The organism is Exiguobacterium sp. s143, from assembly GCF_018618895.1.
Classification (GTDB): Bacteria; Bacillota; Bacilli; order Exiguobacteriales; family Exiguobacteriaceae; genus Exiguobacterium_A; species Exiguobacterium_A abrahamii.
Window position 1 is genome coordinate 1 of sequence record NZ_JACSMX010000008.1, and the last position, 41,564, is coordinate 41,564.

The 41,564-nt window shown below is 48.6% G+C and carries 43 protein-coding genes and 2 tRNA genes; 1 reads left to right on the forward strand and 44 read right to left on the reverse strand.

The features are described 5' to 3' along the window. Positions 1–352 precede the first annotated feature (352 nt). The 35 genes from lysS to metG all read right to left on the reverse strand — a co-directional run bounded on the left by lysS (position 353) and on the right by metG (position 34,334). Positions 353–1,834, reverse strand: coding sequence for a lysine--tRNA ligase (gene lysS / locus KNQ03_RS16330; RefSeq protein ID WP_214725622.1), 1,482 nt, complete (start codon positions 1,832–1,834; stop codon positions 353–355). A gap of 162 nt (positions 1,835–1,996) precedes the next feature. Then, on the reverse strand, positions 1,997–2,989 hold the full coding sequence (gene dusB / locus KNQ03_RS16335) for a tRNA dihydrouridine synthase DusB (RefSeq protein WP_023466575.1): 993 nt from the start codon (positions 2,987–2,989) through the stop codon (positions 1,997–1,999). After that, the gene (gene folK / locus KNQ03_RS16340; protein ID WP_214725596.1) at positions 2,989–3,504 is read right to left on the reverse strand and encodes a 2-amino-4-hydroxy-6-hydroxymethyldihydropteridine diphosphokinase; all 516 of its coding nucleotides are present in this window, start codon (positions 3,502–3,504) and stop codon (positions 2,989–2,991) included. The genes dusB and folK overlap by 1 nt, the downstream gene beginning before the upstream one ends. Continuing rightward, a complete protein-coding gene (gene folB, locus KNQ03_RS16345) occupies positions 3,501–3,872 on the reverse strand; it encodes a dihydroneopterin aldolase (protein WP_023466572.1) in 372 nt (123 codons plus the stop codon). Before folB ends, folK begins: the two co-directional genes overlap by 4 nt. Positions 3,873–3,874: 2 nt before the next feature. Continuing rightward, the gene (folP, locus tag KNQ03_RS16350) at positions 3,875–4,660 is read right to left on the reverse strand and encodes a dihydropteroate synthase (protein WP_064301055.1); all 786 of its coding nucleotides are present in this window, start codon (positions 4,658–4,660) and stop codon (positions 3,875–3,877) included. Then, positions 4,657–5,496: an aminotransferase class IV gene (locus KNQ03_RS16355; protein ID WP_214725599.1), complete on the reverse strand. Its 840-nt coding sequence runs from the start codon at positions 5,494–5,496 to the stop codon at positions 4,657–4,659. Before KNQ03_RS16355 ends, folP begins: the two co-directional genes overlap by 4 nt. After that, the gene (locus tag KNQ03_RS16360) at positions 5,480–6,061 is read right to left on the reverse strand and encodes an anthranilate synthase component II (RefSeq protein ID WP_029343065.1); all 582 of its coding nucleotides are present in this window, start codon (positions 6,059–6,061) and stop codon (positions 5,480–5,482) included. Before KNQ03_RS16360 ends, KNQ03_RS16355 begins: the two co-directional genes overlap by 17 nt. Continuing rightward, on the reverse strand, positions 6,058–7,443 hold the full coding sequence (locus KNQ03_RS16365; RefSeq protein WP_214725601.1) for an anthranilate synthase component I family protein: 1,386 nt from the start codon (positions 7,441–7,443) through the stop codon (positions 6,058–6,060). Before KNQ03_RS16365 ends, KNQ03_RS16360 begins: the two co-directional genes overlap by 4 nt. 87 nt (positions 7,444–7,530) lie before the next feature. Continuing rightward, the gene (gene cysK / locus KNQ03_RS16370; protein WP_023466565.1) at positions 7,531–8,475 is read right to left on the reverse strand and encodes a cysteine synthase A; all 945 of its coding nucleotides are present in this window, start codon (positions 8,473–8,475) and stop codon (positions 7,531–7,533) included. An 80-nt stretch (positions 8,476–8,555) separates the two neighbouring features. Beyond that, on the reverse strand, positions 8,556–8,867 hold the full coding sequence (locus tag KNQ03_RS16375; protein WP_023466564.1) for a SurA N-terminal domain-containing protein: 312 nt from the start codon (positions 8,865–8,867) through the stop codon (positions 8,556–8,558). A gap of 12 nt (positions 8,868–8,879) precedes the next feature. Next, entirely contained in the window at positions 8,880–9,803 is a 924-nt protein-coding gene (gene hslO / locus KNQ03_RS16380) for an Hsp33 family molecular chaperone HslO (protein WP_023466563.1), read from the reverse strand. A gap of 10 nt (positions 9,804–9,813) precedes the next feature. Continuing rightward, the gene (locus KNQ03_RS16385; protein WP_029343061.1) at positions 9,814–10,575 is read right to left on the reverse strand and encodes a type III pantothenate kinase; all 762 of its coding nucleotides are present in this window, start codon (positions 10,573–10,575) and stop codon (positions 9,814–9,816) included. Between the two features lie 178 nt (positions 10,576–10,753). Next, positions 10,754–12,757 carry an ATP-dependent zinc metalloprotease FtsH gene (gene ftsH, locus KNQ03_RS16390; protein WP_050677371.1) on the reverse strand — a complete coding sequence of 668 codons (2,004 nt, stop codon included), beginning with the start codon at positions 12,755–12,757 and terminating at the stop codon, positions 10,754–10,756. A 120-nt stretch (positions 12,758–12,877) separates the two neighbouring features. After that, on the reverse strand, positions 12,878–13,423 hold the full coding sequence (hpt, locus tag KNQ03_RS16395; RefSeq protein WP_023466560.1) for a hypoxanthine phosphoribosyltransferase: 546 nt from the start codon (positions 13,421–13,423) through the stop codon (positions 12,878–12,880). 33 nt (positions 13,424–13,456) lie between these two features. Further along, positions 13,457–14,689 (reverse strand): tRNA lysidine(34) synthetase TilS, encoded by a 1,233-nt coding sequence (tilS, locus tag KNQ03_RS16400; RefSeq protein ID WP_214725603.1) that lies wholly within the window; start codon positions 14,687–14,689, stop codon positions 13,457–13,459. 69 nt (positions 14,690–14,758) lie between these two features. Next, a tRNA-Glu gene (locus KNQ03_RS16405) sits at positions 14,759–14,830 on the reverse strand. Between the two features lie 10 nt (positions 14,831–14,840). After that, a tRNA-Met gene (locus tag KNQ03_RS16410) sits at positions 14,841–14,917 on the reverse strand. Positions 14,918–15,070: 153 nt separating this feature from the next. After that, positions 15,071–15,586 (reverse strand): S1 domain-containing RNA-binding protein, encoded by a 516-nt coding sequence (locus KNQ03_RS16415; protein ID WP_023466558.1) that lies wholly within the window; start codon positions 15,584–15,586, stop codon positions 15,071–15,073. Between the two features lie 83 nt (positions 15,587–15,669). After that, positions 15,670–16,047 (reverse strand): FtsB family cell division protein, encoded by a 378-nt coding sequence (locus KNQ03_RS16420; RefSeq protein ID WP_023466557.1) that lies wholly within the window; start codon positions 16,045–16,047, stop codon positions 15,670–15,672. 66 nt (positions 16,048–16,113) lie between these two features. Continuing rightward, positions 16,114–16,386: an RNA-binding S4 domain-containing protein gene (locus tag KNQ03_RS16425; RefSeq protein ID WP_023466556.1), complete on the reverse strand. Its 273-nt coding sequence runs from the start codon at positions 16,384–16,386 to the stop codon at positions 16,114–16,116. Further along, positions 16,383–17,813: a bifunctional methyltransferase/pyrophosphohydrolase YabN gene (gene yabN / locus KNQ03_RS16430; protein ID WP_214725605.1), complete on the reverse strand. Its 1,431-nt coding sequence runs from the start codon at positions 17,811–17,813 to the stop codon at positions 16,383–16,385. Before yabN ends, KNQ03_RS16425 begins: the two co-directional genes overlap by 4 nt. Next, positions 17,810–19,357 carry a putative polysaccharide biosynthesis protein gene (locus tag KNQ03_RS16435; RefSeq protein WP_214725607.1) on the reverse strand — a complete coding sequence of 516 codons (1,548 nt, stop codon included), beginning with the start codon at positions 19,355–19,357 and terminating at the stop codon, positions 17,810–17,812. The genes yabN and KNQ03_RS16435 overlap by 4 nt, the downstream gene beginning before the upstream one ends. Beyond that, on the reverse strand, positions 19,354–22,869 hold the full coding sequence (gene mfd, locus KNQ03_RS16440; RefSeq protein WP_214725609.1) for a transcription-repair coupling factor: 3,516 nt from the start codon (positions 22,867–22,869) through the stop codon (positions 19,354–19,356). The genes KNQ03_RS16435 and mfd overlap by 4 nt, the downstream gene beginning before the upstream one ends. Before the next feature lie 56 nt (positions 22,870–22,925). After that, entirely contained in the window at positions 22,926–23,483 is a 558-nt protein-coding gene (gene pth, locus KNQ03_RS16445) for an aminoacyl-tRNA hydrolase (RefSeq protein WP_023466549.1), read from the reverse strand. A gap of 88 nt (positions 23,484–23,571) precedes the next feature. Further along, positions 23,572–24,528 (reverse strand): ribose-phosphate diphosphokinase, encoded by a 957-nt coding sequence (locus tag KNQ03_RS16450; RefSeq protein ID WP_012368955.1) that lies wholly within the window; start codon positions 24,526–24,528, stop codon positions 23,572–23,574. Positions 24,529–24,583: 55 nt separating this feature from the next. Then, positions 24,584–25,933, reverse strand: coding sequence for a bifunctional UDP-N-acetylglucosamine diphosphorylase/glucosamine-1-phosphate N-acetyltransferase GlmU (gene glmU, locus KNQ03_RS16455; RefSeq protein WP_050677366.1), 1,350 nt, complete (start codon positions 25,931–25,933; stop codon positions 24,584–24,586). A 167-nt stretch (positions 25,934–26,100) separates the two neighbouring features. Then, a complete protein-coding gene (gene spoVG, locus KNQ03_RS16460; RefSeq protein WP_064301046.1) occupies positions 26,101–26,412 on the reverse strand; it encodes a septation regulator SpoVG in 312 nt (103 codons plus the stop codon). 158 nt (positions 26,413–26,570) lie between these two features. Continuing rightward, complete coding sequence (purR, locus tag KNQ03_RS16465) at positions 26,571–27,410, reverse strand: pur operon repressor (RefSeq protein ID WP_023466544.1); 840 nt, start codon at positions 27,408–27,410, stop codon at positions 26,571–26,573. A 69-nt stretch (positions 27,411–27,479) separates the two neighbouring features. Next, positions 27,480–28,340 carry a 4-(cytidine 5'-diphospho)-2-C-methyl-D-erythritol kinase gene (gene ispE / locus KNQ03_RS16470; protein WP_023466542.1) on the reverse strand — a complete coding sequence of 287 codons (861 nt, stop codon included), beginning with the start codon at positions 28,338–28,340 and terminating at the stop codon, positions 27,480–27,482. 95 nt (positions 28,341–28,435) lie between these two features. Beyond that, positions 28,436–28,675, reverse strand: coding sequence for a Veg family protein (locus KNQ03_RS16475; RefSeq protein ID WP_012368950.1), 240 nt, complete (start codon positions 28,673–28,675; stop codon positions 28,436–28,438). Between the two features lie 85 nt (positions 28,676–28,760). Then, positions 28,761–29,639 (reverse strand): 16S rRNA (adenine(1518)-N(6)/adenine(1519)-N(6))-dimethyltransferase RsmA, encoded by an 879-nt coding sequence (gene rsmA / locus KNQ03_RS16480; RefSeq protein ID WP_023466540.1) that lies wholly within the window; start codon positions 29,637–29,639, stop codon positions 28,761–28,763. After that, on the reverse strand, positions 29,636–30,193 hold the full coding sequence (rnmV, locus tag KNQ03_RS16485) for a ribonuclease M5 (RefSeq protein WP_023466539.1): 558 nt from the start codon (positions 30,191–30,193) through the stop codon (positions 29,636–29,638). Before rnmV ends, rsmA begins: the two co-directional genes overlap by 4 nt. 66 nt (positions 30,194–30,259) lie before the next feature. After that, positions 30,260–31,531 carry a 3D domain-containing protein gene (locus KNQ03_RS17225; RefSeq protein ID WP_214725611.1) on the reverse strand — a complete coding sequence of 424 codons (1,272 nt, stop codon included), beginning with the start codon at positions 31,529–31,531 and terminating at the stop codon, positions 30,260–30,262. Further along, positions 31,528–32,295, reverse strand: coding sequence for a TatD family hydrolase (locus KNQ03_RS16495; RefSeq protein ID WP_023466535.1), 768 nt, complete (start codon positions 32,293–32,295; stop codon positions 31,528–31,530). Before KNQ03_RS16495 ends, KNQ03_RS17225 begins: the two co-directional genes overlap by 4 nt. 59 nt (positions 32,296–32,354) lie before the next feature. After that, on the reverse strand, positions 32,355–34,334 hold the full coding sequence (gene metG, locus KNQ03_RS16500; RefSeq protein WP_256443279.1) for a methionine--tRNA ligase: 1,980 nt from the start codon (positions 34,332–34,334) through the stop codon (positions 32,355–32,357). 324 nt (positions 34,335–34,658) lie between these two features. Here metG and KNQ03_RS16505 point away from each other — a divergent pair, with 324 nt between their 5' ends. Further along, positions 34,659–34,955 (forward strand): transition state genes transcriptional regulator AbrB, encoded by a 297-nt coding sequence (locus tag KNQ03_RS16505; RefSeq protein ID WP_023466531.1) that lies wholly within the window; start codon positions 34,659–34,661, stop codon positions 34,953–34,955. 34 nt (positions 34,956–34,989) lie between these two features. Here the strand turns inward: KNQ03_RS16505 and rsmI are convergent, their stop codons facing one another. From rsmI to KNQ03_RS16550, 9 genes are read right to left on the reverse strand one after another with little or no spacing between them, the layout of a single operon-like run. Beyond that, complete coding sequence (gene rsmI, locus KNQ03_RS16510; RefSeq protein ID WP_047392712.1) at positions 34,990–35,847, reverse strand: 16S rRNA (cytidine(1402)-2'-O)-methyltransferase; 858 nt, start codon at positions 35,845–35,847, stop codon at positions 34,990–34,992. Beyond that, positions 35,844–36,098, reverse strand: coding sequence for a GIY-YIG nuclease family protein (locus KNQ03_RS16515; RefSeq protein ID WP_058266114.1), 255 nt, complete (start codon positions 36,096–36,098; stop codon positions 35,844–35,846). Before KNQ03_RS16515 ends, rsmI begins: the two co-directional genes overlap by 4 nt. Beyond that, positions 36,091–36,828: a tRNA1(Val) (adenine(37)-N6)-methyltransferase gene (locus KNQ03_RS16520; protein WP_214725615.1), complete on the reverse strand. Its 738-nt coding sequence runs from the start codon at positions 36,826–36,828 to the stop codon at positions 36,091–36,093. The genes KNQ03_RS16515 and KNQ03_RS16520 overlap by 8 nt, the downstream gene beginning before the upstream one ends. 51 nt (positions 36,829–36,879) lie before the next feature. After that, complete coding sequence (gene yabA, locus KNQ03_RS16525; protein ID WP_119182633.1) at positions 36,880–37,230, reverse strand: DNA replication initiation control protein YabA; 351 nt, start codon at positions 37,228–37,230, stop codon at positions 36,880–36,882. Between the two features lie 8 nt (positions 37,231–37,238). Next, positions 37,239–38,069 carry a PSP1 domain-containing protein gene (locus KNQ03_RS16530; protein WP_029343044.1) on the reverse strand — a complete coding sequence of 277 codons (831 nt, stop codon included), beginning with the start codon at positions 38,067–38,069 and terminating at the stop codon, positions 37,239–37,241. A 6-nt stretch (positions 38,070–38,075) separates the two neighbouring features. Continuing rightward, positions 38,076–39,068 (reverse strand): DNA polymerase III subunit delta', encoded by a 993-nt coding sequence (locus tag KNQ03_RS16535; RefSeq protein WP_214725617.1) that lies wholly within the window; start codon positions 39,066–39,068, stop codon positions 38,076–38,078. Then, a complete protein-coding gene (locus KNQ03_RS16540) occupies positions 39,068–39,397 on the reverse strand; it encodes a cyclic-di-AMP receptor (RefSeq protein ID WP_023466519.1) in 330 nt (109 codons plus the stop codon). Before KNQ03_RS16540 ends, KNQ03_RS16535 begins: the two co-directional genes overlap by 1 nt. After that, a complete protein-coding gene (gene tmk, locus KNQ03_RS16545; RefSeq protein ID WP_214725618.1) occupies positions 39,394–40,032 on the reverse strand; it encodes a dTMP kinase in 639 nt (212 codons plus the stop codon). Before tmk ends, KNQ03_RS16540 begins: the two co-directional genes overlap by 4 nt. Then, on the reverse strand, positions 40,029–41,447 hold the full coding sequence (locus KNQ03_RS16550) for an aminotransferase class I/II-fold pyridoxal phosphate-dependent enzyme (protein WP_214725620.1): 1,419 nt from the start codon (positions 41,445–41,447) through the stop codon (positions 40,029–40,031). The genes tmk and KNQ03_RS16550 overlap by 4 nt, the downstream gene beginning before the upstream one ends. Positions 41,448–41,564: the final 117 nt, after the last annotated feature.

Sequence of the window (41,564 nt, forward strand, 5' to 3'; positions counted from 1 at the left end):
AGTCACGATTGACGAAGCTTGCGCTTCATTCGTTTTTGTATTCCGTAGAATACGATTTTTGCCTCATCGTTCAGTTTTCAAAGTTCGTCGTGTCGTTTTCAGCGACTTTAATATCTTACCAAGTTATCAACTCGATTGTCAACAACTTTTTCGATATTTATTTTTGTGTGTCACGACCATTCGCGGCACAAGAAGTAATATACCATGGCTTTTTGAATCGTACAAGCATTTTATTAGAAAAACATTTAAAAACTTTTATTTACCCGTTTTTCGACTCGTTTATCCCTGTGTTGACTTCAAAAAGAATGCTCCATTCCTTCTATACAGTATAGAAAGAACGGAGCTCCACTCATTAATTTTGTTGGTGACGCATCGTTGGGAAGAGTAATACATCACGAATCGATGGCGCATTCGTCAACAACATGACGAGACGATCGATCCCGATCCCAAGACCACCCGTTGGCGGCATACCGTACTCGAGTGCTTCAATGAAGTCTGTATCCATTTCATGTGCTTCGTCGTTTCCTGCTTCTTTTTCGACGAGTTGTGCTTCGAAACGTTCACGTTGATCGATTGGATCGTTCAATTCCGTGAAGGCATTCGCATGCTCACGACGGACGATGAATAATTCAAAGCGATCCGTAAAGCGTGGATCCTCTGGATTTTTCTTCGCAAGCGGTGATACTTCAACAGGATGACCATAGACGAATGTTGGTTGAACGAGTGTTTCTTCTACTTTTTGTTCAAAGAACTCATTCAAGATATGTCCCGTCGTCATATGTGACTGGACCTCAACACCGTGTTCATGTGCTAGTTCGAGGGCACGTTCGTTTGAAATCTGTTCAAAGAAGTCGACACCTGTCGCTTCTTTAACGAGATCGACCATGTGTGCTCGTTTCCAACCGACAGATAGATCGATGACGTCTTCTCCGTAAGTGACTTGTGTCGTACCGAGTACTTCTTTTGCGACGTGAGCGATCAGGTTCTCTGTTAAGTTCATGATGTCTTTATAATCCGCATACGCTTCATAGAGTTCGATCATCGTAAACTCTGGGTTATGGCGTGTTGAGATTCCTTCATTACGGAACACGCGACCAATTTCGTAGACTTTCTCAAGTCCACCGACGATCAAACGTTTCAAATGGAGCTCGATTGCAATCCGCATGTAAAGCGTCATGTCGAGTGCATTATGATGCGTGATGAACGGACGAGCCGATGCTCCACCCGCAATCGTGTGCAACATTGGTGTTTCAACTTCCAAGTATCCGAGGTTATCGAGATATTGACGAATTCCACGAATGACTTTACTCCGCGCGATGAATGTCTCACGTGATTCTTGGTTCGTAATGAGGTCGAGGTAACGCTGACGGTAGCGTTGCTCGATATCTTTTAATCCGTGATATTTATCCGGAAGCGGACGTAATGCTTTCGTTAATAACGTAAATGCTGTGACGTGAACAGAGAGTTCACCAACATTCGTCTTGAACACATATCCTTGAATTCCGACGATGTCGCCTAAGTCACATGTCTTATAGATCTCATACGCCTCTTCGCCGACGTCATCTTTACGGACATACAACTGAATTTGACCTTGCACATCCTGAACATTCGTAAAGCCAACCTTCCCTTTACGACGTGTCGTCATGACACGCCCCGCGATGGCAACTTCCGGTTTCAGTTCAGCCAATTCTTCTTTTGTATGTTCACCAAATGATGCACGAATGCTCTCAGTATCCGTCGAACGTTCAAAACGTGCGCCGAATGGATCGAGACCTTGTTCACGCATGGCGTTCATCTTACCGAGACGCACCTGCATTTGATCGTTCATTTCCATATCCTGACTCACTGTCTTCACTCCTTTTAATAATGGTTCACGACGATTCTCTCGAATAAAAAGCTGTCGGAATGACCGACAGCCCTTTTAGAAAACCGATACGCTCATCTTCAATGCAACTAGCGTACCACAAAACGACTATGTCCGACTATACTTTACCTGTTAGGCATATGCTACGTCTTCTTCGAGTGTCTGCAAGTACTGCTGTAACAGTTCGACGAGTCCTGCGTGTGTGTCGATATTGAATAACGCATTGCGAACGCGACCGTTCCCCTTCATTCCTTTCAAATACCAGGCGACGTGTGTCCGCATTTCGCGTACGGCGAGTTCTTCTCCCTTTAGCGCGACTAGTCGTGTGGCGTGTAAGAGACAGATATCAATCTTCTCACGCGCCGTCGGTTCTGCCGGAAGCGTTCCTGATTCGAGATACTGGATCGTCTGATACAACATCCACGGGTTCCCGAGAGCTGCCCGTCCGATCATGACACCGTCGACGCCGATCTCATCAATCATCCGTTTTGCATCTTGCGGAGTCTGAACATCTCCATTTCCGATGATCGGAATGTTGACCGCTTTTTTCGCTTCCCCAATGATGTTCCAGTCTGCGACACCTTCATACTTTTGCGAACGCGTCCGCCCGTGGATGGCAACGGCTTTCGCACCACCCGCTTCTGCCGCTTTGACATTATCGACACAATAGATATGATGACTGTCCCAGCCGGTCCGCATCTTAACAGTAACGGGTTTATCGATCGCTTGCGTCACCGCATGGACCATCTCATATACCTTATCCGGATCAAGCAACCATTTCGCTCCAGCATCGCTTTTCGTGACTTTCGGGACAGGACAGCCCATATTGATATCAATGATGTCGGCATTCGTGTTCGCCTCGACATATCGCGCCGCTTGAACGAGTGTCTCTTTTGAACCCCCATAGATTTGAAGGCTCAGCGGTTTTTCCCGCTCATCTACGTACAGCATCTGAAGCGTTCGTTCGTTCTCGTACAAGATCCCTTTATCGCTGACCATCTCCGCACAAACGAGTCCCGCACCAAATTCCTTTGCAATTAACCGAAACGCCGGATTACAGACGCCTGCCATCGGTGCCAAGATGACTTGATTCTTCAGTTTGACATCGCCAATGTTAAATTCCATTATTGTTCCTCCGCTTCTAAAAGCCCACCTAACCGTCGTACACCGTTTCGTTCTGTCTCCGGTAACTGCTGATACAACTGCTCGACGCTTTGTCCTAGACCGGGTATGACGAATGTTGCTGCGAGTTCACGTAATGGTGCGAGGACGAATGCCCGCTCTTGCATCCGCGGATGCGGAACGGTTAATCCTTCGAGGTCAATGCGTTCTTCCTCATATAGCAAAATATCTAAGTCAAGCGTCCGTGGTCCATTTTTGAACAGGCGCTCGCGTCCTTCTAGCTGTTCAATTTCCTGCAGTCGCCCAAGTAAGACAGATGCCTCATCCGTCGTTTGGATTGCGACGACCATATTATAGAATAAATCCTGCTCGAGATATCCGACAGGTACCGTCTCATAAATGGAAGAGGTCTTTACGTCATGAACGGACGGTAATGCTCTCAGGCGAGCAATCGCTGCTCTTAAGTGAGCCGCCTTATCGCCGATGTTCGAGCCGAGTGCAATGTAAGCTTGCTTCATGCATAGTCCTCCCGAAGGCGATTGATCTCGACCGCCACATGTTCATAATGACCGGCAATCGGCGGATCCGGTTTGATGACCTTGATCGACGCTTCTTGAATTCGTTCGTCTAACGCAAATACTGCTTTTGCAATACGGTCCGCCAAGGCTTCGACGAGTTGGAGCGGTTCTCCTTCGACGACACGTTTCGTCGCTTCATACAATTCGGCGTAATTGACACTTTTCGTCAAATCATCCGTCCGACCGGCTTCTGCCAATGCAAGTCCGATCGATAAGTCGACATTGAAGCGTTGACCGAGTTTCGTCTCTTCTGCGAATACACCGTGATACCCATAAAAACGCATTCCTGTTACATGAATTCGATCCATCGTTATTCCCCCTTCGTCGCAGCCAACATGATGTCCATCATCTGCGCTGCCCGTTTGACTTCTTTGACGTCATGCACACGCATCCAGTCACATCCTTGTTGAATCCCGTAGCAAACCGTCGCAATCGTTCCTTCGAGTCGTTCTTCTGTCGGTAATCCAAGCGCGAGACCAATCATCGATTTACGGGATGTCCCGAGTAAAACCGGATACCCGAAGTCCGTTACGATCGATAGATGACGCATCAGGTACAAGTTCTCTTCATGCGTCTTCATGAATCCAATCCCCGGGTCGAGCCAAATGTGCTCTTCCGCCACGCCTGCCTGTTTTGCTAACCGAATTGATTCCTCAAGGTCAGCCCGGACTTCTGCCAGCATATCTGTCCCATGCGCCGTCTCCCGGTTATGCATCAAAATGATGGGTACTTTATACTGCGCAGCAACGTTGACCATCGAACGATCGCCCCACTTCGAGCCCCAAACATCGTTGATGATGTCCGCTCCCGCTTGAATAGCAGCCTCTGCGACGACAGGTTTGTACGTATCGATCGACACCAGTACGTTCAGCTCTCGTTTGATGCGCTTGATGATCGGTAAAACACGGGCGAGTTCTTCTTCGACTGATACGAACGCTGCACCCGGCCGTGTCGACTCTCCACCGACATCGATCGCATCTGCTCCATCCGCGACGAGCTGACGCGCTTGCCGCATCGCTTGCTCGACATCGACATATTGTCCACCGTCCGAAAAGGAGTCCGGTGTCACGTTCAAGATACCCATGATGTAAGTCATCGTTGTTCTCTCCTTGTCGTCACATGTTCGACGGATTGATCGAACAGCGTCATGATTTGTGCATATCCTGTTCCGTTGATTCCAGGGAAAGGGCGTCCGTCAAGTGACGAAATCGCGACCGCTTCCTGAACGGAATTCGTATAGATGATCTCATCTGCTTCTTCGAGCTGCGGTAAATAAGACAAGCGTTCTTCGACCGGTACATGTTGCATGAGAAACTGACGGGTAATCCCGTTCAGTGCACCGGTCTCAAGCGGTGACGTATACCATGTACTTCCGTAACGCCAAAAGATGTTTGACGTAATGCCCTCACAGACATGACCTTCCTTCGTTAAAAACAGCCCTTCTGCTTCCGGATTGAACAATTGTCGTTTCGCCACTAGATTGTTCATGTAATGATGTGACTTCAAGCGGTAAGTCGTCTCCGGCGTACTGCGCGGTAAACGAATCGTCTCGAGTGCACGTTCCGCCCGTTTTCGCGGAGCGATTGGTTTCGCATAGATCAACACGGTCGGCGTGTCATAAGGATCGATTGATAAACCGATCTCGCGTGGACCGGCAGAGACGTTCAACCGAATGTATAAATCGTTCGCCCCATATGCTGCATATAAATCTTGGATCGCTTGCCGTAAGGCTTCCCGGTCATATGCTAGCTGGATTCCGAGTGCGACACAACTCATCCGTAAGCGTTCAATATGATCATCGAACAAAAACGGATGTCCGTTATAGGTCCGAAACGTCTCGAATACACCCATCCCGTAGACGAATCCGTGATCGAGCGGGGAGATGCGTACTTCTTCTTCTCGTTTAATGGTTCCGTCATGCCAGAGATACATAATGCGTCAACTCCAAGAAATTTTTTAACATCTGCTTCCCGTCTCGCGTCAAAATCGCTTCCGGATGGAACTGGACACCGAGAATCGGCAACGTCCGGTGACGGAGTGCCATGATCTCTCCACCGGCTTCCGCCGTCACTTCGAGCACTTCCGGGAATGTCTCGCGTTCAACGACGAGCGAGTGGTAACGTGTCACCGGTGTCGCTTGTGGGATCCGTTCAAAGATACCTTGTCCGTCATGCGTCAGTGGCGAGACTTTTCCGTGCATCAATTCCTTCGCGCGGACGACTTTACCACCGAATACTTGCCCAATCGCTTGATGACCTAAGCAGACCCCTAGTATCGGCACCTTCCCAGCAAAATAAGCAATCGCTTCTAAACTGATCCCCGCTTCATTCGGCGTACAAGGACCCGGCGAGATGACCAGATGATCCGGTTGCAATGCTTCGATTTCCGCAAGGGTGATCGCGTCGTTGCGAAATACCCGGATGTCTTGCCCAAGTTCGCCGAAATACTGGACTAAGTTGTACGTAAAGGAATCATAGTTATCAATCAATACAATCATTGCGTTCCCTCCGCTGTTTCTTTGGTCACCCATAACGCTTTGGCTTTACTAAGTGACTCTTCGTATTCACGTGCTGCGTCCGAGTCCGTGACGACTCCAGCACCTGCTTGAACATATGCCATCCCGTCTTTTGCGACGAGTGTCCGGATCAAGATGTTGAAGATGACATCATCCGCCCAACTGATGAAGCCAAGCGATCCGGTGTAGATTCCGCGCCGGACCGGTTCCAGTTCTTCAATGATTTCCATCGTCCGGATTTTTGGTGCTCCAGTGATCGTACCACCTGGGAACATCGCAGCGAGCACCTGACTCCCCGAGTGTTCCGGAGCTACTTCCCCTCTGACGTTTGAGACGATGTGTTGTACGTGCGAGTATTTCTCGATCACCATCAGCTCATCGACATGAACCGTACCATAACGACTGACGCGCCCTAAATCATTTCGCTCTAAATCAACGAGCATCACATGCTCTGCCCGTTCTTTTTCATTATCGAGTAAGGTTTTCGCAAGTCGTAAATCCTCCGCTTCATCCTTCCCGCGCGGTCGTGTTCCGGCAATCGGACGTGTCGCTAACGCATCACCGATTTTTTCGACGAGCAACTCGGGTGAGGCGGACACGAGTGTTAAATCTTCATCCGCAAAGTAACCCATGTATGGAGAAGGATTGACTTGTCGTAATACATCATACAAATGTTCCGCTGTCGTCCCAAGCGGTTCTTGTTGGCGGACGGACAAATTAACTTGGAAAACGTCACCGTCCTCAATATAGGATTTAATTCGGTGTGCCGCTGTCATGAACGCTTCCTGCCCGAAAGCCCGTTCTCGCTCACCTGATGAACCAGTCGCTGTAAATTGAGGTGCATCCGTCTCGATGCACCAACGCGCGACTTCCGTTTCAAGAACTCGCTCTGCTTCTTCTGCCGTGTCTCGTGTCACGGCAATGAACAACTGCTTCGTTTCCTCATCAAACACGGCGACTTCATCGTACCAGTAAAATGACAGCTCGGGTGTTTGCAGATCATCCGTCGCTCGCTCCGGTAGCTTTTCTAAATAACGGACGGCATCATAACTGACGTATCCGGCAAACCCACCAAAGAACGGTGGCATTCCATCCGGTCGGACTGATTCACGGTCGACGCGGAGCTGTTCGAGTACATCAAACGGATTCGCCGTCGACGTCTCGACTTTTCCATCTGTCTCAATCGTCGTCGTTCCGCCTTTTGTCCGGACGTATCCGACAGGACGAGTCGCCGCCATCGTATACCGGCCGATTCGACCGCTTTCGAGCCAGACGTGTCCCGTTGTGCCATTCGTCTGTTCAACATATCGATTGTAGAATTGTTCTTTCGTCCATGGTACTGCTTTGTATTTCGTCTGTCGCATACGCGTCCCTCACTTCACACTATTCTGCTCTCATTATACGCAAAAAAGTACACGGAAGCCGAATGACTTCCGTGTACGTCCAGTTGATTACTTCGATTGGTCTGCTTCTTCCTCGATTTGATACAGCGGTGTACTTAAGTACCGCTCTCCATTCGAAGGAATGATTGCGAGAACGTTTTTCCCTTTACCGAGACGTTTCGCTGTCTTGAGCGCCGCTGCAATCGCAGCACCTGACGAGATACCACCTAAGACACCATTCGTCTTCGCTGCTCGGCGTGCGTGATCGAATGCTTCTTCCGTCGTGATTTGCTCGACACCATCATAAATCTCAGTATCGAGAATCGACGGGACGAATCCAGCACCGATTCCTTGCAGTTTGTGTGGTCCCGGTTTACCACCTGATAAGACGGGTGAATCCGTTGGTTCGACGGCAATGATTTCAATACCTTGGAAAGCATCACGTAACACTTTACCAGCACCGGTGATCGTTCCACCCGTTCCAATTCCCGCGATGAATGCATCGAGTTGCATGCCTTCGAACGCTTCGACGATTTCAGGACCTGTCGTTTTTTCATGAACGACTGGATTGGCACCGTTATTGAATTGTTGTGGCATGAAGTAACCGTGTTCTTCTGCTTCCGCTGTCGCGCGAGCGATCGCACCCTTCATTCCTTCAGGTCCCGGTGTCAAAATCAATTCTGCACCATAGGCGCGGAGCAACGTCCGGCGCTCCATGCTCATCGTTTCCGGCATGACGAGGATGGCGCGGTACCCTTTCGCCGAAGCGACCATCGCTAGTCCGATCCCTGTGTTCCCACTTGTCGGCTCGATGATCGTGTCTCCTTCTTTAAGTTGACCCGCTTCTTCCGCTGCCTCAATCATGGATAACGCGATCCGGTCTTTTACGCTTGATCCAGGGTTCATGTACTCCAATTTCAGATACACATCTGCATCCTCAGGACCCGTTAGATGATGTAACTTGACGATCGGGGTCCGACCGACTAAATCTAATACTGAATTCGCAATACGCATGACCATTCCTCCTCATTAGTGAACCGCTTGAATTCCAAGTAATCCGATAAACTAATTATCAGCGGACTGGATGAAATCTGTCAATCAAAGCGTTTGACTTCCGGCTTTTTTCCATCCTTCGTCTGGCGTTCGACCGCTTCTTGAATCAAACGATCAATCGTCTGCTTTTCCTGTTCCGTTCGCATCGTCTGATAGACCATCGCGCGCGTGATTTTCTCATCACCGACTTCGGCGACGACATCCTCGAGCGGACCACCGATGCTGTCTTGAACGATTTTAGGAGAATCGACCTTTGGGAGCTCACCCATGAAGGCGTAAGCACCGGTCATGAAATTCGTCAACATTAAGATGAAGATCAACATCCACAAGTACTTAGGTTGTACATTCCCCATATTAGATCCCTCTTATGCTCTTTCGAGTGATTTTTCACGAAGTTCCTCTAATTCTGGAACATCATAGTGATAATGCTCTGAACAGAAGTGACAAACGGCTTCCGCACCGCCATCTTCATCAATCATCGCTTGAATCTCATCTGGTCCAAGGGCAATGATCGCTGTCGCTAATTTGTCACGATCACACGTACATTCAAATGATACCGGAATCGTATCAAGATGTTCGTAGTCACCGAGAACGAGTTCTAACATTTCTTCTGGTGTTTTTTCCTCACCGACAAGAATCGAGATCGGTTTTAGAGCTCCAACACGTTTTTCGAGTGCTGCAATCGTCTCTTCCGATGCACCTGGCATCAATTGAACGATCAATCCACCTGCCGCAATGACCGATTCGTCTTCTGGATAGACGAGAACGCCAGCTCCAACGACCGATGGGCTTTGTTCCGATACAGCGAAGTAATACGTGAAGTCTTCACTGATCTCACCTGTTTGAATCGGCGATTGACCACCGACGAAGTCACGCAACCCGAGGTCTTTGATGACAGAGATGTTTCCGCGACCGACCGCTTCACCGACTTTTAGTTTCGTCAGACCATCTGCATTGACATACGTATCCATCTCGACGCGGGGACGACTCACATATCCACGTACGACACCTTTTGCGTCGGCATCGACGATGATTTTCCCGATCGGTCCATCGCCTTCGACTTTTAATGTGACACGTGTATCGCCTTTTTGCATCGTACCCATCATTGCACCGATCGTCAGTGTCCGACCGAGCGCTGCTGTGACGACAGGTGTCGTCTGGTGGCGCAGTTGTGCTTCATAGACCGTCTTCGTCGAACGGATTGCAAACGCACGGACTTCTCCATTGAAGCCTAACGCCCGTACTAAATAGTCATCTTTTAATTGTGCTAATAATTCTTCACGTTTCATCTTGATTCCCTCACTTATTTCGTTCGTAGATAATCCGTAATCCATCTAACGTCAAGAATGGATCGACGACCTCAATCATCGTGGATTCCTCGCTGATTAATCGGGCTAAGCCGCCGGTCGCAATGACCTTCGCTTCTCCCATTTCTTCTTTCATCCGGTGAACGAGTCCGTCCACCTGTGCCACATATCCGAAATAGGTCCCCGACTGCATCGCATGGATCGTATTCCGTCCGATGGCTGACTGCGGTTTCGCGATTTCGATTCGTGGCAATTTTGCTGCCTTATTATAGAGTGCCTCGGTTGCAACCATCACACCGGGTGAGATGATGCCGCCGTAATACCGTTTTTGTGCATCGATGTAACAATACGTCGTCGCTGTTCCGAAATCGACGATGATCATCGGTCCCTCGTATTTCGCCGTCGCCGCTACTGCGTTGACGATTCGATCGGCTCCCACTTCCCGTGGATTATCGACTTTTAAATCCAGTCCTGTCTTGATTCCTGGTCCAATCAAGAACGGACGGCGTTTAAAGTAACGCACACACATATTTTCTAGTGGAAACACGACGGGGGGTACGACAGATGATAACACGATTCCCTCGATTTCTTCCACGTTTAGCTCTGCGTCACGGAACAACGCTTTGACGAGCATACCGTATTCGTCCGTCGTCCGTGTCCGGTCTGTCGCAATCCGCCAATGCTCAATCAACTCTTGTCCCTGATAGACACCTAAGACGATATTCGTATTTCCGACATCGATGACTAAAATCATTTGCTTATTTCCCCGCTTCTTCTCGATTTTCATGCTTCTATATTCCGTTGTTTCACGATCGGAATAATATACGTTGTGATTATACCATGCTCATATGGTCACACCTACCGATGTGTATTCGCTCGGTCTGCCACAAAAAAGAACGGATTCGATGCGAGATCGAATCCGTTCCATCCGTTTACACTTGATCGTCGCGACGCGGCGTGTCTGGTGTATCCGTATCTACATTTTTCCCTTCGTCAACGACTGAACCCATTTGCGTTGGAGACTGCGTCGGTTGATCAACAGTTGCATCTGTCGATTCCGGTGCTTTCTCTTCTGCTTTTGGAGTCGTTGCTTCTGGTTCATGTTTTTTGTATTCGCCCGTCTCTAGGAGATGGTGAATTTGTTTTTGATCGAGTGTTTCGACTTCAAGCAACGTCGTTGCAATCAAGTCGAGCTGATCGCGTTTCTCAGTCAGGATATCTTTCGCTTTTTGGTAACAGCGGTTGATGATCGCTTGGATTTCCGTATCGATCTCGTGTGCGATTGCATCCGAGTAGTTCTGTTCGTTTTGGAAATCACGTCCGAGGAAGACGTTGCCACTTTGACCTGATCCAAATTGAAGTGGTCCGAGTTTTTCACTCATCCCGAACTCCATGACCATTTTCCGTGCAAGACCTGTCGCACGCTGGAAGTCATTGCTTGCCCCAGTCGAGACTTCTCCGAAGACGATATCCTCTGCGACACGACCACCGAGCAATCCAGTAATCTTATCTTCGAGTTCCGGCTTCGTCATGAAGTAACGATCTTCTTTTGGCAACATGACGACATATCCACCCGCGTTACCGCGAGGAACAATCGTTACTTTGTGTACTTCATCCGCATCGTCGAGCGTGACACCAATGATCGTATGTCCTGCTTCGTGCCATGCGACAATCTTTTTCTCTTTCGGCGAGATGATCCGGCTCTTCTTCGCTGGTCCTGCGATGACACGGTCAATCGCTTCTTCGAGATCAACGATCGAGACTTTATCACGGTCTGAACGTGCTGCAACAAGTGCTGCTTCATTCAGAAGGTTCTCAAGATCCGCACCTGAGAATCCAGGTGTCCGCTGTGCGATAGCTTTCAAATCAACCGTCGAATCGAGCGGTTTGTTCCGTGCGTGAACTTTCAAGACTGCTTCACGACCGACGACATCTGGACGATCAACCGTGATTTGACGGTCAAAACGACCTGGACGGAGTAAGGCTGGGTCAAGAATATCAGCACGGTTCGTTGCTGCGATCATGATGATACCTTCGTTTTCACTGAATCCATCCATCTCGACGAGAAGTTGGTTCAATGTCTGCTCACGCTCATCATGTCCACCACCGAGACCTGCGCCCCGTTGACGACCGACAGCATCGATTTCATCGATGAAGATGATACATGGTGCGTTTTTCTTCGCGTTTTCGAACAAGTCACGGACACGTGATGCCCCGACACCGACGAACATCTCAACGAAGTCAGAACCTGAAATCGAGAAGAATGGTACGCCAGCTTCACCAGCTGCAGCACGTGCGAGCAACGTCTTACCTGTACCTGGAGGACCTACGAGGAGGACCCCTTTCGGAATACGGGCACCGAGTTTCGCGAATTTACGCGGATCTTTCAAGAATTCAACGACTTCGACGAGTTCTTGTTTCTCTTCGTCTGCGCCGGCTACATCATCAAACGTGATCTTTTTCTTCTCTGTATCATAGAGGCGTGCCTTCGATTTCCCGAAGTTCATGACGCGACCGCCACCACCGCCACCTTGTGCTTGATTAATCAAGAAGAAGAAGAGGATGAAGATGATGATGAATGGAACGATCGTCGTCAGTAACGCGATCCAACCACCATTCGTTTCTGCTGCCTTGAAGTCCAATTTGACTCCTTGGCTTCTGAGTTGCGTATAGAGATCCGTTAGTTCCGTATCAACAGCCGGTACGACCGTCTCATACGTCGAATCTTTTTCACGCAAATCTCCTGTCACATTATACGTCTGCCCTTCATATTGGAAGGTAGCCGTCTTGATTTCACCTTTTTCAACAGACTCGACAAACTGTGTGTAATTGATTTCTTTGCTTTTGTTCACTGGACTCTGCAAGTATTGCAGAAACAAGATCAAAGCTAGAAAAATGACCCCAAACACGAGGGTATTCTTCACTGCTCGGTTCATCTTATGCCTCCTCTCCGCATCCATCTCGTTTTTCTAGTGGATGAATACGAATCCTGGCGCGACAGGGCGCGCTTTGTAATTGGTTTCATCTTATCATGGGACAGACGAGATTAAAAATAATTAGCCGCCGTAGACTGCAGGTTTCAAGACACCTACATACGGAAGGTTACGGTATTTCTCTTCGTAATCCAGACCATAACCGACGACGAATTCGTGTGGAATGACGAAGCCACTGTAATCTGCGTGCAAGTCATTCTTCCGTCCTGTTGGTTTGTCGAGCAACGTCACGATCTTAACGGACTTCGCTTTCCGGTACTTGAAGAGGTCGACGAGGTAGCCAAGCGTCAATCCGCTGTCGATGATATCTTCGACAATCAAGATGTCGCGTCCTTCTACCGATGTGTTCAAATCTTTTTCAATCTTGACTTCACCTGTTGATGTTGTCCCACCGTGATACGTTGAAACGTCCATGAAGTCCATTTCAAGGTGCATATCCATCTTTTTCACAAGATCAGACATGAAAGGCATTGCGCCTTTTAAGACACACACAAGCAACGGAAAACGATCGTGATAATCCGCTGTCAATTCGCCGGCGAGTTCGCCCACTTTATTTTGGATCTCTTCTTCTGAAATCAGTACTTTTTCCATATCGTTCATCAAGGTCATGCTAGGTATTCCTCCTCCATAATAAACACTACATTACCATTCTATCATTAAATAAGATTTTGCGAGGAGTTCAAATGACCCGAATATTGCAATTCGATGTCCAATGACGGCTAAAATCACTCCATTTGCATCGACGACGACCGGAACCTGTTCTCGGAGATAACGTGGAACCTTAGCATCAATCAGAATTCGACTGACTTTTTTCGAACCCACAGCAAGCTGAATCCGATCTCCTGGACGTGGCGGACGCACCGTCAACGGGAACGCAATCGCGTCCAGCGGGATACCTTGGTTTCCGATTGAGAAGCGAACCATTTGTTCACCATAATGATACGTTCCCAAATTCTCCCCTACTTGAAACGGTAAATCGTCATTCATTGACCGTATCACACGATCCTGCATCAAAAAGCCATATGCACGTCGCATCCTCCAGTTTCCATAATACACTTCGTCCGAGCCCTTATCCACCCGAAGCCACATGATGAAGTGACGAATCGTTTCTGAAGAAAATGTTTCTCCCGTTAGTGTCGGCAAGACAAGCCGCTGTAAATCCGTCGGTAATTCTAAAATACGTGCTACCGGAATTCCGTTCGCTTCCTTACACCGGTCGAGATAGGTCGCGACGAATGTCGCCTGCTCACGCATGATTTGCTGTCGCGCATGTGCTGCCGCTGCTGTTGCTTGTTCAAACTCTGGACGCATTTCTCGGAGTGTTGGAACAATCGCATGCCGGATTTGATTGCGCAAATAATTGGTTTCTGCATTTGACGCATCTTCTCGCCACGGAACTTCATGTTGCAGCGCATACTCGAGTAATGTTTGCTTCGATTCATGTAGTAACGGTCGATGCAACCAACCGTTACCAAACGGACGAACGACGGGAATACCATCAACCTGCGCTTCTCCACGAATGAGCTGAATGAGTAGCGTCTCGATTTGATCGTCTTGATGATGAGCGAGAATCAGACGCGAGCGCCCGGTCTCTTCCATGATTCGTTCAAAAAACGCATATCTCTCTTCGCGACAAGCTGCTTGAGAGCTCGTACGTCCTATCCATTCTAAACGCGTCATGAAAAAGGATATCTTTCGGGACGTTGCCCACTCCTTAATAAAGCGTGCTTCTTCGTCGGACGCCTCTCGTAATCCATGATGCACATGCGCAATCGCGATATCGTAGCCCTCTTTGTACAACCGATCGACGAGTACCATCGAATCACACCCTCCCGACACACCTACTAAAAGTGGTTCGAACGGCACACCTTCCATAGCGACTTCCCCCTTTCCGTTAAAACCTAAAAAAAGCTATCTCTATATAATAGAGATAGCTTTTGAGAATGACCCGTACGGGATTCGAACCCGTGTTACCGCCGTGAAAGGGCGGTGTCTTAACCGCTTGACCAACGGGCCAAAAAAAATATGGTAGCGGCGGAGGGAGTCGAACCCACGACCTCACGGGTATGAACCGTACGCTCTAGCCAGCTGAGCTACACCGCCATATTTTTAACTCGTGCGTCTTAAGCACATTTTCTATAATACGGGCAGGTCAAATGAAAGTCAACGCTTTTTCTAAAAATAATTTCAAAAAAATAAAAGATGGAATGAACGGCGTCATTCCATCTCTATTCTTATAAAGAACAGGTCAGCAAGTTATTGACGTTTTGCGCCGCGTCCGCCACGTTTTGAATCCGTTTGACGTTTCAATGTAGCAAGACGATCTTCACTATCTTTCAGGAAACTAGACATCAGCGTATCGAACGATTGTTCTTTGCGCGGTGGTGGTGTACCACGGCCGCCTTTGTTGAAGCCTCCACGGTTACCGCCTCCACGTGGTCCTTTGTTATCGAACGAACGTGGTCCACGATCTTGTCCTGCTGGACGTGGTCCACGGTCGAACTGACGTGCAGGACGAGGACGTTCGCCTTCTGGACGATCGACGGCTTTTTTGATGGAAAGACCGATCTTACCATCGTTTTCAACACTTAAGACTTTGACGGTGATTTCTTGACCAACCGTCAACACATCATTGATGTCTTTAACGTAAGAATCTGCCACTTCACTGATGTGAACAAGACCAGTTTTCCCTGTTGGTAACTCAACGAACGCTCCGAAATTCGTGATGCCTGTTACTTTCCCTTGCACTTTGCTGCCTACTTCAATCGACATAAATTGTATTGCTCCTTTTTAGTTGATTCGTTTCTTATTATACGAGTGATTCATTCTTTTTTCAATCAATCGGCAACCTTCAATTAGTCTTCCGGTGAAAAGTAGAAGATCGTTTCCCCTTTTTTCGAATAGAGCAACTCGCTCCGAGCTAAGTTCGCTACATACTCTTTATCATTGAGACGATTGATTTCTTCCTTCAGACGGGCGGTCTCTTTTTTCGCTTTCGTCTGCTCTTGTTCAGCGACTTGAAACGACTGCTTTTGTTCAGCGATCAATTGCCGTTTTTCCATGTATGACCACCCCATGAGGGAAAAGATGAGCAAAAAGACGGTCAGACACAGGAAAAAGCGATTTTTGAGGCGTCGACGGTTTTCGATGGCATTCTGACTCAACTGCTTCTTACGGTCATTGAGCGGCTTGATCTTTGGCGCTGGACGCCCTGATTCGAGCGGTGTTGGCATATCATCCCTCCTCTTTCTGAGTGGTCATCCCTGACACTCTTTAGTATACTTCCTTTTTCAGGTAAATTACATCGATTCTTCGGAATTCACCTTTTCTTCACGGATGATCTCATACATATCAGACGCTTCTTCTTTTTTGGCATGTTCTTTAATGCTCGAAATCGCAACTGTGACGATCTTGTTTCCGAACCGGATCGTCATCTCATCACCTGCTGCTACCGTGCTACTTGCTTTCGCCACATTACCATTGATCGTGATGCGACCTTGATCGGCTACTTCTTTGGCAAGCGTCCGTCGTTTGATCAGACGCGATACTTTTAAAAATTTATCAAGTCTCATGACTGTTCCTCCTGCTTCGCTTGATGCCAGAGTGAATCTTGCTCTTCAAGCGTCATCTCAACGAGCGGTCGGTCCGCTAGTTGTTCCATTCGCGTAAAGCGACGGATGAATTTATCATTCGTCTGTTGTAGCCCCTCTTCTGCCGAGAGACCAAGGTATTTCCCGACGAGTGTCATCGAAAACAGAACGTCTCCGAATTCACCTAGTCGTTCTTCTGGTGTGGCTTCCTTCAATTCACGTAACTCTTCGATTACTTTTTCAAGTGCACCCTCGACGTCACTCCATTCAAAACCGACTTTCGCCACTTTCTTTTGAATGTCTTCTGCGCGCATCAAGGCAGGTGCTCCTTTCGTCACGCCATCGAGCAAGGAAGTCCGCTCCGGTTTTTCTTGTGCTTTGATGTCTTGCCAGTTCGAAACGACGTCTGCTGAAGAATCGACAATCGTTTCTCCGAAGACGTGTGGATGACGACGAATCATCTTATCACTGACGCTTCCGATGACATCTCGAATGTCGAAATACCCTTCATCTAGACCAATTTGTGCGTGGAGCATGACCTGTAAAAGGACGTCTCCTAGCTCTTCTATCATTAAGTTATCGTCCTGAAGGTCGATTGCTTCCAGTAATTCGTAAGATTCTTCGATTAAATGACGTTTTAAGGACTCATGTGTCTGCTCTTGATCCCATGGGCAACCACCTTCACCACGTAATCGCGCGATGATCTCTTTTAATGTCGCGAAGTCACGGTTCAACGTCTGCTCATCCGTGACTGGTGGCACGTAGACTGTCGTCAGGTTACTGAGCGTCGTCACATGATCGAGTTCATATAACGGCACGCTTTGGACAGTTTGTTTGCTTGTACCCGCTGCCGTGACCAAAGTGACAAGATGTTCGTCCGGATAACGTTCCATCAGCTGAACCTTTAAGTCACCGGCGACGAGCGCATCATAGACTTGTCCAATCAGCAGATGTTGACGGATCTGTGCTTCATCGACGGCAAACGCCGTCGCATCAAGCAACTGGAATCCTTCAATCGGATCCACACCAAGCGCCGCGAACATCGGATCAAGAAAACTTTGTCCGCCTACAACGTCGACCGCGTCCGTCCGCTCTAATAACTGTTGGACGGTACTCTCAGCGACCAGTGGATGACCTGGGACGGCATAGATGATGTCCGTCGTCTTTGAGAGGCGAAGCAATTCCTCAACGATTTCTGTGTATACGTCTTCAAACCGACTATGTCGTTCGTAAACCGAGTCAAATGATGTAAAGTTCATTCCCTCTGCTGCGAGTTCTGAAACGACTGGATGATCCATTGTCCGTAAATAGACAGGATGTGTCGTGTTTTTTAATAATCGATAGATGCCAAACGGCAATTGTTCGAGTTCGCCGACGCCAAGGCCGACGATCGTGATTCGGTGTGTCATATACTCCTCCTACGTTGGTACATCTGATATAACTTATCTCCTAAAGGCAATAGGGCCCACTCTTGTTCTGTTAATGCACGGACGCGTAATGCCATACTGCCATAAATGATGGCACCACCGATGACAAGGACGCCGACTTCGAGTGCCGCACCGATTCGTGTCTCAAGCTTAAACAGCTGGAAGAACGTTTCGATCAGATACAGAAACACACTCATGGCGAACACAGGTAAGACCAGTCGTTGGTAGAACGCGTTTCCTGCCGATACGCGACCGAACTTCCGGTTCAATAAAATCCATTGTGCTGTCGCCATGACGGCAAAACCGCCAAATGTCGCCATACCCGCCCCGATCATACCATATCGGGGAATGAAATAGAGATTCAGAACGAGCTTCGCCCCTAATCCGACAAGAACACCAACGAGCGCATATTTTTCAGCATCGACCGACTGGAGACAAGAGATGATCATCATCGCAATCGAAGCGGCAAATGCCGTCGCCGCGATCCAAATCAACCCTGCTGTTCCCTGGTCATCTTGATATAACGCAATATTGAGCGGACGCATCACACCCATTAGTCCGATTGTCGCTGCAGCGGCAATCAACAGACCGGAACGGAGTAATGTCTCGAGTTGTTGACGCATCATCTGCGGATCATGCTTTCGATATGCGGTTGATAAGGACGGAACACTCGCAAGACTCATCGATGTCGCAAAGAGAATCGCGAATTGCAGTAACGGATACCCACGGTCGAGCACCCCTTTTTCAATTTTCGTCTCCGTCGTATTACCAAGCAGATTGACGAACGTCAATCCATCGATCAATTGCATTAGTAACAAGGCAAGTGAGGCGATACTGACCGCCACCCCGCTTGTCACGAGCACTTTCCCGACCCGACGTACGTGAATACCTGAAAACACAGGACGACCGATCTTCCCTTTCGCAAAACGTAACAGGACGAATAACGAAACGATGCTGCCACCGATCGCTGTCAGATGGGCACTGGCACCAATCCAGTAGGGGTCAGCCTGCATCGAGACGCCGATATAGGTCACGAGCAACAAGAGTCCGACACGGACGGCATTTTCAGAGACTTGGGATACAGCCGTCGGTCGCATCTCGAGATCTGCTTGAAACATGCCTCTAAGAACGGCAATCACCGGTAGTAAATAAAATGTACACGTGACAGCTCGCAACGGAACAACGAGTTTGTCGTCCCCAAACCAGCCCGCGAGTGTCGGGGCAATCCACCATCCGAGCAGACCAAAAAAGACCGTCATCGCAAGTAAGACATAAAAAATCGACCAAAGGACTTCCCGTTTCTCATCTGGGTGGTGAAGCGTCAACTTCGCCACGATGACGGGCAGCGCATAAATTCCAAGCGCTGCCGCTATCGCGAATAAGGGATAGACCGTCTGATAGACATACAATCCGAAATCACCAGCAAGGTTCTGATACGGAATCCGGTAAAAGAAGCTGAGCAGTTTCGAGATATAACTAGAGATCGCAAGCAGTGCTGCGCCTTGCGCAATCGTTCGTCTATTCATCGTGCGACGAGCCGACGATCAAGCTCTGCTAGCAACTGTTCTGCCTGCATCGTCATCTGTTGCGTCGACTGCTTGTTGCGGTTCAGGGTCAAGACGAGTTTCTGTTCTTGTTGTCCCATCCCTAGACCACGCCCAAGCGGAACGGTCCATTTAACGAAGTCCGCCACGTCAAGCTGCTGTGTTGCTTGAAGCGACAAGACGATCTCGATTTTCGGATCGGTTTGTTTGACGCGTTCGACACGCGCCCGCTCGGCAAAAATCCGCATCCGTGTCAATTGGATCAAACGCGCAACCTCATCAGGGAACTCACCGAATCGTTCAAGCATCTCTGTTTCAAGTTGTTCGAGACTATCGACGGTATCGACATATTTCAAGCGTTTATAGAACTCGATTTTCAGCTCGGAGTCCGTCATGTAGTGTGATGGAATATACGCATCAAGACTGAACGTGAACTCGGGTACGAATTTCTGGACGCGTTTTTTACCTTTCATCCGTTCTTTGCGTTCTTCAACCGCTTCTGCGAGCATCTGCGAATAAAGATCGAAACCAACGGAGTCGATGAAGCCCGATTGTTGGGAACCGAGTAAGTTCCCGGCACCACGAATCGATAAGTCGCGCATCGCGATCTTAAAGCCGCTACCGAGCTCCGTGAATTCCTTGATCGCCTGTAGACGACTTTCTGCTACTTCCGTCAATCGTTTTTGCGGACGGTACGTAAAGTACGAATAAGCAACGCGACTTGATCGACCAACACGACCGCGCAATTGATACAGCTGCGATAAGCCCATTTGATCCGCGTCATGAACGATCAACGTATTGACGTTCGGAATGTCGATTCCTGTCTCGATGATCGTCGTACTGACAAGAACATCCGCGTCCCCTTCGAAGAACGCGATCAACTGACTCTCGAGTTCGGTTTCCGTCATCCGACCGTGCGCCGTGACAATCCGTGCTTCCGGTACGAGCGCGCGAATCTCTTCTGCCTTTCGCTCGATGCCTTCGACCCGGTTATACAGGAAGAACGCTTGTCCACCCCGGCCAAGTTCTCGTTCAAGTGCTTCTCGCATGACGATTCCGTCGTATTCCATGACATACGTCTGGACCGGATAACGGTTTTCAGGTGGGGTCTCAAGGACCGAGAGATCGCGGATCCCAATCATCGACATGTGCAATGTCCGTGGAATCGGTGTCGCTGTCAACGTCAAGACGTCAACGTTCGTCTTCAACTGTTTCAGACGCTCTTTGTGTTTCACGCCGAATCGTTGCTCTTCATCAATGATCAACAATCCGATATCAGCGAACTGAACGTCTTTCGACAGCACACGGTGTGTCCCGACGACGACATCGATCGTTCCCTCTTTCAATCCTTGTTTCGTCGCCTTTAATTCTGCTGGCGAACGGAACCGGCTCATGACCGACACACGAATCGGCCATTCACTGAATCGCTCAAGCATCGTTTCGTAGTGTTGTTGCGCAAGGACGGTCGTCGGTACGAGTAACGCGACTTGTTTTCCAGACATGACCGCTTTGAACGCCGCTCGAATCGCAACTTCCGTTTTCCCATACCCGACGTCGCCACATAATAGACGATCCATCGGACGCGGACGTTCCATATCCTTCTTGATTTCAGCAATCGATCGCAATTGATCGACCGTTTCCTCATACGGGAACGAAGCCTCGAATGCTTGCATGTTATCGTCGTCCTCTGGGAACGCAAAACCGACGGCAGCTTCACGAGCCGCATAGAGCTTGATCAACTCATCAGCAATATCCTCGACCGATTTCTGGACCTTCGCTTTGACCTTTTTCCATTCCGTTCCACCGAGTTTATAGATCTTCGGCTCTTTTCCTTCAGCGCCGACATACTTTTGAATCAAGTCGATTTGATCGACAGGAACATACAACGAGTCCTCTCCCGCGTAAACGAGATGGAGATAATCCTGATGATTACCGGCTACATCAATCGTCTTGATGCCGTGGTATCGTCCAATCCCATGATGAATATGAACGACGTAATCGCCTGTCTTCAATTCTTGGTAGCTCTTGATCCGTTCAGCGTTCGTCAGCTTCGTCGTTTGCTTCCGGCGACGCGCCGGTTGCTTGAAGACTTCTTCTTCCGTGATGACGACGAGGCGCGCATTCGTCATCTCGAATCCACCATGGATTCCGCCAATCAGAATCGCGGGTTGACCACGAGTGATGCCTTCTTTTGTTACGATCGACGCTTCGACCCCATAGTCGGACAATGTCTGACGCATCCGCTCGGCACGTTCTCGGTTACTCGCTAAGAAGACCATCCACATGTCCGCGCGACGATATCGCTCGACTTCTTGCTTCAGGCGTTCCATCTGACCATGGAACGGCGCAATCGGTTTGATGCTGAAATGGATTGCCGCACTTTCCGGTACCCCACTCCGGCGAGTCGGTAAGAGCGAGAGGTACAACAAGGGCTGTCCTTCAAAGACATGTGCCATCGGAACGGACAGGACGTAATCACTGACACTTTGTCCGCGTTCAATGAGAGACGCCATCCATTCTGCTTCCTCTGCATCCTGGACTTCCGCCGCTTCTTCGACCCGTGCGACTTCATCGACGATCAAGACGCTTCCCCTCACGTCTTGACGTAGCGTCGACGTGTAGAGGATCGGTGCATACTTCGCGAACTGTTTCGGACGATCGCCGTTTTCTAACAACTCGACGTCATAGGCGATTCCCTCTTCAAGTGCCGCGAGGACTTCCGTACTTTGGACGCGCTCTTTCGTCGCCTCATAAAGACGACGGACTTTTTCACCCGCGTCCTTCAACTGATCCTTCGTCGCGAAGTGTTCCGCTGCTGGCATCAAACATGCTTCTGCGACGACACCGAGCGAACGTTGGGTCTCCGCATCGAATGTATAGATCGAGTCGACTTCCTCGTCGAATAGATCGAGCCGGTACGGGCGTTCGACCGTGAGCGGATAAATATCGATGATACTTCCGCGAACAGCAAACTCACCGGGCGTCGTCACTGTCGCTGTCCGTTCGTACCCCGCATCGACTAAATCTTGGACGAAGTCCGGAATCGATAAGATGTCGCCCGGCTTCACTTGTTTGACGTGTGACAGGAATGTCTGTGCATCCGGAACATATCGACGTAAACCGACGAGCGGAATGATCAAAATTCCGTCGTCCGTCGTCAGTAAACGATGACGGGTCTCAATCCGCGTCGCCCGCAGTTCTGGACTTGCGCCATAAGAAAGTTCTGCTGCTAACGTCTCATCGACCGGATAGAGCATGACGTCTTCTTCCGGTACGAGTTCAATCAAATCATCGTACAGTTTTTGTGCTTGGAACATATTATGTGTCACGAGTACGAATCGACGTTTCGTCTCCTGATAAATCCCGGCGACGAACAATGCTTTCCCACTGTTCATCAGACCGGTGATCAACTGAGCGTTGACACCGTCCCGGAAACGTTCCCGAACCGTCTTGATTTCAGGAATCGCTAGTAAGAGTTCTTGTAATTGTTTCATCTTCTTCCTCCTAAAACACGACAGCAAAAACGCTTTGGAACCCCAAAGCGTTGCGTTCAGTTATACCGATTCATCAAAGCGAGAAACGGTGTGTCTATGAAGTCCGTCGCTACATCGACAGACGCATTGAGTACGTGTTGCAGACTTCCTTGCTCCGCCTTCGAAAAATTCATTAACACCCAGTCAATGACTTGGATGGGTGCCGGTGGTCGACCGACGCCGAGCTTAAGGCGCTTGATCTCCTGCGTACCGAGGTGCTGGATCAACGACTTGACGCCGTTATGACCGCCTGCACTGCCTTTTGAACGCAACCGTAGTTTCTCAAGCGGCAAGTCCAGATCGTCATAGATGACGAGCACATCTTCGACCGCGATTTTATAGAAATCAAGTAACGGTCGCACCGCTTCACCTGATAAGTTCATATACGTCAATGGCTTGACGAGCACGACACGTTCTCCGTTTATCATTCCCGTTCCGAAGAGGGCTTTAAACTTCGATTCTGAAAGCTTGATCCCGTGCTTCTCCGCTAAGGCATCAATCGCAAGAAAACCGATGTTGTGGCGCGTATTCGCATACTTCGCTCCAGGATTCCCTAATCCGACGATACATTTCATATCGATTCCTCATTTCTATTAAAAAAAGTAAACGAACAAGGGTCCGATTTCAATAAACCGGACCACGTCGTTCGTATGCATCAAGCAATCAGCTGAAGAGCGGGCTGATTGATTTCTGTTCGTGTACACGGATGATTGCTTCTGCAAGCAAGCGTGCCACAGAGATTTGTTTGATTTTGCTTGCACATTCGCGTTGTGTCAAGTCGATCGTGTTCAAGACGACGAGTTCTTCGATCGCTGAGTTCTCGATTCGCTCCATTGCTGGACCCGAAAGAACAGGGTGTGTACAACATGCATAGACTTGTTTCGCTCCGTTTTCGATCAAAGCGTTCGCTGCAAGTGTGATCGTACCCGCTGTATCGATGATGTCATCGATGATGATGGCAATCTTGCCATCGACTTGACCGACGATGTTCATGACTTCTGCGACGTTCGGTTTCGGACGGCGTTTGTCGATGATCGCGATCGGTGCTTTTAATTGTTCTGCTAATTTACGTGCCCGTGTGACACCGCCATGGTCTGGAGAAACGATGACGAGTTCGTTTGGATCGATGTTCTTTTTCTCGAAGTATGAAGCGAGAAGCGGTACACCCATCAATTGATCTACTGGAATATCGAAGAACCCTTGGATTTGTGCTGCATGGAGATCCATCGTCACGACGCGTGTCGCCCCTGCTACTTCAAGCAAGTTCGCAACGAGTTTCGCCGTGATTGGCTCACGTGAACGTGCTTTGCGGTCTTGACGCGCATAACCGTAATATGGAATGACGACGTTGATTGTCCGTGCAGACGCCCGTTTCAGTGCATCGATCATGATGAGAAGTTCCATCAGGTTTTCGTTGACTGGTTGGCTTGTCGATTGAATGATGTAAATATCATCCCCTCGGACACTTTCTTCGATGTTCATCGAAATTTCGCCATCACTGAAGTGTTTGACTGAACTTTCGCTCACCGGGATTCCGATGACTTTAGCGATTTCCTCTGCCAGTGGTTTGTTCGAGTTGAGTGCGAAAATACGAATTTCATGTTCTAAGACAGTAGACATGTGTAGGTGGCCTCCATTTGTTTGGGTTTAGACGAGTAGAGCGACAAGTAATGAATTAACGATAATCAGGTTTCGTCGTTTGACGTTCCCGTGCGATCGCGAGACCGTTTTCCGGCACATCATCCGTGACGGTTGATCCGGCAGCAACAAGGGCGTTCTTGCCGACCGTGACCGGTGCGATCAAGTTGACGTTACAGCCGATGAAGGCATCGTCCTCAATGATCGTCTGGAATTTATTTTTTCCATCGTAGTTGACCGTGATCGATCCACAACCGAGGTTGACGTTCTCTCCGATCGTCGCATCTCCGACGTAGCTCAGGTGTGCTGATTTGCTACCTTCGCCAAATGTTGATTTCTTGATCTCAACAAAGTTTCCGACGCGTGTGTTCGCACCGAGAACCGCTTGCTGACGTAAATGCGCGAATGGACCGACTTGTGCCGCTGGACCAATCTTGCTATCCGTGACGACGGATTGACGAACAATGGCACCGTCTGCCACTTCACTATTGCGGATATCCGAGTTCGGACCAATCGTACATTCTGAACCAATGACCGTGCGACCGAGTAATTGCGTTCCCGGATAAAGAACAGTATCTGAACCAATCGTGACGTCCGGTCCGATATACGTCGAAGACGGGTCAACGAATGTGACACCCTGACGCATCCAGTACTCGTTCGTCCGCTTACGCATCGATGTTTCCGCTTGCGCAAGTGCGACGCGATCGTTGACACCGATTGTCTCTTCGAACGTAGGTGCAGCGTACGCTGCGATCGTTTCGCCTGCTGCTTTAGCAATCTCAATCACGTCTGGTAAGTAATACTCACCTTGCGCGTTATCGTTCTTGACCTGCTTCAGCGTTGCGAACAACATCTCGTTATCAAATACATACGTACCTGTATTGATTTCCCGAAGTGCAAGTTCTTCTGCATTCGCATCCTTGTGCTCGACGATTTTCGAGACGTTTCCATCTTCGCCACGCACGATTCGTCCGTAACCTGTCGGATCGTCAGCGAGTGCCGTCAAGACAGTCACTTTTGCGTTCGTATCCGTATGATGTTGTAACAATGAAGTCAGTGTCTCGCTCGTCAAGAGAGGTGTATCGCCACAGACGACGAGTGTTGCTCCCTGTTCGTTCCCGAGTACGGGTTCTGCCATTTGAACAGCATGACCTGTGCCAAGCTGCTCACTTTGAAGTGCGTATTCCACCGATGTGCCAAGCACTTCTTTGACGGATTCCGCACCGTGACCGACGATGACGACCTGTCGCTTGACGCCGAGCGTCGCTAATTGATCGACGACGTGCTGTACCATAGGTTTCCCAGCGACTGGGTGAAGTACTTTGTAAAGCTTCGATTTCATCCGAGTTCCTTTACCCGCTGCTAGAATTACCGCGAAATGATTCATCCTTGTCGCTCCTCCACGTAAATTAGTGTTGATTTCGTTCTGAAATAGTACACTCGTTCCAACTATAACGAAAATGGCATCGTTATTCAATGATGGGACGAAGCGGAATCGAGGAAAAAACGAGAAAAAAGACAGCTTTTCCCAAGAAGAGAAAACCTGTCTTTTTCTTATGCTTGATCTGTCGTTTGGGCAGAAGAGACTTCGTAACCGAGACCTTCTTCTTGATCCTCACGTGCCGCATAGGCTTCGAGTACCGAATCTTCGACCTTTTTTCGCATTAATGCATTGATTGGATGAGCGACATCCCGGAAGATACCTTCTTGCGTTCGTTTGCTTGGCATGGCGACGAAGAGACCACTGTTCCCTTCGATCACACGCAAATCATGTACCACGAATTCGTGGTCGAGCGTAATAGAGGCAAGTGCTTTCATTCGACCCTCTGCCACGACGCGACGAATTTTAACGTCCGTAACGTTCATTTTGTCCGCACCCCTTTAACCGTTGTCACAACTCTTCGTTGTCTACTTCTACTTACGGCTTAAAACAAACAAAGGTTTAGTCTTTCCCAATCTTTTTACGCATAATTTCCAAAAGTTTGATAATTACAGTATAGTTACAATCCATGCGGCTGTCAATTTCAGGTAGTCTCTGCTTCCGAGAAATAGTGATCGACGTTTCCACGCTTGACTTGAATTTGACCAAGATCGACGTCGACGTCCGCTAATTTCATTAAGCTGACGTATTCGTTGACCATCTTCTTCTCGGCACCCTCTGCCTCGATCAAGACACCCACACCTGCGACCTTTGCTTCGAACTCGCTCAAGAGACTCATCATTCCGCGAATCGTTCCGCCGGCTTTCATGAAGTCATCGATCAATAAGACGTTCGCCCCGCGTGGTAAACTCCGACGCGCAAGTGCCATCGTCCGAATCGCTTTTGAAGAACCTGAGACATAGTTGATACTGACCGTTGAACCTTCTGTCACGCGACTATCCGAACGCACGATGACGAACGGCACACCAAGTTGCTCAGCGACCGCATAAGCAAGTGGAATCCCTTTCGTCGCGATTGTCATGACGACATCGACTTTCTTTTGGCTAAAGACAGATGCAAACACTTGCCCCATTTGTTTGACCATCTTCGGATCCCCGAGTAAGTCCGTCAAATAAAGGTATCCCCCTGGCAACAGTCGATCTGGACGTGCGACACGTTCACATAGATCGTCGATGAACGGTAACGCCTTCTTACTGCTCCACGTCGGGATGAACATGACGCCACCCGCAGCACCTGGTACCGTGACGAGACGACCCGTTCCCTCATGCTCTAACATCTCGCTGACGATATCTAAATCTTCACTGATCGACGATTTCGCCGATTTATAGCGTTCTGCAAAAATCGTCAATGAGACGAGATGATGGGGATGGTCAAGCAAGTACCGCGTCATGTCGACCAATCGACCACTTCTCCGAATTTTCATTTGTTTTGTTCCACCTCTCCGTAATTCCGAATATTCAATAGTGAATATATCATTTTCATACGGATATTATCAATGGTTTTCGCCTAAAAGACGAACGACGTAGACTTCGTTACAAAAGCCGCGTAATCCATTATAGAGACGTTGTGCCCGATTCTCGTGTTCCGTCAACGCAAAGACCGTCGGACCACTTCCGCTCATCAAGACGCCTTCTGCGCCACAACTCGCCATGAATTCCTTGATCTGCTCGACTTCCGGGTGCATCGGCAACGTGACCGATTCGAGAACATTACCGAGTGACTGGCAAATGCCTTGGAAATCTTGCGCCTTCACCGCATCGATCATCGCTTCGACGTTCGGACGTTTTGCCGTGTTCAAGTCAAGGGCACCATAGACGTCAGCCGTCGAGACACCAATCGTCGGTTTAGCAAGAACGACCCAGCATGGGGGTGGTGAAACAAGTTTTTCTAGCTTCTCTCCGCGACCCGTTGCAATCGCCGTTCCTCCCATGACACAAAATGGGACGTCAGAGCCAACCGCTGCCCCGACTTCCGCCAACTCTTCCAGCGTCAAGCCAAGTTGCCATAACTCGTTCAAACCACGTAATGTCGCTGCTGCGTCACTAGAACCACCTGCAAGTCCCGCTGCGACCGGGATGTGTTTTTCTAAGAAGATTTCGACCCCTGTCTTGACGTCGTATTTTTCTTTTAAGATCGCTGCTGCTTTATACGCAAGATTACGTTCATCGTTCGGAACGTAAGCATGCTGGGCATTCATTCGAATTTCTCCTGACGGCAGCTCCGTCAATTCTAGACGGTCTGCCAAATCGACTGTCGTCATCACCATATGTACATCGTGATAGCCGTCCGGGCGCTTTGCCGTCGCATCCAGGACTAGGTTGATCTTGGCCGGAGCCTTTACAATAATCGTCATCGTGCCGTTCCTCCTCTAGTTCGTTTCCTGTAGGAATTGTATCAACCTTTCCACAAAAAAAGAAGCGAACATTTTGTCCGCTTCGGAAGGTAAGTTTACGAATTCGCAAATTCGATTTGTACGGAGTCTGTTAGCACGTCGGCGTAGCTATAAGAAACTCGCTCGACATTGTGGCGCTCTGCGTCTAGCTTGACTACAAACACCGAAGGATACGTCTCAACGAGCGTTCCGATTCGGGTTACGACCTTTTTACGACCGCCGCTTGCTTTTAGCGTCAGTCTTTCACCAACATGTGTTTCGAAAACATGTCTGATTTCGTTCAACGTCTTTGGCATACGCTTCACCTCACTAATATTTATTATAGCATATTAAATAAATATTAGAAAGGGGAAAATATTATATCTGTTCTAATCGTATCCGTCAACGTTTTTTAATTGGCAAAAGTGCATCCGCTAACTGTGCGAATTCCTGCAGGCTGAGCGTTTCTCCGCGACGACGTGGTTCGATTCCAGCTTCCAACAATGCCGCTTCGACCGCCGCCTTTTCCGTCTTCCCGAAGTGTGTCGTCAAGTTGTTCAAAATCGTTTTCCGGCGTTGTGCAAAACTTGCTCGGACGATTTCGAAGAATAATGCCTCATCCTGTGTCTGTACCGCCGGCTCTTTTCGAATGTTCAAACGGATGACTGCTGAATCGACATTTGGTGCCGGAATGAAGACTTGTTTTGGAACCGTGAAGCAGACTTCAGCTTCCGCATAATACTGAATCGCGATCGATAGAGAACCGTATGCTTTCGTGCCAGGTTTTGCACCGATTCGTTCAGCGACTTCCTTTTGAATCATCATGACGAGCGTCCGAAACGGTGCTTTCGCTTCGAGAATCCGCATGATGATCGGTGTCGTGACGTAATACGGAAGGTTCGCGACGACGGCAATGTCAGTGATGCCTTCTTGCGTGAACTCTTCTGCGACGATCGTCGAAAGATCAAGTTCAAGAGCATCGCCGTGAATGACCTTCGTATGAGGATACGGTGAAAGTGTATCGTCAAGAATCGGTAGCAACCGCTGATCGATCTCAAGAGCGACGACTTTTTTCGCCTGTTTCGCCGATTGTTCCGTCAATGAGCCGATTCCTGGTCCGATCTCGAGTACTCCGCTTTCAGGCGTTAATCCAGCTGCCCCGACGATGTTTCCTAATACGTTTAAATCGATTAAAAAGTTTTGTCCCAACGATTTTTTAAACGAAAAGCCATGTTTCGCTAAAATTTCTTTCGTCCGGTGCAATGTAGCAATGTCTTTCAAACTTCTTCCTCCTCTAATTGTTTCAATGCCGCTTCCCATTCCGCCCGCGTGATTCGGATCGATGCGACGCGTTTGACGAGTTGTTTTGCATTCGGTTCACCAATCGCAAGAATCTGACCGAGACGACGACGACGGATCGAGGCTGCTGGTCCACCAATCAAATCGGCTGCTAGAATCATCTCACGTGTCACTTCGGCAACCGGTGCTTCTTCCGTCTCATAGACAGCAGCGAGCGCCTCTTCGATTGCGGCAGGTGAGGCATGCTCCACACCAATTTTCCCTCGCTTATCTTTTGCTTGGGCACGAGGAAGATAGGCGTGTTTACAGCCTGGTACGCGTTCATTGATTCGGGCACGGATACGATCTCCTGGAAAATCAGGGTCCGTGAAGATGATGACACCGCGTCGTTCCAGTGCCTTCTCGATGCGTTGCATCGTTTGTTCATTAACGGCTGAACCGTTCGTTTCAATTGTATCGACATCAAAGACTTCTTGTAATCGTGTCGTATCATCCCGTCCTTCGACGACGATGACTTCTTTTAAGCGTTTCCGCATGATCTCTCCACCTTCTTCAAACACTCTCGTAATTGTACCTGTTTCCACGAAAAAAACAAGGAAGCGTCACGTGTCCGCTTCCGTTGCACTAGGAATGACCCAGACTTGCAGTTGTTTTCGACCGAACGTCTTCGCTTTTTGTTCTCCGTCGACCAAGACATCGATCTTATTTCCTTTGATGGCTCCACCTGTATCGAGGGCGATCGCAAGACCCACTCCTTCGACGTAGACCTTCGTTCCAAGCGGAATGACTTTCGGATCAACCGCGATGATCGGCATCCCTTGATAAGTGATCGTATCCGTCACGTCATACCCGGTCGCTGTCAAGGCACGTCCGTTGTACAAACGACTGCCGTTCGAAGCTGGGTCGTTCGTATACGCCGTCGCTTCGACCATCAAACTCTTCGCACTCGAAAAATCAAGGTCCGCATCGGCTTTCGGTGTTTCCGTTAGTGGATTCGTCGCCTGCTCTTCGTTAAAGACGGGTGCTTCAGTAGGCGTCTCGATTGGTTTTGTTCCGACCTTGATGACTTGTTTGATCGGTGTCCGTGTCACTTGGTCATCAATCAGTTTCTTCTCTTTGCTAAGACCGTCAGCTAATGTCAATTGATACTTTTTCGTTCGGACACCTGGACGACCAGATGCCGTCACGAGTTGCTCGCCTTCCGGTAAGGTCGGATCCTCGACTTCTTCAATTTCAAACGGAACGAGCTGTTCTTGCGTCAACGTCGCACGACGTGTCGTGTTGACGGTAATCAACGTACCTTCCGTCACGCGGGTGTCGGGATCCGGAGCGACCCGGTCTTCTTTTTGCAAGCGGATCCCTTCTCGCGCTAACAATTCCCGAACTGACGTCTCATATGTGTAGAGTTGTCGGGCTTTTCCACCGACGACAAGATCAACGGGAAAAGCTTCCCGATACCGAACTGTCATTCCGTTCGTCAACACAGCGTCAGAGGACGGATAAATATCATCCGTATCCGCTTTTTTGATACCACGTTCTGCAAGTAAGTCCTTCACTTGGCGTGCTTGCGTTCGAACACGACGAGACTCACCATATCCCATGATCAGCGTGATTTCTTTTGCCCGCTGAATGACGATTAGTCGTTTTTTCGGCAGGTCGGCACTGAGTGCTGGTTCAATCACATCATTGTCACGCGCCGTAATACCAGCTTCTTCGAGTGCTCCATAGACAGAGTCAGCTGTCGTTTCAATTTGCTGTTCTTGGCCATCAATCAAGACAGTCACGGTTTGTGGATGATCCATCATCCCATAGACGAGTGCAGCCGCAAGTAGCAGGCTGCACCCGATCGTAATAAACGTCAACGAACGCATCATGGCAAGCGGAAGACCCGTTTTGCATTTTCAGTCGTCGCTGCTTCGACGTCAGCGTACATCATGCCACGGAGCTGCGCAATCTCTTCAGCGACGAACCGGACGTAAGCCGGTTCGTTGCGTTTTCCGCGGTGCGGTGTCGGTGTCAGATACGGACAATCCGTCTCAACGAGTAGACGATCGAGTGGGACTTCCTGCGCAACACGTTTCGGCATCTTCGCATTCTTGAACGTAACGGGACCTCCGAGTGAAATGTAGAAGTTCATCGCTAGACAACGCGGTAATAATTCAGCACTCATGCTATAGCTATGCAAGATTCCCCCGACTTCTTTTGCATCTTCTTCTTCAAGAATCCGCAACGTATCTTCTGTCGCTTCCCGGTTATGGATGACGATCGGCTTCTTCTTCTGCTTCGCGAGCCGGATCTGTTTGCGGAAGGCTTCTTGCTGCACGTCTTTCGGTGACGTGTCCCAGTGATAGTCGAGCCCAATTTCTCCAAGCGCAACGACTTTTTCGTGATCCATCAATCGTTCAACCTTTTGATAGGCTTCCTCATCAAAATCGATCGAGTCGACGGGATGCCACCCGATGACCGCATAAAGATCATCGTACGCTTCGACGAGTTCCATCGCACGATCAATCGTCTTATGATCAAATCCGACGACGATCATCGGTGAGACGCCGTTCGCGCGTGCCCGCTCGATCGTCTCGTGGACGTCGTCCGCAAATTGGTCTGCATTCAAGTGAGTGTGTGTATCGATTAACATAGCTGTTCGACTCCTTCTTTAAAAAAATGCCTGTGACATGAAGTCCACAGGCATCGGTTTTATTTTACGCTTGCGCCGTTCGCCATCGTTGACGGGACCGTCGCTAGTTCAAGTTTTCCTGCTTTTTCAGCAGCAAGGACCATTCCTTGTGAGAGTTCGCCACGTAATGTGACCGGTTTTAAGTTCGCCACGACGATGACTTTGCGTCCGACTAAATCTTCCGGCTCATACCACTGAGCGATACCAGAGACGATTTGGCGTGTTTCTTTGCCCATATCGACTTGTAGCTTCAATAGTTTTTTTGCCTTTTTGATCTTTTCAGCCGTCACGACTTCACCGACACGTAATTCGATCTGGTCAAAGACATCGATTGTCGTTTCTGGACGAATATCTTCGTCTTCTTCTTCAACTTCCTCTTCCTCAACACGTGCTGCAGAAGCTTGACGCATCATGTCGACGATTGCTTCGACTTCTTCTTTGACATCGAGACGTGGGAAGATTGGTGTCGCTGTACCGACTTTCGTTCCTGGTGCGATGTCTGCGAATTTCTCGAGCGCTGCCCAGTCCATCGCTTGTCCAGAGAGACCCAGTTGCGCGAAGATCTCTTTTGGTGAACGCGTCATGAACGGTTGCAACATGATCGCCACGTGACGCAAGACGCCGACGAGATGCACCATGACAGAACCGAGTTCCGCCGTTTTGGATTCGTCTTTTGCAAGCACCCACGGTTGTGTCTCATCAATGTATTTATTGGCACGGCTGATCAATTGCCAAATATTCGACAGTACGACAGAGAATTCCATGTGTTCCATCGATGCATCGACTTTCGTGACCGTTTCTTTTGCAAGATCCGACAGAGTCGCATCAAACGGTGTCACGTTACCTGTATAGGCTGGGATCTCACCATCAAAGTATTTCGTGACCATCGCGATCGTCCGGTTGAGTAAGTTCCCGAGGTCGTTCGCTAAATCGTAGTTCATCCGCTCAACGAATGCTTCAGGTGTGAACATACCGTCCGAACCGAATGGCACTTCCCGTAAGAGGTAGTAACGAAGGGCATCGAGACCGTAACGATCCGTCAACGGAATCGGATCGACGACGTTTCCTTTTGATTTCGACATTTTTCCGTCTTTCATCAATAACCAACCATGTGCGAAGACTTTCTTCGGTAATGGGAGGTCAAGCGCCATCAAGAGTGCCGGCCAGATAATCGTGTGGAAACGAACGATTTCTTTTCCGACGAGATGAACATCTGCTGGCCAGTACTTATCGAAGTTACCATGATCATCCGTACCATAACCGAGTGACGAGATATAGTTCGTCAACGCATCGATCCAGACGTAGACGACGTGCTTCGGATTCGACGGGACTTGTACACCCCAGTTGAATGTCGTCCGTGAGACCGCTAAGTCTTGAAGACCTGGTTTAATGAAGTTATTGATCATTTCGTGTTTACGTGATTCTGGCAAGATGAATGACGGATTCGCTTCAAAGTACTCAAGCAGACGGTCCGCGTACTTGCTGATCCGGAAGAAGTAACATTCTTCGCGAACGAGTTCGACCGGGTGTCCACTGTCAGGGCTCTTCCCGTCGACGAGTTGTGATTCGGTATAGTACGTCTCATCCGGAATCGAATACCAACCTTCGTATTCACCTAAATAGATATCGCCTGATTCAAGAAGTGTTTCGAACACTTTTTCGACGACTTTCTTGTGACGTGGTTCTGTCGTCCGGATATAATCATCGTACGAGATGTCGAGACGATCCCATAAGACTTTAATCTGCTCGACGACACCGTCGACGAATGCCTGTTCCGAGATCCCTGCTTCTGCTGCTTTTTCCTGGATCTTTTGACCGTGCTCATCGCTACCTGTCAAATACCGGACGTCGAATCCTTGAAGTCGTTTGTACCGTGCCATCGCATCTCCAGCCACCGTCGTGTACGCGTGACCGATATGTAGTTTTGCACTTGGATAATAAATCGGGGTCGTGATATAAAATGTCTTTGCCATGTTATTCCTCCGTTCTCTGATTTCCATCTTCATTATAGGCTATTATACGCTGTTACGGGACTGATGTCGAAACTCACTTTTTGTCGAATCGAAACATTTTTTGACATCAGACATCAAATTACAAAAAAACACACTCTATAGTTTCATTTCCTTTAAAAAGGGAAAATGTATTAATAAATCGTTTCAAATATGGTGTTTTTGAGAAATAAATGACATTTTGATTTCAAGCTATTCAGATTGGTTGACTACTTTTGGAAAGTCTAGTATTCTACATTCTATAGAAACGATGTCGAATTTTGACGATTTTTCAAAAGAAAAAGAGATCCATGACATCAAAGGAGGAACAACAAAATGAAATCAACAGGTATTGTACGTAAAGTAGACGAGCTCGGTCGTGTCGTAATTCCAATCGAATTACGCCGTACACTTCAAATCGCAGAAAAGGATGCCCTCGAGATCTATGTCGATAACGAACAGATCATCCTTAAAAAATATAAACCAAACATGACTTGCCAAGTCACAGGAGAAGTTTCAGAAGATAACTTCAAATTGGCTGATGGTAAATTGATTCTTTCACCAGATGGCGCACAACGCGTTCTCGTTGAATTAAAAGATTTCCTCGATCGTCACTACGCAAGCAACGAATAAACACAAAAGGAAGCTCCTGACGGGGCTTCCTTTTTTAATCTGCTTCGTGAAACGCGAGGTACAGTTCCTGACGGTCCAGTCCCCGTTCCTTTGCGACACGCTTCAACGCCGCATTCGGCTTTTCGCCTTCTTCGATGTACCGGCGGATTTGCTCGAGCGGATCACTGTCTTGGATGACAGCATCCGGTCGTTCTTCGTTTGATCCTTCGACAAGAACGACGAACTCGCCCCGAACGTCTTCTGCTGCCCAAGCGCGTAATTCACTCACGCTCCCCCGAATGTATTCTTCATACCGTTTCGTTAGTTCCCGAGCTAACGTCACGTGACGATCACCAAGTACTTCCTCGACCCCTTGTAACATCTCTTTCAAACGATGCGGTGCTTCATAAAAGACGAGCGTTCCTGTTTCGTATTTCAATTGCTCTAACGCTTCGCGACGCTCTTTTTTCTTCCGTGGCAAAAAGCCGTAATACAAAAAGCGTTCTGTCGAAAGACCAGACGCGACAAGAGCTGTTAACGCAGCGTTTGCACCCGGAAGAACGATGACAGGAATGTCTGCTGCAATCGCTTGACGAATCAAATCACTTCCCGGGTCCGAGATACCTGGCATGCCGGCATCGGAGACGAGAGCGATTTGTTTTCCTGCCTCTAAATCAGCGAGGAGTCGCTCTCCGCTCGTTTGTTTATTGTGTTCGTGGTAACTGACAAGCTTCGTCTCAATCGAAAAGTGCCGAAACAGTTTCATCGTCTGCCGGGTATCTTCTGCTGCGACGATATCGGATTCCTGTAAGATCCGTACTGCCCGATATGTCATGTCTTCTAAATTGCCGATTGGTGTCGGGACGATATAGAGACCGGCTCCTTGCTGTTGATAGCTACTCGTCGCTTTCATGAGGTTCCTCCTTGAATCAACCGTTCTTTTTGTGAACGGGTTAATTGTTTAATCGCATATTCCCGCTTCATTGCCTCTGACTTCGTCGCAAAAGCTTCCTGATGAACGAGGACGACCGGTAGACGGGCACGTGTATACTTCGCACCCTTACCTGCGTTATGTGTCGCGATGCGTTGCGTGACGTCTACCGCGTAACCCGTATAATACGTATCATCTTGGCAACGAACGATATAGACTGCATGCTCAGACATCGAACAGTTCCTTCATCTGAGCCGCATACGAGTTGTCCGCCTCATAGACGATGAATGGGGGGAGCACCTTCAGTCCAGGTTTTGCATCCTTGATCCCCTCGATCAACAGCATGTTTGCTTCCTTCCCTGCTTTCGGATAAATCAGCTGCATCCGTTTCGGTTCCAAGCGATACGTCCGCATCAAGGTAACGATATCGAGCAGTCGTTCCGGTCGATGAACGAACGCTGCCTTTCCGCCTTGTTTCAACAAATCAGATGCACCTCGAATGCAGTCTTCAAGGGTACAGAGGACTTCATGTCTTGCAATCGTATAATGTTCACTTTGGTTTTGGTTCGATGTCTCGTTTGCTAAAAAATAAGGTGGATTGCAGGTGACAGCATCATAGATGCCGTATCCAAGACGCGTACCCGCCTCTTTGACGTCCCCTTCAATCATCTCAATCCGGTCGTTCAGTTCATTCAAGGTGACGCTCCGTCGTGCCATCTCCGCTAGTCGCGGCTGGATTTCAAGACCCGTGATCTGCCCTTTCGTCCGGTAAGATAAAAAGAGTGGAATTGCACCGTTTCCTGAACAGAGATCGGCAATCCGTCCTTGTTGAATCGGGACCCACGCAAATCGTGCGAGCAGTGCCGCGTCGAGTGAATACGAGAAGACGGATGGACTTTGAATGATTTTCCCTTCCTGTCCTAAGAGATAATCAAGTCGTTCGTCTGGTAATAGTTCAAACATGTCGTGCCTTCCTTTCCGAAAAAAAGACTGACTCATGTAGAAGTCAGCCTCTCAATGTTTCGTTAACATGGATAAGCAAAAGAGACAATCGCCGTCTTTTCTTACTTGTCCATAATGCAAGTTACAGATGTGGAACCCTTCCTGGTACAATCGTCCGAGATTATCGTAGCCCGCACCGACGCCCGCTTCCGCTTCTTCCGCTTCCGTGACCGGCTGTTGTTCATCGCGTTCGACTTTTTCCCGAAGATGATGATTCTCCAGATACAGATGTTGGTTCTCTTCCATCATGTAAGCCAGCTGATCCTTTAACACGCTCAGATGCTCAGTCAGCAAATGAATCTGTTGCTCAATCGCATCGACACGCGTAATGATTTCTTTTTTATCGACTCTCTCCACGCGTATGCACCCCGTTATTCTTTTGGTCGTTTTGGTTTTACGGCACCAACGGATAATAGTTCTTCCATTGAATACGTCAAGACGCGGGAACGATCCTTCAGTTCGATTTGAACGACTTGATCGAGGATGTTCAAACCAACGACGCGTCCTTCGCCTTCAGGTACTGTCAAACGTTTTCCGTAGTCCGGCAAATCACGGCGCATTTCTTCATACGTATCGTTCTCGTATTTCAGGCAGCACATCAAACGACCACATACTCCTGAAATCTTCGTCGGATTCAACGACAGGTTTTGATCTTTTGCCATCTTGATCGAAACCGGTTCGAACTCACCGAGGAAAGATGAACAACATAAGACACGACCACACGGACCGATGCCTCCCAGTAACTTCGCTTCATCCCGAACACCGATTTGACGGAGTTCGATACGCGTCCGGAAGACCGCCGCTAAATCTTTGACGAGCTCACGGAAATCAACACGTCCTTCTGCCGTGAAGTAGAAGATGACCTTATTGCGATCAAACGTGTACTCGACATCGACCAATTTCATATCGAGTTTATGTTCACGGATTTTTTCGACACATACCGCATGCGCATCAAGCGCTGCGACTTTATTTTCGCGGACGATCATTGCATCCTTATCGTCAGCAATCCGAAGAATGGATTTCAGTGGCAACACCACATCTTCTTCGTCCATTTGTTTATCGGCGATGACCACTTCGCCATATTCAATGCCCCGTACCGTCTCAACGATGACTGCTTGTCCTCGTGATAATGACTCTTGTCCAGGTGCAAAATAATAAATTTTGCCCGCTTCTTTAAAGCGAACGCCTACTACTTCTAGCATGTCGCTCTACCCTTTCTGTAAGTCAAACATGAGACGCTCAACTGTTAATTGGGGATTAACATTCGCTTCGACCCGTCTTACTGCGGCAAGCACAGCTTGCAACCAGCGGGTGATCGTCGTCTGGCTCTTGGACCCCATCTGTTCAAGTTGGGGTTTACTATTCGTATAGGTCATACCTTCCCACGCCGGATTCAGTTTCAGACGTAAGACATCCTCAAAGAAACAGGTGACGAGTTCAAGACCGATTCGGACATCCTGACGGTTCTTGAATTGTCCCATCCATTTCTCTTGTACGAACAGTGGTAAATCAGCCGGACGATTCGCTAATTCCTCCATCAATTGTAACACTGACGCTCGCGCATTTACAAACCAGTCTTCGAGTAATGCTTCTTCTGCATCCTCGACTTTTGGATAGACACGCGCTGCCAATTGCGTCAACTCGTGGTCCCGTCCCGTTTTTTCAGATAAAACCTCGCCAATCATTTGACGATCCGCCGGACGAAAACTTAATAACTGTCCCCGCGATCGAATCGTCGGTAAAAGGAGCTGGGGTTGATTAGTCAACAATAATGCCACTTTTCCTTCTCCTGGTTCCTCAAAGAACTTCAGCAAACTGTTTGCTGCCTGGGGAGTCATCTTATGGGACTGGGTAATGACATAAATCTGACGATCGCCTTCAAGTCCTCGGAGTGAGAGATCATGCATCAATTGTTGAATCTGTTCTTTTTTGATGGTCGCGCCATCTGGTTCGATTTCATAATAATCGACCAAGTTGCCACTTTCCATTCGCCGACAGCTACGACAGACACCACATGGCTCTACATCAACCGGGACCTCACAAAAAAGGCTTTTCGCGAACAAGTGAGCCGCTTCAAGTAGAAGCGGCTCATAGTCTCCGGTGAAGATATAAGCGTGATTGATTCGATCGTTTCGTAACGAATTTTGAAGAATCGTCGAAATGACCGATTGTGTCTGTTCCAATTCATGAAACGTCTGCATCAGAATTGATGAAACCCTTCGATTGGTAAGACGAAGACCGTTGCCCCGCCTACCTGGACTTCAACAGGGTACGGGATATACGAATCGGCATGACCACCCATTGGTGAGATTGGAGAAACCATCTGTTCGCGGCTTGAACAGTTCTTTTTGATCAATCGCAACAAATCATCGAGACGCTCACTCTGTACACCAATCATGAACGTCGTGTTCCCTTCTTTAAGAAAACCACCTGTCGTTGCTAGTTTCGTTGCTCGGAAATCATGCTCGACAAGTGCTTCCGCCAAACGTAAGCTATCTTTATCTTGAACGATCGTAATGACCATTTTCATGAGAATCTCTCCTTTTCTTCTAAATACGTAATGACATCTTCCACTAAGTCCTGATGAATCGCTTCAATCGATCGATTGGCTTGTACGATCTGCACCCGTTCCGGATCCGACGCCGCAATCTGCTGAAAACCATCATAGACGCGGGCACGAAACGCATCATCTCGTTGCTCGATTCGATCAAGTGCTCCCCGGTCCATCATTCGTTTTTTAGAATCCGTCACCGTTAAATCAAATAAATACGTTCGGTCTGGCGCTAACCCACCTGTTGCAGAATCATTGATTTGACGCACGAGATCAATCGGATGTCCAAGACCATACCCTTGATACGCAAGTGACGCATCAACGAATCGGTCACATAAAACAATTGTGCCTGCCTCTAACGCCGGTCGAATCAATTCCTCGACATGCTGGGCACGAGACGCTGCATACAACAGAATTTCTGTCATCTCTTTCATCTCTTCAAAATCAGGATTCAAAATCAACGAACGAATTTCGTTCCCAACGCGTGTGCCACCTGGCTCACGGGTCGTCATGACGTTATAGCCTTTTTCTTTTAACACATCACTAAGCAATTGTAGTTGTGTCGTTTTACCGGCACCATCTGGTCCTTCGACAGTAATGAACGTACCTTTCATCCTTCAAACCCTTCCTCTATGACGCGTAACGCTCCTCGTTGCAATTGTTCGCCCCCTTGCAAATGAACGGCTACGGTTTGATAATGTCGTAAACGTAGTACCTGTTCCGCCGTAATGCGTTCGCCTCTGACAATCAACGGAATGCCTGGCGGGTACGGAATAATCGTTTCGAGTGAAACATGACCGATACACTCATCCAGCTGACGGAACGTACCTGTTGCTTGTTCTAACTGTTCATAAGAACAAGCTAAAGCAGATACCTGTATTTTACCCATAATTGGTTGCTCGATATACCTTTTCAAAGGAATTCCTTCTGATTTCATCATTTGAATGGCTCGTTCGACACGGTGGACCCAGTCATTCTGCTCAGACTTTGTGAGCGGACGAAGTGGCAAAATACAGACGACGTGATCTCCTAAAGCAAATTCTGCATCGAGTTGAACAGCTCGTAACGCGTGCAGCAACGCATCTCCTGAATATCCCTCATACGTTAATGTCATCCGTGACCAATCATCGAATCGCAGAACCGTCATATGATCGAACCGTTGAAGTGCTTCGATGAATGCATTATGACTAGCTTGAACCTCTGACATACCCTTAACTGTCCATTGTTCACGATAGGAACGGGCGTAGTCTAATGAAGCTAGCAGTAAATATGAAGGACTCGAAGTCTGAAACGCTTGAAGTGCTCGCTGTAATTTCCTTCTCATCTTTTCTGAAAATCGCTCATGCATCCATGCTCCCATCGTCAGTGCTGGAAGTGTTTTATGGGCAGACTGGACAACAGCAGTTGCTCCTAATTCAAATGCAGAGCGTACACCAAATGCTTCACCGAAGTGTGCGCCATGTGCTTCATCCACTAATAAAGAGAGCCCGTGCGACGCTGTGAGCTGAACGAGTGACGTGATATCAGCTGCTTCCCCGTAATAGGTCGGTGAAGTCATAAACACGCCGACTCCTCCTGGGTATTTCGTAAACGCTTCCTTTAATGTTTCACGTGAAACATGTCCACTGATTCCCGTTTCCTCATGGATGTCTGGTTCAAGAAAGATCGGTTCGATCCCCAGCCATTCTAACGCATTGAACACCGATTTATGGGAATTACGCTGTACATAAACACGCTCTCCTCTTGTTGCTGTAGCGGCAAGCATCGCCCAGTTCCCAACGGTCGAACCATTCACAAGGAAATGACTCGCTTTTGCACCGTAGACTTTTTGCAGCAAAGCTATCGCGTCTGCAATGGCCTCTTCCGGATGATGAAAATCATCTAGACCAGGTAATTCTGTGACGTCCCATTTAAAGAAGTCAGGAAGAGGTGTCAATGTTCCATTCTTATGACCAGGAACATGCCAGGAGATGGGCGTTCGATCTAAATGGCGTTGAAGTGCATGTACAATAGGAAGTTCGTGTTTCATGAAAAAACTCCTTTTCCTCTAAAATGATTACACAAAAAGACCGACCTGCAATCTGCAGATCGGTCAAGTGCCTGGCAACGTCCTATCCTCACAGGGGGAAGCCCCCAACTACTTTCG

What these genes read in the sequence shown, in the direction of transcription:
- lysS (WP_214725622.1), bottom strand. Translation starts at nt 1,834, where the DNA reads ATGGAAATGAACGATCAAATGCAGGTGCGTCTCGGTAAGATGAACGCC.
- dusB (WP_023466575.1), bottom strand. Translation starts at nt 2,989, where the DNA reads ATGGAATTTAACATTGGCGATGTCAAACTGAAGAATCAAGTCATCTTG.
- folK (WP_214725596.1), bottom strand. Translation starts at nt 3,504, where the DNA reads ATGAAGCAAGCTTACATTGCACTCGGCTCGAACATCGGCGATAAGGCG.
- folB (WP_023466572.1), bottom strand. Translation starts at nt 3,872, where the DNA reads ATGGATCGAATTCATGTAACAGGAATGCGTTTTTATGGGTATCACGGT.
- folP (WP_064301055.1), bottom strand. Translation starts at nt 4,660, where the DNA reads ATGACTTACATCATGGGTATCTTGAACGTGACACCGGACTCCTTTTCG.
- KNQ03_RS16355 (WP_214725599.1), bottom strand. Translation starts at nt 5,496, where the DNA reads ATGTATCTCTGGCATGACGGAACCATTAAACGAGAAGAAGAAGTACGC.
- KNQ03_RS16360 (WP_029343065.1), bottom strand. Translation starts at nt 6,061, where the DNA reads ATGATTGTATTGATTGATAACTATGATTCCTTTACGTACAACTTAGTC.
- KNQ03_RS16365 (WP_214725601.1), bottom strand. Translation starts at nt 7,443, where the DNA reads ATGCGACAGACGAAATACAAAGCAGTACCATGGACGAAAGAACAATTC.
- cysK (WP_023466565.1), bottom strand. Translation starts at nt 8,475, where the DNA reads ATGCGTATTGCGAATTCAGTATTAGATTTAGTCGGTCGGACCCCGATC.
- KNQ03_RS16375 (WP_023466564.1), bottom strand. Translation starts at nt 8,867, where the DNA reads ATGGGGAATGTACAACCTAAGTACTTGTGGATGTTGATCTTCATCTTA.
- hslO (WP_023466563.1), bottom strand. Translation starts at nt 9,803, where the DNA reads ATGAAACGTGAAGAATTATTAGCACAATTAAAAGATGACTATTTAGTA.
- KNQ03_RS16385 (WP_029343061.1), bottom strand. Translation starts at nt 10,575, where the DNA reads ATGATTTTAGTCATCGATGTCGGAAATACGAATATCGTCTTAGGTGTC.
- ftsH (WP_050677371.1), bottom strand. Translation starts at nt 12,757, where the DNA reads ATGAACCGAGCAGTGAAGAATACCCTCGTGTTTGGGGTCATTTTTCTA.
- hpt (WP_023466560.1), bottom strand. Translation starts at nt 13,423, where the DNA reads ATGACCTTGATGAACGATATGGAAAAAGTACTGATTTCAGAAGAAGAG.
- tilS (WP_214725603.1), bottom strand. Translation starts at nt 14,689, where the DNA reads ATGGAAGGTGTGCCGTTCGAACCACTTTTAGTAGGTGTGTCGGGAGGG.
- KNQ03_RS16415 (WP_023466558.1), bottom strand. Translation starts at nt 15,586, where the DNA reads ATGTCGATTGAAGTAGGCAGCAAAGTGCAAGGGAAAGTAACAGGCATC.
- KNQ03_RS16420 (WP_023466557.1), bottom strand. Translation starts at nt 16,047, where the DNA reads ATGCCAACACCGCTCGAATCAGGGCGTCCAGCGCCAAAGATCAAGCCG.
- KNQ03_RS16425 (WP_023466556.1), bottom strand. Translation starts at nt 16,386, where the DNA reads ATGAGACTTGATAAATTTTTAAAAGTATCGCGTCTGATCAAACGACGG.
- yabN (WP_214725605.1), bottom strand. Translation starts at nt 17,813, where the DNA reads ATGACACACCGAATCACGATCGTCGGCCTTGGCGTCGGCGAACTCGAA.
- KNQ03_RS16435 (WP_214725607.1), bottom strand. Translation starts at nt 19,357, where the DNA reads ATGAATAGACGAACGATTGCGCAAGGCGCAGCACTGCTTGCGATCTCT.
- mfd (WP_214725609.1), bottom strand. Translation starts at nt 22,869, where the DNA reads ATGAAACAATTACAAGAACTCTTACTAGCGATTCCTGAAATCAAGACG.
- pth (WP_023466549.1), bottom strand. Translation starts at nt 23,483, where the DNA reads ATGAAATGTATCGTCGGATTAGGGAATCCTGGAGCGAAGTATGCGAAT.
- KNQ03_RS16450 (WP_012368955.1), bottom strand. Translation starts at nt 24,528, where the DNA reads ATGTCTACTGTCTTAGAACATGAAATTCGTATTTTCGCACTCAACTCG.
- glmU (WP_050677366.1), bottom strand. Translation starts at nt 25,933, where the DNA reads ATGAATCATTTCGCGGTAATTCTAGCAGCGGGTAAAGGAACTCGGATG.
- spoVG (WP_064301046.1), bottom strand. Translation starts at nt 26,412, where the DNA reads ATGAACGTTACGGACGTTAAAATTCGTCGCGTCGTGGCAGAGGGTCGA.
- purR (WP_023466544.1), bottom strand. Translation starts at nt 27,410, where the DNA reads ATGAAAATTCGGAGAAGTGGTCGATTGGTCGACATGACGCGGTACTTG.
- ispE (WP_023466542.1), bottom strand. Translation starts at nt 28,340, where the DNA reads ATGACGATTATTGTAAAGGCTCCGGCCAAGATCAACCTAGTCCTGGAT.
- KNQ03_RS16475 (WP_012368950.1), bottom strand. Translation starts at nt 28,675, where the DNA reads ATGCCAAAGACGTTGAACGAAATCAGACATGTTTTCGAAACACATGTT.
- rnmV (WP_023466539.1), bottom strand. Translation starts at nt 30,193, where the DNA reads ATGCGGAAACGCTTAAAAGAAGTCATCGTCGTCGAAGGACGGGATGAT.
- KNQ03_RS17225 (WP_214725611.1), bottom strand. Translation starts at nt 31,531, where the DNA reads ATGATGCGTTCGTTGACGTTTATTACGATCGGGTGCAGCCTGCTACTT.
- KNQ03_RS16495 (WP_023466535.1), bottom strand. Translation starts at nt 32,295, where the DNA reads ATGTTAATCGATACACACACTCACTTGAATGCAGACCAATTTGCGGAC.
- metG (WP_256443279.1), bottom strand. Translation starts at nt 34,334, where the DNA reads ATGGAAATCAGAGAACGGAGGAATAACATGGCAAAGACATTTTATATC.
- KNQ03_RS16505 (WP_023466531.1), top strand. Translation starts at nt 34,659, where the DNA reads ATGAAATCAACAGGTATTGTACGTAAAGTAGACGAGCTCGGTCGTGTC.
- rsmI (WP_047392712.1), bottom strand. Translation starts at nt 35,847, where the DNA reads ATGAAAGCGACGAGTAGCTATCAACAGCAAGGAGCCGGTCTCTATATC.
- KNQ03_RS16515 (WP_058266114.1), bottom strand. Translation starts at nt 36,098, where the DNA reads ATGTCTGAGCATGCAGTCTATATCGTTCGTTGCCAAGATGATACGTAT.
- KNQ03_RS16520 (WP_214725615.1), bottom strand. Translation starts at nt 36,828, where the DNA reads ATGTTTGAACTATTACCAGACGAACGACTTGATTATCTCTTAGGACAG.
- KNQ03_RS16530 (WP_029343044.1), bottom strand. Translation starts at nt 38,069, where the DNA reads ATGCTAGAAGTAGTAGGCGTTCGCTTTAAAGAAGCGGGCAAAATTTAT.
- KNQ03_RS16535 (WP_214725617.1), bottom strand. Translation starts at nt 39,068, where the DNA reads ATGCAGACGTTTCATGAATTGGAACAGACACAATCGGTCATTTCGACG.
- KNQ03_RS16540 (WP_023466519.1), bottom strand. Translation starts at nt 39,397, where the DNA reads ATGAAAATGGTCATTACGATCGTTCAAGATAAAGATAGCTTACGTTTG.
- tmk (WP_214725618.1), bottom strand. Translation starts at nt 40,032, where the DNA reads ATGAAAGGTACGTTCATTACTGTCGAAGGACCAGATGGTGCCGGTAAA.
- KNQ03_RS16550 (WP_214725620.1), bottom strand. Translation starts at nt 41,447, where the DNA reads ATGAAACACGAACTTCCTATTGTACATGCACTTCAACGCCATTTAGAT.